Origin of the sequence: Helicobacter cetorum MIT 99-5656 (assembly GCF_000259275.1) — a bacterium.
Taxonomy (GTDB): Bacteria; Campylobacterota; Campylobacteria; order Campylobacterales; family Helicobacteraceae; genus Helicobacter; species Helicobacter cetorum.
Window position 1 is genome coordinate 1 of the sequence record NC_017735.1, and the last position, 57671, is coordinate 57671.

Sequence of the window (57671 nt, forward strand, 5' to 3'; positions counted from 1 at the left end):
TAGGGGCTTTCTAAATTTAGAAAGCCATAGTTTGCTTCTTGCTCAAAGAATCCAAGATAGCGTTTAGAAATTTAGGGGTGTTAGGCTCAGCATAGAGTTTGCCAAGCTCTATGCACTCATTAATCACGATAGGGTTTTCAGTGGGCGTGAAGCAAATTTCATACGCCCCTAAGCGTAAAATCGCCTTTTCCATACTCCCTAAGCGCTTGAAATCCCAGTCTTTTAAATGCGGTTCAATGAGAGTATCAATTTCAGCTATTTTTTCTAACACACCATTAAAAAGACTCAGAGCAAAAGCGAGTTGATTATTTTTAATCTTTTTTTCTTCTAACATGCTAGTTGCGATTTTTTTAATTTCTTCATTCCCACTCTCAAACGCATACAATAATTCAATTACAGCTCCCCTAGCTTGAGTTCGTGTCGCCATTTTAACCCTTAAGAGTTTGGCACAAGCTTAGTAGTTCAATGAGCGTGCTCATCGCTTCAAAGCCTTTATTTCCGGCTTTGCTTCCTGCTCTTTCAATCGCTTGTTCAATATTATCTGTGGTTAGCACTCCAAAGCTTACCGGTAGGTTGTATTTTAACATCGTGTTTGCAATGCCCTTAGTCGCTTCTGCACTTACATAATCAAAATGCGGAGTCCCCCCCCTAATAATCGCTCCTAAAACACACACGCCATCATATTTTTTACTCTCTAATAATCTGTCTAAAATAAAGGGCAATTCATAAGCCCCAGGCACTAGAATAATGTCTAAAAGCTTTTCATTGCCCCCATGCCTTTTAAAACAATCAATCGCCCCTTCTTGTAATCTGTCTGTGATAATATGATTAAAACGAGATGTTAAAACAGCGATTCTTTCATTCCCCTGCAATTGTAATTTTCCCTCTATTAGTTGCATGAATTTCCTTTAAAATAAATTTTGAATTTTTAGTAAGTCTGTTACTAAGCTTTCAAGCTCATCAGGTTTGAGCATGTTTGCCCCATCACTTAGGGCGTTTTTGGGGTCAATATGTGTTTCAGCAAACAACCCATCAATACCCACCGCAGCTGCAGCTCTGGCTAAAATAGGGGCAAAAGAGCTATCCCCAGAACTTTTTCCCTTCGCACCCCCTGGCATTTGCACGCTATGAGTGGCATCAAAAATCACAGGGGCAAATTCTCGCATTATTTTTAAAGAACGCATATCTACAACTAAATTCCCATACCCAAAGCTACTCCCCCTTTCACACAGCCACACATTATTAGCCAAAGCCTTTTCATAAGTGGGGCTAGAAATACTACTATCTCTGGTTTTAAGGGCTTTTAAGACAGAATATTGCATGTCTTTTGGGTTCATAAATTGCCCTTTTTTGATGTTGATGATGGCGTTTGTTTTGCTCGCTTCTACAATCAAATCCGTTTGACGGCATAAAAACGCCGGAATTTGTAAAATATCCGCCACTTTTACCACAGCACTCACTTGATAGCTTTCATGCACATCAGTTAGAATCTTATAGCCAAATTCATCTTTAATGGTTTGTAACATTTCTAAGCCCTTTTCTAAACCAGGCCCTCTGTAGCTTTCTAAACTCGTGCGATTAGCCTTGTCAAAACTCGCTTTAAAATAAAAATCTAGCTCTTCATTCTTTGCTAGGGGTTGTAACTTGGTAGCGATACTTCTTAGATTTTCTAAGCTCTCAATTACGCATGGTCCAGCAACTAGAACGCTTTTAAGTGGCTTCATCAAATATCCTTTGTTTTATCTTTTCTTTCAATAGGTTTAAAGACATGACTTTCAAAATCATAATTATAAATTTTACCGGTTTCTATCACATAATGCCAGCCAAAGATTTTCAATTCATTATTAGCAACTCTCTCTTTAATGAAGTCATAACTCAAGAGATTTTTGAGTTGCAAACGCACATTCAAACGCTCTGTAAGCCACGAACGCTTTGCAGAATGGTTGCTAAAATGCGGATAGTCTTTTAATTCTTCTTTAATAGGCTCTAAGAATTTAATCCAGCTTTCAATATAGGGGGTTTTAGCTCTTGTTTTTTCATCATCAATCAGATGAATGCTCCCACAAGCCCCACAATTGCTATGCCCACAAATAATGATGTTTTGAATGCCTACATGCACGATAGCGTATTCAATGCTTGCAATCGTAGAAAGGGCTTGTTCTTGGCAAGTTAGCTCACTTGGTGGCACAATATTGCCCATATTGCGAATCACATACAATTCTCCAGGTTTTGTGCCTGTGATTAAATTTGGCACTACTCGTGAATCCACACAGGAAATAAACAAAGTGTGGGGCTTTTGTTTAGTCTTTAAACTCTCATAAAGCTCTTTTAACTCTTCATACTCATTCTCTTGAAATTCCAATGCTCCTTGAAATGCCTTAATCACGCTTAACCTTTTAAAAATAGTCTTTTATTAAAATTTGTTTTGTTTTCAAACGCTTATCATAGCTAAAAGTTCTTAAATTTCTTTTTGTTATAATGGCGTTATTTTACATTTTAAAGGGCTTTTATGCAATTATGTGTCGCATTAGACTTAGAAGAAAAAAAAGATAATCTTTCCTTGCTAAAAGAATTGAAGGGCTTAGATTTATGGGCTAAGGTGGGGCTTAGGTCTTTTATAAGAGACGGGTTTGTTTTTTTAGATGAGATTAAAGAGATTGATGAAAACTTTAAGATTTTTTTGGATTTGAAACTCTATGATATTCCCTATACTATGGCAAATGCCGCACTAGAATGCGCAAAATTAGACATTGATATGCTAACCATTCATTTAAGTAGTGGTAAGACCGCTATGCAAACTTTAATGCAACGCTTAAATACACTCAAAAAACGCCCCCTAATTATGGGTGTGAGCGCTCTAACAAGTTTTAGTGAAGATGAATTTTTGAGTGTGTATAACGCCCCTTTGAAAGCTCAAGCTATAAAGTTAAGCACTATAGGCAAAGAAAGCGGCATTGATGGGGTGGTGTGTTCGGTGTTTGAAAGTTTAGCAATTAAAGAGAGTTTGGGCAAGGACTTTTTGACCTTAACACCAGGTATTAGACTCAATAAAAGCGATAAAGAAGACCAAGAAAGGGTGGCTAACGCTAGAGAAGCCAGAGAAAATCTAAGCGATTTTATTGTGGTGGGTCGCCCTATTTATCAAGCTAAAGAGCCTAGAGAAATTGTTTTAGAGCTTTTAAAGGAATGCTAAATGCAAGTTTTAGAAACTATCATTGCTTTAAGAAAATATCGTAAGAGCTTAAAAGAAAGCGTGGGTTTTGTGCCGACTATGGGAGCCTTACACAAAGGGCATCAAAGCTTGATAGAGAGAAGCCTGAAAGAAAACACTCATACTATTGTTAGCATTTTTGTCAATCCCACACAATTTGGGGCTAACGAAGATTTTAACGCTTACCCACGAGTTTTAGAAAAGGATTTGAGCTTGTGTGAAGAAGTGGGCGTTAATGCGGTGTTTGTCCCTAAAGCTGATGAGATGTATCCCTATGGCTTTGAATGCCAAATAACACGCATGCCTATAAAAGCGCCCTTATATTTAGCAAATTCTTTAGAGGGGGCGCAACGAGAAGGGCATTTTGATGGGGTGGCGCAAGTGGTATTAAAGCTATTTCATCTCATTTGTCCTACTAGAGCGTATTTTGGCAAAAAGGACGCCCAACAGCTTTTAATCATTCAGCACTTAGTCAAAGACTTGCTTTTAGATATTGAGATAATGCCATGCGAAATTGTGCGTGATGTTGACAATCTAGCTTTAAGCTCTAGGAATGTGTATTTAAATGAATTTGAAAGAAAACAAGCCCTAGCCATCCCTAAAGCCTTAGAAACTATCAAGCAAGCCATAGATAAGGGCGAAAAGGCGTGTGATAAACTTAAGATTCTAGGGCTTAAAGTTTTAGAAAACTTAGAAGTGAATTATTTGGAATTTTGTAACCATAAACTAGAGTCTTTAAAAACCATAGAGTCATTTAACACGCTTATTTTAGTAGCGGTGCGTGTGGGTAAAACCAGGCTTTTAGATAATTTATGGGTGTGAAATTTTCTGTTTTTATATTGTTGTATAAAGGTTTGTTTGGCGACCCTTGAAAGATTTGAACTTCCGTTTCCACCGTGAAAGGGTGGTATCCTTGGCCACTAGATGAAAGGGTCATACTCATTACTAATTGAAACAAACAAAAACGAGCGATAAAAAGATTTAAAAAGCATTTGGTGGCGGAGCGGACGGGACTCGAACCCGCGACCCCCTGCGTGACAGGCAGATATTCTAACCAGCTGAACTACCGCTCCATATCAAACTTCACAGCTAAAATAATTTCGTGTGCTTGAAGTCAAGTAAAAATGGTGGTCGCTATAAGACTCGAACTTATGACATCTACCTTGTAAGGGTAGCGCTCTACCAACTGAGCTAAGCGACCACACATTGCTGAGACAAATACAGCTAAAACTTATTCTAAAAAGAGTGGTGACTCCTAGGGGATTTGAACCCCTGTAACCACCGTGAAAGGGTGGTATCCTAACCACTAGATGAAGGAGCCACTATGCTCAATTAATGGTGACCCGTGTTGGATTCGAACCAACGGCCCATTCCTTAAAAGGGAATTGCTCTACCGGCTGAGCTAACGGGTCTCACAAAAAGAAAACAAACAATAAAACGCCTACTTGTTTAAAAAAGACTTTGAAATAATACAATTTTTTTTAATGCTTGTCAAGAATGATTGAAAAATATGGAAATTTTTTAACCAAATAAAAAACTCAATCTTATGAAGACAATGGAGTAATTTCATCATATCAGTGCAAAATAGGTCTCTTAGCTTGACTTTTAGGGAAGAATAAATGAATGATTTTAACAGGGGTTTTGTTTGTATAAAGTTTTGTATATTTTCTTAAAAGAGCTCATTTGAGCGTTAATAAAAAGCACTTGTAGAGAACTACGATAGCTAACAATAGAATATTAAATGTGTTGTTTGTCCCTGTAAAACTTGTAAAAACATCTCTTGTTAAAAATTATTATGCTAGGTAGAGTAGCCAAAAAGCATGAAACTTATTTAATGAATACTTAGGAATAAAGAGCAACGCTTATTGTATGTATAGCCTTAGTAAAATCTCTCTCAAGTGATTGTCTTTAATCGTGTTTGTCTAAAAGGATATTAGGTCTTATTTTTTAGGGGGCAAAGAGAACGAGTGTTCTCTTTGTAGAGTAAGGGGGCTTACATCATGCCACCCATACCTCCCATACCTCCCATTCCACCCATATCTGGCACTGCTGGGGTTGCTTTTTCTTCTTTGATTTCATGCACTGTGGCTTCTGTAGTTAAAAGCAGGCTTGAAACTGAAACCGCATTTTGTAAAGCGATTCTTTCTACTTTCAAGGGGTCAATGATACCTTCTTTAAACATATCTACATAAGTGCCATTGCTTGCATTAAAGCCAAAGTGCCCTTCGTGTTTTTCTACTTCATTCACGACTACGCCGCTATCATAACCCGCATTAGCAGCAATTTGAGCTAATGGAGCTTTAATCGCACGCATAATAATATCATAGCCCACTTTTTCATCATCGTGTAATTTTAAATCCACTTTTTGAGCCGCACGAATGAGTGCTGCACCACCGCCGATTACAATGCCTTCTTCAACAGCCGCTTTTGTCGCACTTAAGGCGTCATCTACTCTGTCTTTCTTTTCTTTCATCTCTACTTCAGAAGCAGCACCTACTTTAATCACTGCTACACCGCCAGAGAGTTTGGCTAATCTTTCTTGTAATTTTTCTTTATCATAATCGCTTGTTGTAGCTTCAATTTGAGTTTTAATTTGTGCGACTCTGTCTTTAACCTCATCACTATGACCCTTACCATCTACGATAGTGGTGTTGTCTTTGTCAATCACAATTCTTCCAGCTCTTCCTAAAAGCTCTACTTCAGCGTTTTCTAAAGTTAGACCTAATTCTTCGCTAATGACTTGACCACCGGTTAAAATGGCGATGTCTTTTAACATTTCTTTTCTTCTATCGCCAAAGCCTGGAGCTTTAACAGCGGCTACATTTAATACACCTCTAAGTTTATTTACCACTAGAGTGGTTAATGCCTCGCCTTCAATATCTTCAGCGATGATTAAAAGCGGTTTTCCCTCTTTCATAGTCTTTTCTAATAGTGGAAGAATGTCTTTCATGCTAGAAATTTTCTTATCAGTCAAAAGAATGTAAGCGTTATCTAGTTGAGCGGTCATTTTCTCAGCATTAGTTACAAAATAAGGGGAGAGATAGCCTCTGTCAAATTGCATGCCTTCTACCACATCTAATTCATCTTCAATACCTTTAGCTTCTTCAACGGTAATCACGCCGTCTTTGCCTACTTTTTCCATAGCATCAGCGATGAGTTTTCCGATATTGTGGTCAGAATTTGCAGAAATGGTAGCCACTTGAGTGATTTCTTCTTTACCGCCTACTTTTTTGCTAGATTTTTTAAGCTCATTAATGATAGCTTCAGCGGCTTTATCCATACCACGCTTCACTTCAATTGGATTAGCCCCAGCAGTAATATTTCTCAAACCTTCTTTAAAAATGCTATAAGCTAGAACGGTTGCTGTTGTAGTGCCATCGCCTGCTGCATCGGCGGTTTTGCTTGCCACTTCTTTAACAAGTTGAGCACCCATATTAGCCACAGGACAGCTTAATTCAATTTCCTTAGCCACGCTCACGCCGTCTTTAGTAATGCTTGGAGCGCCATAGCTTTTTTGAATCAATACATTTCTACCTCTTGGCCCCATAGTAACTTTTACAGCATCATGGAGTTGCTTAACGCCTTCAAATAAATGATTTCTTGCGGTATCTGAAAATTTAATTTCTTTTGCCATTTTGTATCCTTAATAATAATATTTAATGTTTTTAGTGTCCATGACAGCAAGAGTTATGTTCTGCACCATGTTTATGGTCATGATGACCGCCATGACAACAAGAACCTGCACCCACTATGCCTAGAATATCTTCTAATTCTAACACCATGTAATCTGTGCCATCTAAAACGATTTCTGTGCCTTTGTATTTACCAAAAGCGATAACATCGCCCTCTTTGACACATTTGCAACCTTCGCTAATCTTATGACTAACAGCTTTAACTACGCCCATTAAAGGCTTTTCTTTAGCGTTATCAGGGATAATGATTCCTGAGCTTGTTTTGTTTTCTTCTTCAAGTCTTTCTACTAAGACTCTTTCTCCTAATGGCTGAAACTTCATATCAGTTCTCCTAAGTTCAAAATTAAAATAGAAATTTAGCGCTTAGTATTTTTAAGCGCCACCACTATAGCGCATTTTTAGCCATAAGTCAAGCAATGAAACAAAATCTAATGTTATAACTATAAAGATTATTTAGTCTATTAGTATAAAGTTTTCTAAATATTTTTATTTAAAGTATTTGTGTGGTGGCGTACAATATGCTAAAAATTGTGTGAGATTTTTGTTTGATATAGATCATTAAAGAGAGATAATTAGAGATGAGTATTTGAGATAAGGCAATTTTAATTAGGTCAATCAAAAGTTCCAAAGCTAAAAATAAGCAGAAAAACTTCGTTGTAGAGCTAAAGAGTAGTGGGGCTTATTTTGCAAATAAGTGTTTTTTATGGTTAGTATTTTTACCCCTAGCTCAAAATAATTGTGTCTACATCCAAAACGCAATCCCAAATCAACAAAAAACTGAAAGTGTGTAGCTTAGCGCTTAATGTGTGAAAATTTTAGATAATTTTTGTATTTATCATAATATTTTGAGAAATAGCTAACACCAGCTAAAGCAATACTCAATCGTGAGTCCAGAAACCAATTTTCTTTATCAATAAATTAAGAGAAAATTCATATAAACACCATAGGTGTTAATATCTACAATTTTTTCGGTAGCTTTTAACAATCTTTCCAAACTTTTAAAACCATAGGAGTCTGATTGAATCTATTATGACAATTATAATTATTGTAACTTCATTGTAATCATAAAAAGCCTCTCCTCTAAAACCGATATGCTTAGTTTATCACCCTTGCCTATCCATTTATAACCTAGATTTAAGCCCAATCCTATGGCAAAATATATGTTTTTGGTTTCGCCTAGAGATGTCTTAGGTATTAAGAGATTACCATCTGCTATGGACACAAGAATAAATTGATAATCATAGGATTATAAAGACTGCTATAGATAATATGTTGGATAGCAACATATCCAATAAAATGAAAAGACCAAAATTAAAACGAAGGGGGGGTTAGATTTTGTATACTTAAAGATTTCTGTCATTATTGTATTAGTTTTGTCTTTAAAAGCACTTTTAAAAATCTCTGTTATAATTAAACGCTATCTTTGGCACACAAGGAATCATGGGGGTAGGAATGATTGCTGGTGGCATTAAAAAAAGGTGGTTCTTATGACAAGGCTAAAGAAGGCATACAAGCTGGCATAAACACTAACAGCACAAAAAACAACGATTCTGCTTATCCTCTTTATGAGATGAGAGAAGTTCTAGGCGTAATGAAAGGTGTCAGAGTAGGGCATACAACTATAGATGCTTGATGATTAAAAGGCGATAATGACCTGCATAAAGCTTCTCAATTGGAAGTTTTTAGGGTGTAGTCTATGAATAATCCATTTAAGAGACACTATGCAAGATTTACAATATTTCAAAAACGATGTTACGGCTCATTTTATCCAAAGACAGACTAGAGACTTATGACAGCCTAGAGCAATACAAAGAAAATTTAAAACTCATTAGCCTAATCACACCTAAAATTCTAATTTAGAGATTTACTTACGCAACGCACTAGATTATTGCCTAACTCAAATTAAAGGGAGTGAGTGGGTCTTTGAAAGCAATAACAAGGGCATTAAAAAAGCTATTAGTCATTTTGAAAAAGAAAAATTGGAATGGTAACATGGGTATTAATTCTCATGTTCAGCACCAACAAAAATGGCAACAAAGCCAAACCACTATCAACAGCCTAGCCCAAGCAATCAATACTGCCCTACCCAAACTAACGGCTATCAGCACGGATAAAGGAAACGCAAATTCAGACACCAATACCTCTGGTAATAGCCCCCAAGCAATCTTAACACAAGCACAAACCATGATGGATGATTTTGCCAAAACCAGAGCATGGGCTGGAGGACAAACCGACCAGTTTCTTGGTGGGCAAGATAACGAAGTAACGCAATTGCCTGCGTTTAAGAAAGTCAATGAAGCTTTGAAAGTTGCCCAAGAACTCATCAATGCTACTAATCACCTTAACGCCACACAAAAAAACTTGCAATCTGAACACGCAGGAAGCAAAGCTAACCCAACTATTTTTAATCAAAACTTTAAAGCATCTGCTGCTTATCAAAAACAAATCATGGATTTAGCCAACCAAGTTGTTAACATCTATCATTCAATGGATAAAACTGCACAAACACATTTTCAAGATTGTTCTAGTATTCAAACTAATGGACAACAAGGCACTCAAAGTATGACAACCAAAGCTTGTGCCAACCCTGCCGAATCTGCTAGGGCTACAGAAGCAAGTATCAACTACTATGGCAATCAAACCACCCAAAACCTTCAACTCGCCAACGATGTCTATTATCTCAACCAAAATAAAGAGAACATTAAAAACACTTACGCTCAAGCCCAACAATTACAAGAAGCTATTATGACCATGCCAGGCAATAAACTCGCTTTAAGTAATACCGCTTATACCACTCAAGACCCTAACGCCCCTATGGGCAATCAAGCCGTCTATAGAACTAATCTAGTCCAGCAATCCAACCTAACTAACGCTCTAGCGGCAATGAGTGCTAACCCCTTTAGAAATATAGGCGTTATCAAATCTCAAGGTAATAGCGGTGTGATGAATGGTATAGGTGTCCAACTAGGTTATAAACAATTCTTTGGAGCAACAAAGAGAATGGGAGCTAGGTATTATGGTTTCTTTGATTATAACCACACCTATATTAAATCAGATTTCTTTAACTCTGCTTCTAATGTCTTAACTTATGGGGTGGGTTCAGACTTCTTGTATAACTTTATCAATGATAAAGAAATGAAAAAAAATAGACTCTCTTTTGGGGGCTTTGCTGGAATTGCTTTAGCAGGAACTTCATGGCTTAATAGCGATAAGGCTGTTCTTTTAAACACGCCTGAGTTTAACGCATCTAACACGCCTTATAAAGCGAGTGTGAGTGCATCTAATTTCCAATTCTTATTTAACTTTGGATTAAGAATGAATTTAGCAGATAATTCTAAAAAGAATGAACATGCTATCCAACATGGTATTGAACTAGGCATTAAGATTCCTACTATCAATACCAGCTACTATTCTTTCTTAGGAGCTAAACTAGAATACAGAAGGCTCTATAGCGTCTATTTGAACTATGTGTTTGCATATTAAATCTCTTAACCCCTTTTAAAAAGGGGCAATTTATTCTAAGGCTCTTTTTAGCTTTCACTTAGATACTCTTAAATTTTTGCAACAAACTCAAGACTTTAAGAAGCATCAAAAAATAATGTTCTTTAAAAGACCCCCATTATTTAAAAGAATATCAGTCTGTGCTTTAACGCTCTCAAGTTTTATTCTCTTGGAATAAGCTCAACCTAAAAAACTACAGATAAAAAAGATTTAACAATTATGCCTTAACCCATAACCCAAAATCATAGTAACCTTAAGAATAGTTAGCGCTAAAACATAAAACAATATAAAAATTAAAATTTTTATTAACAACACTACTATAACAATGTATAACATTAACTTGAATTTGAAGTGTTATAAAGAGTTCATAGCAAGAATAAAAAGCAGAGATAAAGAACAAAAAACAACGATAACAGAGTTAAAACTAAAAAACAAGAACAAAAAACAACAACAAAAACCAACAACAAGATTAAAAATAATAGCAACAAAACCTAAAAAAATGATTTGTATTAAAAGCGGTTAAAAAAGATGAAAAAAATAAAAAACTAAAGCAAGGAGTTAAACAAGAACAAAGAACTAAAACCTAAACCTAAAAACAACAATAACAGAGAACTAAAACAAAACTAAACAAAAAACAAGGAACACACAATAAAAAATAAAACTAAAAGCAACAATAAAGAAATTAAACTAAAAAAGAGCAAAGATATAAACAAGGAGTTAAACAAGAACAAAGAATTAAAACCTAAACCTAAAAGCAACGATAACAGAGCAACAACAAAAATCAACAATAAAAAGCTTTAATCCCCTATCCAACTCTAAACACTCTTTTAGTGTTAAATAAGTTAGTTCTAAGTTGCAAAAATTTAAGAGTATCTAAGAGAAAGCTAAAAAGAGCCTTAGAATAAATTGCCCCTTTTTAAAAGGGGTTAAGAGATTTAATATGCAAACACATAGTTCAAATAGACGCTATAGAGCCTTCTGTATTCTAGTTTAGCTCCTAAGAAAGAATAGTAGCTGGTATTGATGGTAGGAATCTTAATGCCTAGTTCAATACCATGTTGGATAGCATGTTCATTCTTTTTAGAATTATCTGCTAAATTCATTCTTAATCCAAAGTTAAATAAGAATTGGAAATTAGATGCACTCACACTCGCTTTATAAGGCGTGTTAGATGCGTTAAACTCAGGCGTGTTTAAAAGAACAGCCTTATCGCTATTAAGCCATGAAGTTCCTGCTAAAGCAATTCCAGCAAAGCCCCCAAAAGAGAGTCTATTTTTTTTCATTTCTTTATCATTGATAAAGTTATACAAGAAGTCTGAACCCACCCCATAAGTTAAGACATTAGAAGCAGAGTTAAAGAAATCTGATTTAATATAGGTGTGGTTATAATCAAAGAAACCATAATACCTAGCTCCCATTCTCTTTGTTGCTCCAAAGAATTGTTTATAACCTAGTTGGACACCTATACCATTCATCACACCGCTATTACCTTGAGATTTGATAACGCCTATATTTCTAAAGGGGTTAGCACTCATTGCCGCTAGAGCGTTAGTTAGGTTGGATTGCTGGACTAGATTAGTTCTATAGACGGCTTGATTGCCCATAGGGGCGTTAGGGTCTTGAGTGGTATAAGCGGTATTACTTAAAGCGAGTTTATTGCCTGGCATGGTCATAATAGCTTCTTGTAATTGTTGGGCTTGAGCGTAAGTGTTTTTAATGTTCTCTTTATTTTGGTTGAGATAATAGACATCGTTGGCGAGTTGAAGGTTTTGGGTGGTTTGATTGCCATAGTAAGCATTATAGTATTTAAGGGCATCAATGCTTTTTTGTATGTGTATACAGCTATAGAATGTCTGTATGTTGTTCCCCCTATCGCCACAAGCATTCAGAAAGTTTCTTTGCGTAATATCTATACTATTATAATCATTAGAAATTTGGTTGGCTAAATCAGTGATTTGTTGTTGAGTGCTAGCAATAGCATGGAAATTTTGATTGAATTGTTCGCCTTTAGTTGATTGTGTGCTTTGACTTTGTAGGCTATGAACTTTATCTTGAACAATATTGACTTCATCAATAATTTGTTGGGCGGCGGTAAGCATTTTCATAGCTTGTTTGTAAGAAGATATATCACCCATACCCCCAGGACTACCAGGAATTTGAATCCATGGGTTTCTGCCCCCATAAGTGCAACTTATGCCAGCAACTGAAGCAACCTTTAACCCACCACTTGTGCTATTATTAGACCCACAGCCCTTAGCAATGACTTCTAAAAACAATTTGGTTTCTTTTAAAAGCACCTTAGGATCTTCTAGGTTTTCAGTAAACTGAGTTTGATGCTGTTCTTCTGTTTTAGTTTCTGCAGCCATTTTAACTATAGCAACTGCATGAGAACTTGAATGATTTGTTGCATTAGTATTTAAAGCACCCATTTTTTGTTGGGCTTCTAGGAGTTTTTTGTAAATTTCATCTAAAGCGTGTTTAAAATCACTGGTTATACTTCCAGTGTATTCAGCTTTGTTGCCCCCACCCACTCTTTCACTATAGGTGTGCCATGTGCCTAAAGCAGTTTGAATAGCGGCATTCACCGCTTGCCATGCAGGAGATGAATCTTTTTGGGTGTAGTTGTTACTAGCAATGGCATTGATAGTGGTTACAGCCCCTTGAATTTTACCCTGATTGCTCCCATCGCTTATGGCGCGCTTTAATTCTTGTAATTGGAGCAAACTATTTTGTAAATCCTTATAGCTATCATTGAGTTTTTGCAACTCGCCAGTGTTTTTAACCATTTGAGAAGCCTGACCGATTTGATAGCCTACGCTTACAAAAAAGCCGTTATCTTCGGCATGAAGACCGCTTAGAAATAGGCTTAAGGCTAGAGCCATGCTAGTTTTTTTGATTTTTATCATTCTGTGTTCCTTCTTGTGGATTTTAATTAAAAACATATCCTTAAAAGACTAGTTATGGAATGAAGTTTTTAAGAACATGGATTTTTTGTAGATGAAAGAATTGTAACACAAATATTGTTTTTTTTTTTTGAAATTTAGAGACATATTTAAATATTTTAGGTAGTTTAGTAGTTTTTGGGTAAATCTTGGACTTATTATGAGAGTGTGGTGTGGTTATCCCTTTAGGCTATCACAAAAAGGATATTACACAATACCAAACATCGTTGTTTGCAAAAATACACGCTTAAGAATTTGCTTTAGTTTGAGTTTTCAAATAATATTCATAAGCTTCTTTAATACCCTGTTCTAGAGTGATTTCTAATTCCCATTTTAAGGCCTTTTGTTTGGAGATATCCATAAGCTTTTGTTGCATGCCCACTGGTTTAGATAAATCTTTAACAAACTCGCCTTTATAATCTAAAGTTTTCGCGACCATTTTATAATACTCTTCAATAGTGTAGTCTATGCCAGAGCCTACATTCATTACGCTTTCAATTTCAGTGATATTTTCATAAGCTAGGGCGATGAATTTGGCTAAATCTTTGGCGTTTAGATATTCTCTTTTTGCACTGCCATCGCCCCACATAGTAAATTCTTTTTCACCCTTTAGTTTGGCACTATGCATTCTAGCAATGAGCCCTGGTATCATATGAGCTACGCCTTCTTCAAACTTGTCAAACTCACCATAGAGATTGCAAGGCACTAAGGTTTTATAAAAAACATCTCTTTCAGCACTCACATATTCGCAATACTTCATTACAGAGAGCTTGGCTAGAGCGTAGCCTTCATTCGTTGGCTCTAAAGAGCCATTGAGTAAATCGCTCTCTTTTAAAGGGTTAGGGGCGTATTTTGGATAGGCACAAGAGCTTGCTAAATTAATCGCCTTTTTAACCCCACAATTGATTGCGCTAGAAAAGAGATACAAGCCCATAAGCATATTTTCTAGCATATAAGTTGAAAGGGCGTTCATATTCGCTACAATGCCCCCCACTCTTCCAGCACAATGGATTATCCCTGTGGGCTTGTATTTTTTTAGATACGCTTGAATATTGTCTTTATCTAATAAATCTAACTCGTTTTTTTTAGGGGTTAGTAAGGTAATATTAGGCTTATTTTTTTTAAAATACAAAGCGGTGTTTTGCCCAACCATCCCATAGCCACCGGTGATTAAAATGATTTCATTCATAAAAATTCCTTAAAGTATAGCCCCCCTCTTGTAAGTAAAGGCTTTTTTGACATTCTTTTAAATCATGCTCTAGCATGTCCTTGACTAACTCTTTTAAATCGTATTCTCTCACCCAGCCTAGCTCTCTTTCAGCCTTAGAGGGGTCGCCTAAGAGCAAGTCTACTTCTGTAGGCCTAAAATAGCGTTCATCTATACGCACCACAATTTGTCCTAACTTCAAATGGCTTAAATCTAAATTTAAGGCGTTTGCTCTTTTTTCATCAATGCTTTTAATTAAAGCGATTTCTTTAATGCCCGTATTTTGAAATTCTAAATCTATACCGATAAATTCAAAGCTCATTTTCACAAAATCACGCACACTTGTCGTTTTTCCTGTGGCAATCACATAATCTTGTGGGGCTTTTGCTTGGAGCATTAAATGCATCATTTTCACATAATCTTTTGCATGCCCCCAGTCTCTTTTAGCGTCTAAATTCCCTAAATACAAGCAATCATTTAAGTTATACGCCATAGCACTTACCGCTCGTGTGATTTTACGGGTTACAAAAGTTTCGCCCCTTACTTTACTCTCATGGTTAAAGAGTATGCCATTAACGGCGAATAAATTATAGGCTTCTCTGTAATTTTTAGTGATGTAAAAGGCATACATTTTAGCAACAGCATAGGGGCTTCGTGGGTTAAAGGGGGTATTTTCATTTTGTGGGGTTTCTAAGACTTCGCCATATAATTCACTCGTGCTGGCTTGATAAAATCTAGTCTTATTTTCTAAGCCTAAAATCCGCATAGCTTCTAAAATCCTAAGCGTACCTATGCCATCAGCATTTGCGGTGTATTCGGGGGTCTCAAAAGAGACTTTAACATGGCTTTGAGCGGCTAGATTGTAAATTTCTGTAGGCTTTGTGGTAGCGATTAGATGAATGAGATTAGAAGAATCAGTCATATCTCCATAGTGCAAGAAAAAACGCCTTTTATGTTCGCTATGCAAATCTTCATATAAGTGGTCAATCCTAGAAGTATTAATACTAGAAGAGCGTCTTTTTAGCCCATGCACTTCATAGCCAAGATTTAACAAATACTCGGCTAGATAACTCCCATCTTGCCCAGTAACTCCGGTGATTAAGGCGATTTTTTCTTTCATTTATTTTCCTTATTCTGTCTGTTAAAATCATCATTAATTCTTATAATATCATCTTCGCCGACATACTCGCCCACTTGAACTTCTATAATAATCAAAGGAATTTTGCCATAATTAGCTAGGCGGTGTAAGGTGTTTTTAGGTATATAAGTGGATTCATTAGCTTGTAATTCAAAAGTTTTATTATCTAACTCCACACTTGCCATTCCGCTAATCACCACCCAGTGTTCGCTCCTATGAAAATGCTTTTGTAAAGAAAGCCTAGCATTAGATTTAACTTCTAAAATCTTAACCTTGTAATGAGAACTCTCATGCAAGACTTCATAACTCCCCCAAGGGCGATAAACTTTAGTGTGGGCTTGTAATAATTCCTTGTTATGTTTTTCTATCTCGCCTACCAAAGCTTTTAAGTCCTTAGATTTGTCTTTATGAGCGATTAAAAGAGCGTCTTTAGTATCAATAATGGCTAAATTCTCAACGCCTAAAAGAGCCGTCGTTTTATTAGAGAACACTAAATTATTTTTACTCTCTTTAGCAAAAATAGGCGTTTGATTTAAATTAGCGTTAGTTTCTTTATCATTAGCCACTTCTTTAGAAAGAGCGTTGAAACTCCCTAAATCACTCCATTTAGCGTTTAATTCCACCATTTTGATTTTTTGACTTTGTTGCATTAAGGCTATGTCAATACTCACATCTTCTAAATTTTGCATGCTTTCAATACTCAAGCGTGCGACTTTATTCTCAAAAAAATGCGAATTCGTTAGATTTTCAAACGCTTTCTCACACCCCTTTAAAATGCTAGGGGCATGTTTTTTTAATTCTTCTAAAAATGCGCCTACTTGAAACACAAACATGCCACTATTGAAATAAAAATCCCCACTTTTTTGAAACTCTATAGCCTTTTGTAAACTCGGCTTTTCAATGAAACGCTTGACATCTAGGGCATTAGAGCTTTCAATATACCCAAACTCCGTGTTAGGCTCATCAATGCTAATGCCAAAGGTAACTAAAAGGCCTTGTTTAGCTAACTCAATCGCTTTTTTTATAGCATTCTCATACGCTTGAGCGTCCTTAATCAAGTGGTCGCTTGGCGTAACAATCAAAATATCTTCTTTATTACTCATTAAAGCGCTTAAGGTAATGGCATTAGCGGTATTTTTACTCAAACTCTCTAGCAAAAAACTAACATTATTTTTTTATTTTTTATCTCACTCTCTACTTCTTCTAGGGCTAAAAAATAATGTTGCTCATTACACACTACAAGCGTTTCATCTACTAAGGGGGTGTTTCTTTTAAAACTTAGTTCAAACAAGCTTTTGTCATTAAATAGCTTTAAAAATTGTTTAGGGTATAGACCACGACTTAGTGGCCATAGGCGTTTGCCACTCCCCCCACTCAATAAAATATTTTTAATCATGCATTCTCTTTTAGTTTTTAAGGATTTATTATAGCGTTTCTACTTCAAAAACTCAGCGATGACTTCATTCTCTCTAGGTATAGGAAAAAAAATATCCGTATTTGGCGAGATGAATACCCTACTCCCTTCTCTAATGACTACAATAGGGACAATTTTACTCTTATCTCTTAAAATTTGATTGATAACTTGGTTAATCCCCATGCCACTTTGTCTCATCATTTGCATTAAGAGATAATCTCCAAAAAAATTCGTTGTTTCTTCCTTGTTGCCCTTATTGTTTAAAGCAGAAGTTAAGCCTATCAATAAGCCATTAGTGAGCGTAGAAAGAAGTAAGGGCATGCCATAGCGTTGGAAATTCCTTTCAATGAGTTCGCCAACTAAGCCATTATAGCCCTTAATATCCGCTCCTTTAGCGTTAGTGAGCATGATATTTATGCCATGGGGTGTGATAATCCTAGTCCATACAATATCTAGGCGATATTCCCCCATTTTGTTATTATTATTGTAATAGCCGATGACTTTAGAGCCTTTAGGAATAAGCACCGCTCTTCCCATATTCGCAAAAATATCGCTCTCTACTTGGGCGATGACCTTACCAGCGATTTGACTAGAAATGGGCGTGATTAAAAAGGCTGGTATCATTTTATCTGCAGTAATGGTTCTTAAAAGCTTGTTTTCATTCGTGGCGATGTCTTTGTCTTTAAGATTAGTAAAACTATCTATGCCTTTAGAAGAATCTATAGGAAAAATAAGGTTTTCTTCGTAGTTTTTAGGGCTTTCTTCAAAGGGGGTTATACGAGAGGCTAATAAATCTAATTGCTCTAAAGAAAAGTCTCTTTTGGAGTGGTTTGTCTTTGTGGTAGGCTTTGTGAAATCTTGTGGAATTTCTTGTCTAGGGGGGCTGATTTTTTGAGAATTTAAGGCTTTTAGGGCGGTTTGTAGCTGTTGTTGTAAGGCTTTTATGGTAGCGTCTTTGGAGCTGTCTTTGTTAGTTTGGTTTGAATTTTGAGTGAAAGTATAGTCGCCTAAGGGGTATTTCACTTCATCATCACTTAAGAGATTTGGTTGGTTATTTAAAGGGGCTTTTGGTTTTTTATGATAGATTAAAGAAGTAGCCATAATCACTACAAAACACCCTACAAAAATAAGCACCCCTTTAAGCCATTTATTCATTTTTGAGCCTTAAAGCGGATGCACAAATAGTCTTTGCCTTGCCTTAAAGTCCATTTACTTGAAACATCTTCAGCAATAATGTAATCGCCTACGATTCTAGTATTCACCGGATTGTCATAACCATCAACGACTTTATAGATAACCGGAAATTTAGAAGACGCTAACTTTTTATCAAATTTAAAATAAGTGAAGTGTTTGTCATTAAAAATTTCTTTAGGCATTAAAGAGAGATTAGATTTTTTAGAGCATAGCCACAAGCAATACCATTTTCTTTGAGAGCTTTTTAAGGCTGTATAACCTTTTTTAATATCTTTTTTAATGATTTTCATAGAATTAGTGCTATCGCCAATCGTTATTACTTCTTCTAATGGTTTTATCTCTTTAAAAGGCTTTTCTTTAGGGGGTTTTTCAAGGGCATTTTCTTTTTGGGGCTTGATAAAAGCGTTAGCATAGTAGTTCTTATCTTCTATATAGACTTGTAAATTAGGGTGTTTAGAACTTGTAAAGGTGGTAGAAAACACATAGAAAGAAAAAATCTTGCCTTCATCATCAATCACGCTGATATTAGAATCCACACCGATTTGTAAAGGCTTGATGAGTAAAATTCGCTCGTTACTTTCTAAGATTTTTGCATTAAAGCCCACCTTATCCCCTAGCACAAAATCTTTGATAGGCTTAGAGAAATACAATAAAGTCGCCATTGCATAGCGTAAGCGGATTTTATAAGTTTGTCCTTGAAAATAATCAATATTCAAAGTGTTAGACATTTTTGAGCGGTTTTTATCAAAAAAGCTGTTTTGAATGGCGTTTAAATCTTGCATGGGGTGGTTTAAATTTGTTGGAGCTTTTTCATTAGATTCTTCTACAAACTCATCAGCTTTTATTAAGCTAAAAACTAGCATTAAGCTTAATAAAAAATTCCGCATTAATCATTCCTATTCGTGATTTCTGTAATGCTGTAGCGAGTGATTTTAAAACCGGTAGGATTTTTAGGCATGGAAGCGTAATCAAAATCAGGGGTGTCAAACACATAACTTAACACAATTTTAAAACGCTTTTCATACACGAGCTTATTTTCATTCATAAGTTTTGCCATAATAGACACACTAGCGATTGGGTTATTATCTTGCTGATAAATCGCAATATTTACAATATGGACTTCTCTTTCTAAATGGCTCTGTGCGTAAATGCTATTTTTTGTTTTAATCAAATTTTCAAAGCGTTGCCACACTTTAGCGTTACTTTGTAATCGCACTAATTCATAGCGAGACTTATCATCAATACGATTAATACTCTCTCTATTTAGCACATACGCCCCAATGAGCGAACGCACTAAGGCTTCGTTATTGGAAATGCTTTTATCTGCTCTTTGAATAATAGCATAATGCTTATCCTGATTTAAAAAATCCACAAAATGGTGTTCGGTTTTTTGTAGGGGTAAAAGGCTAATTAAAACAATAGCTAAAATAAGAGCGATAACACTCATTAAGCCTAAGAGTCTGTAAGCGATTTTTAAGCGATTTCTCTCTAGCCTAAACACACTCTCCATATCCAAATCATTCACAGAAAAACTAGAGAGTTTGTTTTCTAAATGCTTTTCTTGAGAATTTAAAAGCTCTTCTAAATAGATCAGTTGCTCGCTATTAAAAGGCTTTTCTTTCATGCAAGACTCAGTGGGTTTTCATAGAATGCACAGGGGCTTTTCTTCATTTCATGCACCTTGCTGGAGCAACCTAACAACACAAGCCCAAGAATAACAAAAAAAATTTTCATTAAAATCTCGTTTATTTAAATTTCATTTTGTGGCTTTATTGTATCCTTTTTAACCTTTTTTTGCTTGAAATTGGGAATTTTTACATCTAATGGAGTGGTTTCTACCTTGAAGATGGGGGAATGCGTAGGGCTTATTTGTTCCTTGCTCTCAGTTGTTGAGTGAGAAACATTTGATTGCGTGGTTATGTATCGCAACGAATTAAGGGCGTTTTGATTGAGATTGGTGCCTAAATTGGTGGCGAGTTTGTAAGTTTCTTTAAGGCTGTTTTGTGTTCTAAAAAGGGCGTTAATGAAAAAAGGCACGCCTATAATTAATGCACAGCACAAAAATAACGCCACCACTAATAAAAGGCTTAAGTCTTGTTGTTCTTGCATATGAGCTTTGATTAAAGCCTGAGTAACTGACACATTCAAAAACCCCACCACTAACAAAAAAGGCTTGTAAAATCCAAGGGCTAGGCATTTTTTAAGACACATAATTAAAACGCTTCGCCACGATTTGAAAAACCCAAAGGCTAAAAGTAATACCCCTAAAGAACACCACACATGCACTTCTAAATAAACTAAGATAATGATTGCAAACAGCACGCTTAAAAAAAGAGCTTGTAAAACGCTTAAGATGAGCCAAACACCCACTTCTTTATGGCTCAAATCACTGATAAAACTAAGAGCATAAAAACCATGATTGAAGATAAAATCTATTGAAAGCGTGTAATCTGAAAAAGTTGCCAAGCTCTGAGTTAGGGCTTGTGTGAGCATGTTAGGTAGAATAAAAATGGCATTTTGAAAAAATTCATAAAAGTGCATGGGGTTTTTTAAAGCGTAGTTAAAGAGTGCAAAAAATCCTACAAACAACAACGCTTCTAAGAGCGTGCTAGAGCTGAATAAGTTCTGTTCTTTTAAGCTTTTATAAGCAAAAAGCATGAATGCCAAAGCGACCACGCTATTAAAAACAAATTGTGCATGTAAAGTGTAGAGAAAAAATTCAGCAAAACGCCCTAAAATCGCTGTAAGCGGTGTGATAAACCAAGAAAGGATAATCTCATAAGCATTGTTTTTCATCAACGGATTTTAATGTAAAATTCAAAGCCTTTACGCATAATCAATAATTCAATTTTAGGTGAGCTAAACGCCCTTCTTAAAGCCTTTTGATTAAACGCCACATCTTTACGATTCACCCATAAAATCCTGTCGCCAAGCCTTAAGACATTCAAGCCTTTGGGTAAATTATTGCCGATTTTAGTGATAGTAAAATGCTTGTCTAAGACAACGCCATAACGCTCCAAAAAAGTATCCTTGAGCAAAAACCCCCCATAACGCTTATTGACTTTGATTACAACTTCTTTGACTTTATGGTTTCGCTTGATTTTCACTTTCGCAAGGCTTTGGTATTTGAGATGGCTCACCACCCATTCAAATTGAGCGAGCGAATGGAGTTTGTGGTCGTTAATAGATAGGATTTCATCATTTTTTAAAAAAGGATTTTTAGGAAAAAAGGGGTCAAATTGCTCCACGATTAAACGCTTGCTTTTTTCATCTAAACGCACCCCTATATCGCCATAATAAGGCTCTTTTTGATTCAAAAACCGCCTGATAAACTTCGCTTCAATAAAGCCATTCCCCCCTACGCCTAAACCTAACATTTGATAGCAAATATTACTAATCACACCATTTTTTTGAGTTTTTTGTGAGATTTGAGCGTAGTGGCTATAGCCTTGTTGTTTGAAAAGCAATTGTGTTTGTAAGGCGTGAGTAGCCCCCACACTAGCCATAGGCCTTATTAGGGCATTTTTATCTAAATCTCTTAATTCATAAGCATACTTACTTGGGGTGCTTTGTAATAAATATAACCCTATAAAAGGGTCAGATTTAATCACTTTAGCATGCGTAGGATAAGTTGTAGAATAGTATAAATACACGCCCTTAGGCAATTCTTTTAAGGCCACGCCCCCATTTTTAAGGCTGGCTTCTTTAAAAAAGGCTTGACAATGCTTAAAATCATAAGCCCCTAAGCCATTAAAAAAAACAATAAGAGCGATTAAAACTTTGTGAAACATCACAATTTGCTAAAATTCCCTAGCATGTTAAAGGCTAAGTTTTTTCTGTTTTCTTCTATGTTTTTATACCCGTCATTTAAAGCACTCATTAGATAAATTTGCATAGCTTCCTTATCTTCTAATAAGCTATCATCAATTTGCAAATCCACTAATTCCCCCACACCATTAAAACTCACGCTCACCATTCCGCCACCGCTTTTTGAAGTATAAATGGTGTCTTTACTCTTTTCTTCTAATTGGCTAAACTCTTTTTTAACCCCATCTAGTAACCCACTCAATTGACTAAAATCCATGCTTATTCCTTATTCTCTAAAATTTCATTATTTTCATTCACCAGCACAATACTTGGCTTATGCGCATTAATTTCATCTTCACTCATGCTCGCATAAGCTATAATGATAATCACATCACCTATGGCCACCTTTCTAGCCGCCGCCCCATTGACACAAATTTCGCCTTTCTTTTTCCCTAAAATCACATAGGTGCTGAAGCGTTCGCCATTATTGACATTCACAATTTCTACTTTCATGCCCTCTTTGAGTTTTGCAAGCTTGGCTAGGTTCTCATCTATGGTGATTGAACCTACATAATTGAGATTTGCATCTGTAATTCTAGCCCTATGGATTTTGCTATAAAGCATTTCAAAAGTCATTTTCTTTCACCTTTTGTGTGTGTTTGATTTCTTTTAAAATCAATTGATTTTTTTCTAGTAAGCAAGCGATTTTACAAGGTTTTTTAAATGATTGTAAGAGTAGTATATCGCTTAGCTTCGTTTTGATTTCATTATGAATGATTTTTTTAATTTCTCTAGCCCCTAAAGTCGTTTGATAGCTCTTTTGTGCGATAAATTTCAAAACTTCTTTATGAAACTTTAAGACTATGTTTTGCTCTAGCACTAGGGCTTTTAATTTTTGTAATTCCACCAAAACAATTTGTTCAAAATCCTGTAAACTAAGCGGATTAAATGGCACAATCGCATCAATTCTAGAGCGTAATTCTGGGGTTAGAAACTCTTTAATCGCTCTATCATATTTTGTGTTTTTAATGCTGAAAAATCCTAGCGTATCTTTATCTTGACTCCCAATATTTGAAGTCATAATTAAAACAACATGCTTAAAACTCGCCTTATTGCCTAAATTATCGCTCAAAGTGGCATTATCCATAACTTGCAACAACAAATCATACACATCAGCGTGAGCTTTTTCTATTTCATCTAAAAGCAGCAAGCAATGGGGGTGCTTTTTAATCGCATTGACTAATAACCCCCCTTGCTCAAAGCCTACATAACCATTAGGACTTCCAATAAATTTCGCTACGCTATGGGCTTCTTTGTATTCGCTCATATCAAAGCGTTCAAAATGCAAATTCAAATTCAAGGCTAATTCTTTAGCTAACTCTGTTTTTCCCACCCCACTAGGCCCAACAAACAAAAAGCTCCCTATAGGCTTATCTTTTGAAGAAAGTCCGCAAAACTGGATTTTAATCGCATTACTAATGGTTTCAACAGCCTTTGTTTGAGCGAAAATCTTGTTATTAAGCGATTTTTCCAAATTCCTTAAAAGGGCTTTCTTATCATTACTCAAACGGATTTTAGGAATTTTGAGCTTTAAGGCGAGTGTCTCTTGCACATCATCAACGCCGATTTTTTTACCTTTTTTAGAACTAATTTTTTTTCTCGCTCCCACTTCATCTAATAAATCAATCGCTTTATCTGGCAAAAATTTATCATGCATATAATGGCTTGTTAAATCAATACAGGCTAAAAGAGCGTTTTCATCATAACGCACTTGATGATGAGCTTCATAAAGGGGGACTATTTGCTTTAAAATAGAATAGCACACTTCTTTAGAAGGCTCTTCCACATTCACTACAGAAAAACGCCTGCTAAAGGCCTTGTCTTTTTCAAACACATTGCGGTATTCTTCAAAAGTGGTAGCCCCCATGCATTTCAAGCTCCCATCAGTTAAAACCGGCTTTAAAATATTAGCCGCATCTAAGCTCCCCGCACTACTGCTTCCTGCACCTAAAATCGTATGGATTTCATCAATAAATAAAATAGTATTAGGGTTTTTTTTCGTTTCTTTAAGCACTTTTTTCAAGCGTTTTTCAAAATCCCCCCTATATTTTGCTCCAGCAACCATTAAGGCCAAATCTAAAGAATAAATCTCATAGTCCTGCAAGAAACTTGGCACCTGTTTTTGAGCGATTTTTAAAGCCAGAGCTTCAGCAATGGCGGTTTTTCCCACACCCGCTTCGCCGATTAAGAGTGGATTATTCTTTTTTCTGCGCCCCAAAATTTCTATCACCCTTAGAATTTCTTCTTCTCTACCAATCACTGGGTCTAGGGCATTATCCTTCGCTAGGGTGCTTAAATTTTTAGCGTATTTCTTTAAGGCATCACTTTTTTTTGAGACCGGCTCTTCTTGATTTAAATCAAATAACCCCGAATTTTTAACCAAATACAAACGAGTGATTCCAAAACTATCCATAAGCTTTGAAGCGTAGCAATCTTTCTCTTCTAGCATTAAAACAAGCAATTCTTCAACGCCCACACTTTTTAAATCATTTGTAGCTGTATGCATTTTTTGAAACACTTCTACTAGCACAAAACTTCTGTCTGGAACTTTAGCCAAGTCATTTTTTAAAGGGACATATTGCAGTAAGTAATCTTTAAGGATTTGCCCCATTTTGTAGTAGTCGTTTTCTTCTAAAGCATTAAAAATCCTTGCCCCACTCTCATGTTCTAAAACGGCTAGTAGCACATGCTCTGTGGTGCAAAGGGCATGGTTAAAATCTAGTGCCAAACTCAAGGCCTGGGCAATAACTTCATTCAAATCTTTATTGAAATTATCCATTATTTTATCTCTTCTACAACTAATTTTAAAGGAAAGTTTAACGCTCTAGCCTTTTCTTTCACGCATTCTGCCTTATACACAGCAATATCATAAGGATAAATACCACAAACCCCTTCGCCATCATGATGGACACTTAGCATGATATTTTGAGCTTCTTCTAAAGGCTTGTCAAAAAACTCTCTTAACACAGAGACCACAAAATCCATTGTGGTGGTAGAATCATTGAGCATGACAACCTGCGACATGGTGGGGGTAGGGATTTTATGCATGGGGGCGACTTCTCTAGGATTTTCAAGGATAGGGATTAAAGACTCTAAAAATTCACAAACTTGTTTCAAATGCATGGGCATTCTCTGTGTTTTATTTAGCAACCATAATAGGAATGCTAGATTGCTCAATCAGGCGGTTTTGGTGTGAGCCAAACAGGCGGTATAGCAAATTAGATTCGCTCGCTCCAATTAGTAGTAAGTCATAATCCTTAGCCATGCCCAAAACCACATCAATAGAATCACCGCTTTTTAAAACGCTCTCGCATTCTATATTTTCTTTTTTAAAAGCGTCTTCAAACTCTTTTAACAAATCCTTAGCTCTTTCTTCTTCTAAAGCTTCGGTCGTGCCATAATCCATCATGCCGCTTTCACTATAGATAAACACTTCCATGCTCACATGCAACAAGGTAAAACGCACCGTTTTAAGCGAATGAGCTAATTTGATTGCAAACTTGATGGCGTTACGACATTCTAGTGTATCACTAATTCCAAACAAAATATTCATAAAAGACCAACCCTAAATGAAGTTTTAGCATTATAGCAAAATAACCCCACTAAAATTACGCTAACATTCAAGCCAAATTCAATTAAAGGAAGTTTTATGGCAACAACCCTATTTGTGAGTGCAACTAACACGAATGTGGGTAAAACCACTTGTGCAAGATTACTCGCTAAATATTGCAACACTCAAAACATTAAAACGATTTTATTAAAACCCATTGAAACAGGCATAAACCCACTAGATAAATCAAGTGATGCACATTTGTTTTTACAAGATAACCATGCTCTAGACAAGTCTATGCAACTACAAGACATCTCATTTTATCGCTATATTAAAGCTTGTGCTCCGCTCATCGCTCAACAAGAAGAAAAGCCCAAAAAACCCATTGAGCTAAACAAAATCAAAGATTTAGTAGAGCATTTTAAACAACGCTATGATTTAATCATTGTTGAAGGGGCTGGGGGGCTACTTGTGCCTATCACCTTAAAAGAAAGCATGCTAGATTTAGCCCTAAATTTAGAAGCCAAAATGCTTTTAATTAGCCATGATAATTTAGGAATGATAAATGACTGCTTATTAAATGACTATCTTTTAAAATCTCAAAAATTAGATTATAAAATCGCTATCAATCTAAGAGAGAGTAACGCCACTACTTTTGAGAGCGTGAGCTTGCCCTATATTGAGCTTTTTAACAAGCACTCTAATAACCCTATTATGATTTTTCAAAAAAATCTAAAAGAATTAATGGATTTTGCCCTTAAATGACGCACAAATAAAACGCACGCTTAAAATAAACCCCCCTAGCAACAACGCATATAAAATCCAACTAACAATAGGCTTTGAAACTCCGCTTATCTCTTCAAGAGGCTTTAAAGAAATCGCATTAGGGAACATATCTAATAGATTAATACGCCACCCATAGTATTTCACTTCCACTTGCTGATTGATTAAGCTTTGAGCTAAAGCTGAAATATCAGCGGAATTGAATTTGAAATAAAAAGGAAAGCCAAAGCGAGTGTCTTCATTACGATACACTTTCACGCTTTTTTTATCCTTAGGGTCGTAAGTTTGTAGAAAATAGACATCTCTAGTAAGGCTTTTTGACGCTTTATTAGGCATGCTCTTATCCATTCTTTTTACTTCCATGCCACTAATGATACCCACCCTGTAATGGGGCATACAATAGCTTACGCTTGCCATAAGTGCTAAAAATATCAGAGTTAAGATAACTAAGACAATATTACGCACAATTCTCACTACAACTCCTTATTTAGCACGAGCTAATAAAACCTTCCTAAAAACAAATTACATGCATCCAATCATCACATCAGCAAACTCAGAACATTTAACTTCAGTCGCCCCCTCCATTAAGCGAGCAAAATCATAAGTTACTTTCTTGCTCTTAATGGCTTTTTCCATAGAAGATACGATTAAATCAGCCGCTTCTACCCAACCCATATGCCTTAACATCATTTCAGCACTTAAAATGATAGAGCCCGGATTTACCTTATCAAGTCCGGTGTATTTGGGAGCAGTGCCATGCGTTGCTTCAAACATGCCCACCGTATCATTGAGATTAGCCCCAGGAGCAATGCCAATGCCCCCAACCATTGCAGCTAACGCATCAGAAATATAATCCCCATTCAAATTCATGGTAGCAATCACGCTGTATTCGCTAGGGCGTAATAAGATTTGTTGCAAGAACGCATCAGCAATCATATCTTTTATGACGATTTCTTTTCCGGTTTTGGGGTTTTTAATAGAGCACCATGGGCCTTTATCAATAACTTTAGCACCAAATTCTTTTTGAGCTAGAGCATAACCCCATTTCATAAACGCCCCTTCAGTAAACTTCATAATATTACCCTTATGCACGAAAGTTACGCTTGGTTTGTCATTATCAATCGCATATTCAATCGCTTTTCTCACCAATCTCTCTGTGCCTTCTTTACTAATGGGTTTGACACCTATACCGCTAGTTTCTGGGAATCTAATTTTAGTAACCTTTAATTCATCTTGTAAGAAATGAATGAGTTTTTTAGCTTCAGCACTACCTTCAGCCCACTCAACCCCTGCATAGATATCTTCAGCATTTTCTCTAAAAATCACCATATCCACTTTGTTAGGCTCTTTTACAGGGCTTGGACTACCATACCACCTAACCGGTCTCAAACACACATATAAATCCATTTTTTGACGCAACGCCACATTTAATGACCTAAACCCTTCTCCAATAGGCGTAGTCAAAGGCCCTTTAATAGCCACTTTATAATGATTAATCGCATCAATAGTATCAGGGAGCAGCCATTGCTCTTCAGGGCTTAACTCTTTGTGGTCTTTGAATTTGTTATAGCATTTCTCGCCTACAAATACTTCATACCATGCGATTTTTTTTGCACCTTTATAAGCCTTTTCTACCGCTTTATCAACTACCTTAATCATCGCTGGGGTAATATCAGAACCAATGCCATCGCCCTCAATAAAAGGGATAATAGGGTTATTTGGCACATGCAATTTGCCATTTTCAATCGTAATTTCTTCGCCTTCTTTAGGTTTTTCTAAAAATTTAGGGTTGTAAGCCATTTTTAATCCTTTTTCTAAAAATTAGTAGATATACTAGCACAAAAACACTACACAACCCCTAACAAACCTTTTTTAATCTGTGTTTAAAAGTAGCGATTGAAAATAACTTGAAGAAACGAAATGTTTTTAAAAAAATCATTTAATTTTTTGGCTTATAATGTAGCGTTAGTTGATTGCAAAATTATCGTATATTCTACAAAAGGAAGTTTTAATGTCTGTTACTCTAATCAATAATGAAAATAATGAACGCTATGAATTTGAAACTATTAAATGCACTCGTGGGCCAAAGGCGGTTGATTTTTCTAAGCTTTTTGAGACTACGGGGTTTTTTTCTTACGACCCGGGGTATTCTTCAACAGCTGGGTGTCAATCCACCATTAGCTACATTAATGGTAAAGAAGGCGAATTGTATTATAAAGGGCATAGAATACAAGATTTAGTCGCTAACTATAAATATGTAGATGTATGTAAACTACTACTCACAGGCGAATTACCCAAAGATAAAGATGAGAGTTTAGAATTTGAATTAGAATTACGCCACAGAAGCTTTGTGCATGAGAGCTTACTCAATATGTTTAGCGCCTTTCCTAGCAACGCCCACCCCATGGCAAAGCTTTCTAGTGGCGTGTCCATTTTATCCACTCTATACTCCACGCATCAAAACATGCATACTGAAGAAGATTATCAAACTATGGCTAGAAGAATCATAGCTAAGATTCCTACCTTAGCCGCCATTTGTTATCGTAATGAAGTGGGAGCTCCTATCATCTACCCTGATATTGCCCGCTCTTATGTAGAAAACATTCTATTCATGCTTAGGGGTTATCCTTATAGCCGCTTGAAACACACTATTAAGGGCGAAACGGAAATCACGCCCTTAGAAGTAGAAGCCTTTGACAAGATTCTAACCTTGCATGCTGACCATGGGCAAAACGCTTCTTCTACCACCGTAAGAAATGTCGCCAGCACCGGGGTGCATCCTTATGCGGCTATTAGTGCGGGTATTTCTGCTTTATGGGGGCATTTACACGGCGGAGCGAATGAAAAAGTATTATTGCAATTAGAAGAAATAGGCGATGTCAAAAATGTAGATAAGTATATCGCAAGAGTGAAAGACAAGAACGACAGCTTCAAGCTCATGGGCTTTGGGCATAGGGTGTATAAGAGTTACGACCCAAGGGCTAAGATTTTAAAGGGCTTGAAAGATGAATTGCATAAAAAAGGCGTTAAAATGGACGAACGCTTAGGCGAAATCGCTTCTAAAGTAGAAGAAATTGCCTTAAAAGACGAGTATTTTATTGAGAGAAATCTCTACCCTAATGTAGACTTTTACTCAGGTACCATTCTCACGGCTTTAAAAATTCCGGTGCGTTTCTTTACGCCAGTGTTTGTCATCGGTCGCACAGTGGGTTGGTGCGCTCAACTCTTAGAACATGTCAAAAACCCCCAAGCTAGAATCACCCGCCCAAGACAAGTCTATGTAGGAAAGTAGGTTTTGTAAGATGTTAAAAATTTTCACAAAAAATATTGTTAGCCACAAAAAGGGGTTTAATCTCCCTACACTCTTAATAACGCTTTAAGGGGGTTACACCCATTATGGTTATAAACAATATGTAATCATTCATGTCTCTTTGCTCAATTTGGGGAGCAAACGCCTTGAGCTGTCATTTTTCTTAACCTTTTGGCATGAGCTTTTAAAAACTAAAAAGCCATTACAAGGTTTTTCAACTTTCATAAACCTACATCTATAACCACACCACACCCTCATAATAAGTCCAAGATTTACCCAAAAACTACTAAACTACCTAAAATATTTAAATATGTCTCTAAATTTCAAAAAAAAAAAACAATATTTGTGTTACAATTCTTTCATCTACAAAAAATCCATGTTCTTAAAAACTTCATTCCATAACTAGTCTTTTAAGGATATGTTTTTAATTAAAATCCACAAGAAGGAACACAGAATGATAAAAATCAAAAAAACTAGCATGGCTCTAGCCTTAAGCCTGTTTCTAAGCGGTCTTCATGCCGAAGATAACGGCTATTTTGTAAGCGTAGGCTATCAAATCGGTCAAGCTTCTCAAATGGTTAAAAACACTGGCGAGTTGCAAAAGCTTTCAGACACTTATGCAAACTTGAACAATCTTTTAGCTAATTACAACAGCCTTAATTGGGCGGTTACTAATGCAGGAAGCGCTACTTCTATCAATAGTGCAATTGATAATTTGAGTGCGAGCGCGAATAATTTGACTAATGGCACCACACAATCTCCTGCTTATCAGGCCGTGCTTTTAGCGCTTAATTCAGCGGTAGCGATGTGGCAAATCATTGCTTCTAGAATTGGTTGCGGCAATGATTTAAATCAATCAAATCAATCAAATCAAACAAATCAAACAAATCAAACAATAAACAATGTTCCTAATGAGAGTGGTTCAGTTACTTGTAACAGAACTACATCAGGATGGGGAGGCGTTATTTCGCACAACACTTTTAAAAAAATCAATGATGCTTTTGTAGTCATCCATAACGCTTTAAAAGATAATGGGATGCTGGCGCTAAAAGATAGTAATAATGCATCACAAGAGATGAAAAAAGTCCAACAAGCCGTCTTGCAAGCCGTTGTTGCTATCAAGGAGGAAAGGGGAGTAAATGTGGCAGAAGCAGCACAAGAATCAAAAGCTCAAGAAACACACGCTAAAAGCGAACCAGCTAAAGCAGAACAAAAAAATACCGCCACCTATCTTTTAAGTGAAGCTCAAACACTCATAGACACTCTCACTACAGGTGATAATAATAAAGAAACTACCGGATGCCCATGGTTTGAGGTGCCTAATAATGATAGCACTAAAACCTATTATGGGATTAATTCAGCAAGTGGAAGTGTGTGCGACCTGTTTAAAGACCCTTTTGATAGGGTGAAACAAATGCTTGCTACAGCCAAAGAAGTCGTGCAAAAAACTCAAAATGTCTCAGCCACCCAAGAACAAAAAATTCAAACTCCAAGCAGTTTCAACCCCTATACTAACAACCACCAAGTCGCTCAAACCATGCTTAAGACCGCTCAAACTCAAGCCAATATTTTAAATCTGGTCAATCAAGTGGGAAATGATTTTAAAGCCATCAATGCCAGACAAAGAGAGCTAATGACACGATGTATGCAAGGTGCAAACACTATCGCACAAGGGAGTAATGTATCAGGCTGTGCAAAACTACAAGCGACTTTAAATTCTTTAGAGCAAGAGAGCGCTTATTATGGTAACCAAGTCAATCAAGCTTTGACTATCGCTGACACCTTATTGCATTTCAAAGAAAGGGTTGCGACTTTAAAAGACACTTATGGTGAGATAAAAAATAATATTTCTGTGGCTTCAAGCTTACCCAACTCCAAACTAGCCTTGCAAAACCTTGTTAGCACGACTACAGATTCAAATAAACCGGTAGGCTTACAAACCGTTTATTATCTCAATCAAAACGCCTATTCTCAAATGCAAACTGCTATGCAAGAATTAGCTAACAACCCTTTCAGAAACTTTGGCGTGATTAAATCTCAATCTAATAGCGGTGTGATGAATGGTATAGGTATCCAACTAGGTTATAAACAATTCTTTGGTGAAAATAGAAACTATGGCGTTAAATATTATGGCTTCTTTGATTATAACCACACCTATATCAAATCAGACTTTTTTAATTCGGCCTCTAATGTTTTCACTTATGGGGCAGGTGCAGACGCTCTGTATAATTTCATCAACGATAAAGCCACAAATCTTTTTGGAAAAAACAATAAACTTTCTGTGGGTGTTTTTGGTGGAATCGCACTTGCTGGGACTTCATGGGCTAATTCTAATCGTGTGAATTTAGAAACGGTAAATAATATCTATAACGCTAAAATTAGTGCCGCAAATTTCCAATTTTTATTCAACTTTGGCTTGAGAGCAAATCTGGCTGAAGAGAAAAAGGGTAATCATGCTATCCAGCATGGAATGGAACTGGGTATTAAGATTCCTACCATTAACACAAGCTATTATTCCTTTATGGGAGCTAAACTCTCTTATAGAAGGTTGTATAGTATCTATTTGAACTATGTGTTTGCATATTAAATCTCTTAACCCCTTTTAAAAAGGGGCAATTTATTCTAAGGCTCTTTTTAACTTTCTCAAATACTCTTAATTTTTTGCAACCTAGAACTAACCTATTTAACACTAAAAGAGTGTTTGGAGTTGGATAGGGGGTTAAAGCTTTTAGGAGGTTACCCTGCTCTTTGGGTTAGGGTTTAAACATCAAATCTTTTTTAATTTAATTGATTTGGATTTAAATTTGCTTTTTTGAAGGTTTAATATTCTAATCTACATAGTTGCTCTGTATGTTATATTGAATATAAGGATTTTAAAATTATCAAACGCCCCAAAAGTTTTGGACAAACCCACTTTTAAAGGAAACCCCTAAGCTTTAAAAAGCTTAAAGGAACTTTTGGCTAGCTATCTTTTGAATAAAAAGACAAACTTAACCCCTTAACAGAGAATTTAATGTATAATACTAGCCAAGAGTTTTTATCATGTTTTATTTCCATGATAAACCCTTTTACTAATTGGAATTTGCCCCATAGACAACTATGGGGCGTAAAAATATTCTACAATAAGCTGACTTAAATTTTTCAAATCATTCAGCCGCACAGAGCGTTAAAAAAAGAGTAAAGTAAAATTGAATTTAAGGGGTGTGTTTGATACGATTTTTCCATTTAAAGTTTTTCAAGCCCCTAACTTGTTTGCAAGCTGGTTTGCTCTATAGCCTTAGTTTTGGTATTTTGTATCATTTTCCCTTGTTTGCTTATGCCTATAAGGAAAGTAGTCAGCCGAGTCTTATGGTGGTTATTGCTGTTGCACTTTTTTGTGCTAATGGCATTCTCTTTCTTACTTTAAGTTTAATCTCTTCTCATTTAATGCGTTTCTTTGCAATCGTTTTTAGCATGCTTAATTCTGTCGCTTTATATTTCATCAGCACTTATGGTGTCTTTTTGAATAAGAGTATGATGAGTAATGTCTTAAACACTAATACGCATGAAGTTTTGGATTTTTTGAGCGTTAAGTTATTTCTTTTTATCGCTATTTTGGGTATCCTACCCAGCTATCTTATCTATAAAATCCCCCTTAAACGCTCTTTTAAAAAACCGCAATTTTTAGCTCTCTTGGTGTTAGTTGCTATCTTTATAGCGAACGCTTTAATTAACGCTAAAACTTGGTTGTGGTTTGACAAGCATGCTAAATCTATAGGGGGTTTGAGCCTACCCTTTGCTTATAGCGTGAACGCCTTTAGGGTGAGCGTTCTCAAACTCTTTAGCCCTACAATCAAGCCACTCCCCTTATTTTTGCCTAACGCTTCTAAATCATTTGTCGTGCTAGTAATAGGCGAAAGTGCTAGAAAGCATAATTACGCCCTTTATGGGTATGAAAAGCCCACCACCCCTAGACTAAGCAAACGATTAAAAAACCAAGAAATCACTCTTTTTGACGCCACTTCTTGTGCGACCTATACTACAGCGAGTTTGGAATGCATTTTAGATTCTTCCTTTAAAGATGGTTTTAGCACCTATGAAAATTTACCGACCTATTTAACAAAAGCTGGCATTAAGGTCTTTTGGTATAGTGCAAACGATGGCGAAAAGAATGTGAAGGTTACACGCTATCTCAAACGCTCTGAGTTGATTAAAAAATGCCGCACTTGTAAAGAAATCGCTCTTTATGATGAAGCCTTGCTCTATAATGTGCCTAATCTCTTAAAAGAACACTCTAACGAAAATGTCTTGCTCATTTTACATCTTGCCGGCTCGCATGGCCCTAGATATGATAAAAAAGTGCCTTTAAATTTTAGGGTGTTTAAGCCCTATTGCTCAAGCGTTGATTTGTCTCGCTGTTCCAAAGAAAGTTTGATGAATGCCTATGACAACACCATTTTTTACAATGATTTTGTGCTAGATAAGCTCATTAGCATGCTTAAAAATACCAAGCAACCCACCTTAATGCTCTATTTGAGCGACCATGGCGAAAGCTTAGGCGAAGGGGCGTATTACTTGCATGGTATCCCTAAAAGCATTGCCCCTAAAGAACAATATGAAATCCCCTTTATCCTTTATGCCAACAAGCTTTTTAAAGAAAAACATTCGCTGGACCAAATTCAAACACCACTCTCTCAAAATGTTATTTTTCATAGTATCTTAGGCGTGTTTGAAAGTTTTAAGATTCCAAATGCTGTCTATCAGCCCCATTTAGACCTGTTTAAGCATAAAAAAGAGTAAACTACCCTTATGAAAAATTATCTCAAACTCCACACACTTAAAAATTTGTTTGTCCAAAGCTTACCCAAAAGCGTTTCTAAAAGCTTGCTTACTATAAGCTTAGTTTTAATGCTTTTAGGCGTGCTATTCCCCTTCCCTAAAATCCCTAAGCACCCTAGTGTGCCATTAGTGTTTCATTTCACAGAGCATTACGCACGCTTTATCCCTACGATTTTATCTGTGGCTATTCCCTTGATTAAAAGAGATGTTATCGGGCTTTTTCAAGTCGCTAACGCTTCCATGGCTACAACCATTCTCACACACACCACTAAGAGAGCCTTAAATAATGTAACTATCCACAATAGGCGTTTGGGCGAACGCCCCTATGGGGGTAATTTCAACATGCCAAGCGGGCATTCATCTATGGTGGGTTTAGCGGTGGTATTTTTAATGCGTCGTTATTCTTTCAAAAAATATTTGTGGCTCTTGCCCCTAGTCCCTTTAACCATGCTCGCTCGCATTTATTTGGATATGCACACTATTGGGGCGGTGCTAGCTGGGCTTGGTGTGGGGGTATTGTGTGCGAGCCTTTTTACAAGCTCTAAAAAGTCTTAATTCCTGTTTTTATAATCTTCATAAGAAAAATTTTTAAGGATTTCAAAACCCTTTTGGTCTAGTTTGGCTAGACTTGGAAGTGGCACGCCATTAAAGGTATTGTTTTTAACAATCGTATAATGGAGCATGTCTTTAAACAAGATTTTATCGCCCCTTTTTAGGGGGGTATCAAAGCTAAAGCCACCCATAAAATCCCCTGCTAAACAAGTAGGACCGCCTAATACATAAGAAAACGCCCCCTTATTTTCGCCCTTTTCAACTTCAATCAATTCTTTGTCATCTTCTACAGAAATTTTAAGGATATTAGGGCGATAAGGCATTTCTAAGCAATCAGGCATATGAGCGCTAAAAGAAGTGTCTAAAATGGCAATCATTTCTTCATTTTGCACCAAATCCACCACGCTTGCGAGCAAAAATCCGCATTGCCACCCTACAGCTTCCCCAGGCTCTAAAATCACTTCTATGTTGTTATAGCGGGCTTTAAAATCCCTAATCGTTTGAATGAGTAACTCCACATCATAATCGTTTCTAGTGATATGATGCCCCCCACCAAAATTCACCCACTCCATTTTCTCTAAATAAGGCTTGAAATGCTTTTCTACATGTTCTAAAGTTCTGCATAGTGCATCAGCATTTTGCTCACAATGCGTGTGAAAATGCAAACCATTAACACCTTCTAAACCATGCTCTTGAACCCCTTTTTCAAATTCGCTAGGCACAATACCCAAACGACTTATCTTTGAGCATGGGTTATAAATGGCTGGCGTTACTTCGCTATAAAGGGGGTTTATTCGTAAGCCTATTTTAATGGGGCTTAAGCCCAAACTCTCTAGTTGCTTGTTCTTCTCAAAAATCCTATCTTTATATTGTGCGTATTGATAAAAAGAGTTAAAAACAATGCTTGTAGCTAGGGGTAAAATGGCCTTTATTTCTGTCTCTTTAAAGGCTGGGCTATAGACACAAATTTCTTTATGGCTCTCTCGCCCCCCAAACTCTTCAAAAGCAAGCTTGGCTTCATAAAGTCCGCTTGCACAGCACCCACTCAAGCACTCTCTCAAAATGCCAAATTCACGCCAAAACGCATACCCTTTTAAAGCGAGCAAAACCTTTGCCCCACTTTGTTGTTGCACATATTCTAAAGTCCTAGCGTTTTCTTCTAAACGCTCACTCTCTAGCACATAAGAAGGGGTGGGAAGTGTGCTGTATTGTAGGGTTTTCATGCTAATGCCATAAATTGCTTAACCACTCGTTCTATATCTTTAGGGTTAGACTTAGAGATAAAATCATCTGCTTTTAAACTTCTTGCCATATCTTCATTAGAGCTTCCACTCATAGAAGAGTTTACTACAATAGGAATTTTTGAAGTCAAAGAATTGTCCTTAACTTGCTTAATCACTTCAAAGCCACTTGCTTCTGGCATTTCTAAATCAGTGATGATTAAGCCGATGTCGCTAATGTCTGTCTCAGGGTTGAATAAATGTTCTAGCAATTTTTTACCATTAATGAAGTCTATGTGCTTGACTTCAAGCTTGTCTAAAATCATTTGCATGGTTTTCAAAACGCTTGGAGAATCATCAGCCAGTAGAATACATTTGTCAGAATGGATTTTAGAAAGCGTTTCTAAATCGCTGTGCTTTTCATCTTCAATCCAAGGAAACACATCTATAAGCATTTTTTCAATATCCACCACTTGCACCAGTCGCCCATCAAAATAGCGTGTGCGACTCACAAGCTTGTTATTACCTGCAGAGCCACCCACTCCAGCACTCTGCTCCATTTCAGTCCATTTTTTATTTAAAATCCTATCCGCTTCATAGATTCTTACCCCTATTGTCCAGCGAGAAAACTCACAAATCATAATAATATCGTCTTCGCCTTCTTCTTTTTCTATTTTATAAGGGCGTAAATCCTTGCTCTTATCTTGGCTATCATAATAAAACCATTTCCGCATATCAATCAGAGGAATGGTTAGCTCTCTGATAATGATTAAACCTTCAACCAGCGAATTGTTTTCGTGGCTAATGATAGTGAGACTGCCATGATATTTCACCACTTCACGAATTTTAAAGACATTGACCGCATACAAATCCTTGTTTTTACCCAGCCTAAAACACAATAATTGTAACTCGTTGTTCTTATGTAAACTCGTAACTTGGTCAATGCCTGCTAAACTACTAGCCATTGCTTCCCCTTAATTTAGGTTTTTCGTGTAATTATATCGTTTTTGTGCTTAACATCAACGACACTTAAAATCATTTCAAATGCTTCATAATAAACCCATTTTTAAAACTGCGAACATACAAAATATTATGGCGGTTAGAACAAAAGATTTGTTTGGTTCGCACAAATTCAAAGGGGGGTTCTTCAGTGTTAAGTGGTTTTTCACAAGGCTGTAAAAAAAAGGAAAAAGCGTTCGTTAAATCCGCCTTAACAGAGTAATTTTCAAAAGCTTTGTTTTTTAAACGCATGACATAGAATTTATGGGCAAAAATGCTGGTATTTCTCGTATCCGCAAAGGTGCTAACACCCGCATACAATGAAGTTACTAACCCCCCAAGAAATCCCAAATAATAATTTGCAACCGCTTGCATACTTAGTTTAAAAGTAGCGGATAAAATCGCTCTGGTTACAATGTAGGGTAATTGTTTTCTGAACTCGCTTGCAACTACTGCATCCATTAAGGACAAGGTTTCAAAGGGTATGGTTTTTTCACCCTTTTGTAAGCTGAAGTTTTGATAAAACGCTTCGCCATCTTCTAGCCTTGGTAAGGCTAAACTCGCATTGTAGATAGAATCAATCATAAAAATAGGCACATCAATCTTAAATTCGCTTTTTTGTGGCTCTTTGCCATCTTCAATGATAATCCAAGTGAAAGTGTCATTAGTAGGGCGTTGAAAAAAGAGTAAATCATTAGCTACGACAGGATTTTGACTAACTCCGAACGCTTCATTCAAATAGCCTAACCCCTTATTCTTATCCCCTTCTAAAGCGTAAAAAAGCCCTGAAAGATACGAGACAACAGGATTAATCAAGCCTTGATAAGCTCGGTATTTATCCAAATTAGAATAAGTAGCGTTTAGAATTTGGCTCGCTTCTTCTCTAGAACGCTCCATGTTAATGCGGTGCTGCTTGTTAGAATCCATTTCTTTTATAGCTTTTTGAACTTCTTTGTAATAAAATTCTTTAGCCCTTCGCTGGCGTTCATTCGCACGATTGAATTGCACCCTAGCGTTCGCACTATCATTCAAAAGCATGTAATCAATGGCTTTATAATAATTGATTAAAACCCCTTCATAAATATTCCCCCCATAAACACGCACATTGTCATTAACCATAGTAGCACCCACATAACTAGCCCCCTTTAAAAAAGCGTTTTGCGTTGCATCAAAGCGGTTTTCAGCCTTATCTAGTATCTCCAAAGAAGCCTTGTAATCTCTTGCATATAAAGCACTCAAGCCATTTTGCATATCCCACAAAAGGGCGTTCTTTTTTTGCTTAGTGAATTGCTTGGAATATTCATAAGCTTTTTTAGGGCTTTCTTCATAATAGAGCGTGTTAAAATGAGCCAAATCAGCACGATAACCTATACAGCCTGATAGCAATAGAACCGCCCAAAGTAACAGGATAAAATGCTTCAATCAAACCCTTTTATGAAGTTTTTGTATGCGTAAAATTGAACATATCATAACATTTTTATTAAAACATAAGCTTTTTATGGCTAGAATACTTTCCAAGCTCTTGTTTAGACCTATGCAATAGGATTTTAGGGTAACGCTTCAGGGTAGGAATACAGCAGAGTCCCCTAATTTTTTATGTGCCTTAGCCATCTGAATGGGGGCGTTTTCCTATTTCAATCTCTCATTTCAATTAACTTTGTATTAACTAGGTATTGATGCATTAAAAACAAGGCTTAGTTTCATCAAAACTATCTAAAAGGAAAAAATGGTTGATAATTCTTAGAACTTGTTTGACAAAGATTTTCTTTGATAACATGAAGTGCCTAACAATAAAGAAACTACCCATTCTCAATTAGAGCCTAGTTTGATTCTCCTATCAATTTTTCACGCCACTTGTTAGGATAATCTTGTTGTAAAGCTTTCATCTTATTAACATGGCTAGAATCAGAGTTAAAAATTTTTAGATAATGCCCTAAACTCTCTAAACTCACATCAATCATATTAGAACTCCCATCGCCTAGATTTTTGACTAGAACCTGTCTTGAATGCAAAGGAGTGTTTTCTAAAAAAGAAATTTCCATTTCACTTAAAGGCACATTAAAATTTTGTTTTAACTCTTTGGCGTTTTTTTGGGGGTATAAAATAAGCGTTCCCATGTTGCTTAAAAAACTATGAGCGTTTTTTACCCCACTTAGTTGGTAAATATCCTGTAAGGCTAACACCACCACGCCATTAGCCTTTCGTGCTTGCGTGATTAAAGCGTTAATCTTGGTATTAAGCAAATCATTTTCTACATAAGATTTGAACTCATCTAAAAAAACCAAAAACCCACCATCATTTTTCCTAGACTCTTCTAAAATTCTATAAAACAAATAATAGGCTAAAAGCCCTAAATCTTTAGGGTTTTGAGTGATAGCGTCTAAATTAATAACATTTAACAAGGCGTTTGTATTTAATGTATCATTAAGAGCGTTAAAAAGGGGGTTACTCAAATACGGCTCTAAACTCAAATTTAATTGATTAGATGAAGTTCTTTTAAGCGTTTCTTTAAAATCCTTTAAATCAAAGGCTTTAGGATACAAGGTTTCATAAAGACTCATAATGGCATTAGAAATCGCATTCACATCTTCTATCAATTCTTTATTGCGTGAAGTGGGGTCTTTTATGTTTAACATCGCTTGATAAAAGGATTGCAAAAATTGCATGTTCTGTGCGTTTGGCTCTAAAGAAAAAGGGTTAATGCTAAAACTAAGCCCATCATGATAATGCCCCTTAAAAAACTTTGTGAAAGAATATAAGCCTTGCATTCTGTCAAAGGCTAAAAGGCGCATTTTTTCATACTTCAAAGCACTCATCATTAAAAAACTCATTAAAGTGCTTTTACCGCTTCCTGTAGCCCCAATAATAAGCGTGTGTCCATTGACTTTAGCAACTTCGCTACCCCTATCATGCTTAACTTCTTGGTTATGAAAGTTAAATAAAAAAGGGGTTGAGTCCAAATTTTTAAACACACTTAAGGGACTATTCCCCCATGAATTAGCCCTAAAACCTGAATTTTGTTTTTCAAATACCATTAAACATGCCAAAGCTTTAGAAGTCAAAAAACGCAAGCGGTGGTTCAAATGAATGCATTCTGGAAAAAAAGAAAAATACCCCCCTTTCAAGCCAAAAGTTTCTACTACGCCCACTAGACCTTCTTTAGATAAAAGCCCTAAAACTAAGCTTGTTTGAGCGTCTAAACTCTCTAAACTAGGGGCTTTTATAAGAATGTTTAAGGCGAATTTTTGCATAGACAAACGCCTTGTTTTAACCAACTCTTGATATTCTAACAACTCATTTTTGACTAGATTAGACATGCTAAACTTGGTGCGTTCTTTTAAAAAATTCAACGCCTTATTCACGCTCATAGGCTCTATAGAAAACACAATGTCCAAATGAGCTTCTTGGTATAAAAGCGTGGCAATGGCTATAGAAGTGATGCGTTCACTCTCATAGGCTTTGATACCGATTAAGCGACTATAGAGTTTTTGATTAAAACGCTCTTGAATGAAATAATCTTTTTCAAAAGTTACCAAACTAGCGATATAGCTATCGCTCAAATACCCCCCTACTAGGGGCTTTAGGGGCAGTTCAAACCCATTGATATATTCGGCATAAAAGTTCAAAACTTCTCTAGAGTTTAAGAGTTTGGGGCGATAACTTTTGAGTTGCAGTTCCAGGCTTTTTAAAGTTTCTTGTAAAAAATGTGATTTATAAGAGAGAATATCCTTAAAATTTTCTTTATTAGCACGCATAAGAGATTGTTTCTTATGCTCTAAAACGCCCCATAAAGAATGCGTGCTTTCTAAGACTAAGAAATATTGATTTTCATACACTTCTTTATTTTCAAATTTATCCAAAATAGCTTGCACGAACTTAGATTTTGCTTGAGTGTTCTGTCTGTAGTCCATCTTACGCCTTTTAGCTACAATGCGCACCACGACTTTTTCTAAGGAATCTAACGCCATTTGGCGTTCAGTGAATAAATCTTGTAGTTGCTCCATATTCAAATGCGTGTAGCTAATCCCTTCCAAACTGAGTATGCCGACCAAATTTTCATTCTTAGTGAGTAAAAAATGCTCATCATACAAGCCTAGAATATTGTTTTCTTCACTCATTGAATAGCTTTTAGGCAAAACCCCTAAAAGATAGTTTGAAACCTTTTGCTTGATAGTGCTTACAAGCTTTTCTAACATTCTATGCCCTGTAGCATTTAGTTTTAGTTTTAATCTTGCTTCTAGCAATGATGATGTCTGAAATATCTTCATCAAAAAATTCTAGCACGCTAAAGAGCATTAAAAATCCTAAATACAATAAAAAAGCGTTCAACAAGTCAAGCCAAGGAAGTAATATAAAAGGCACAAAAATAGAAATCAAATAGGACTTTGCATTCAGCCACAAAAATTTTTCTTTAACAGAAATTTCACGCAAATTTCTCACGCTCACTGATGCAAAAACCATTAAAATATCCCCATAAACCAGCTTGCTAAACTAGGGGCTTTAAAAAACAAGAAAATTCCAAACACCACACCAAGTATGGTGAATAAAATCTCTTTCCACCTGTCTAAATTTCTCCACACATAAATGGCAATCCCTATAAAAATCACCATTAAAATTCCCTTAGCTATAGGGCTTTTAAGCTGGGCTTCTAAGGCGTTGAAAAACCCTTCTAACCCTTCAGCAAACAGACTTGAAAAACACAATCCTATTAAAAAGATGATTTTTAAAAAATAAGCAAACATCAAAACCCCTTTGTTTAACCTTAATTAACTCTCTAATCGTTTTAGATTATTTCAAAAAAACGATTAAGGGCTTCTAAAAAACAATCAAAAGAATGTTTTTTTGTATGGGTGGGGGTAAAAAGGCAAAGTTGAAAGCATTAAAAAACCTTGCTACTCCACAATTTGATAAACATAAGAAATATTAGCATGCTCTTTAGTTTGTAATGCATTCTCTTCTAGCATGTTTTGGATTTTTTCAAAACTATATTGCAAGTGGTTATAAGCAATAATAACCACCTCATCATCTTTTTTTAAGAAATGCGTTTGAGCAAAAGGCATGTAAGGGGTGGCTCCGATAGTTACAACCATTTTAGTAGGAAAACTATGGCGCTCTAAAAAAGGTCTTAGGGCTTCTAAAGAATCGCAATCTTTTTGATAATTGAGCCTGTCTTTAATCCAGTCTAGTAGCTTTTGATAAAAAAACTCGTATTTAAGCAATTTGCTATTTTCTCCATAAACATGCCATAGGTTATTACGCTTCAAAAACGATGCGATAGAAAAATTATTGCACACGCCCCCATAAGCAAATTTATCAATAGGAAGTTTCTGCCCCATGCCCTTAGAACCTGATGAAAAATTCTTTTTTTGCGAGAGTTTTGCAGCGTCTAAATTACGCACAGAAGTGTCATTAAACGCCATGAAAAAATTAGGCACAAGCTCAACGACCAAATGATTTTCATCGTATTTAACCTCACATTCTAAAGCGACTTCAGGCTCTGCTTGAACTTTTAAGCTCAAATCACTAGGTAAAATAATCTTTTCATTATCAATACAAAAACGCCCCAAATACGAATCTTCATGAGGAATATAAAAAGGAAACAACCCCTTGGGTGCGTCTTTTTCTTCACTTTTCATGTTAATAAAACTATGACTCTCTCCTGCTTGCTCCAAATGCCCTGCAAAATTCCCCACCACACCAAAACCTAAAAATTCTTGCACGAAAACCTCCTAGCAAATAGCATACGCTTATTAGAGTTCATTTCATTATAGCACAAAAAGAAAACGCTCCAAAAACTCTCAAAAACTTAAGCCCTAAGCCAATAAATACGCCCTAGCACTCTCTTTATCCAAGGGATAAAGCTCGCATGTTTTACCCCCAATTTGCACCAAGTAAGCTTGCTCTTTTAACGTCTTAGCATAGCCTAGAGCGATACGCCCTGCCAATTCTTTATCTTCCTTGCTAGCGTCTTTATCCACCAAACTTAAAGGGCCTTTACAATCTAACAACTCAATTTTATCCATTAAGGGGTGTTTAATATCAAGCTTGTGATTTTCTTCTTCGTTTCTTGCCACAACCAAGCGAGCGTTATTAGGTAAGACAAAGTAACGCCCCATTTTAACAATCACGCTATCTTCAATCACCATTTCTCTATGCTCTTTTAAGTTCTTAATCTTGTTGCTCACCTGAATATCCGTAAGCAAGCACCCCCCACCTGGCTTTTCATAGTATTTCAAGCCATAATCTTTTACCATTTGTAATTGCCTACTACGCCCCCTACCACTCACATCTAAAAGCTTCTCTCTATTGACCCAACCCTTTTTTTCCATAAAGGTAGGCTCTAAGAGTTTAGCGCTCATAGGGCGTAGTAACAACTCATCTAAAAATTGTGGCTTTTCATTATTTGTGCCATTTCTATCTAAAATCTTATCAAAGCACTCTTCTTCGCCCACACTTCGAACGAGCTTTCTCACTTGGTCAAGCGCTTCTTTTCTTTGAGATTTGGGGCGTTGTCCTAGCACTTCCCCACTCAAAACAAAATCAGCGTTTAATTCAAGCATTTTATAAAACGCATTTCTAAACATGTTTGCATGGCAATCTATACAAGGGTTGAAATATTTTCCATAACCATATTTTGGCTTAAACAACACATCATTAAAAAATTGCTCTCTAATATCACACACTAAGAGCTTGGCTCCAATTTGAGCGGTGGCGTTTTCAAAATACTCTCTTTTATCCTTGTTCCCCCCAAATCCTATATTAAAATGCAAAGCGGTTACTTCAATGCCTTGCTCAATGAGTAATTTCATAGACAACAAACTATCTAGCCCCCCACTAAATAAGGCTAAAGCTTTAATTTTTTTCATACAGCGACTAATTCTCCTTGCTTTAATTTGATAATGGCTTCACGAGCCTTTTTTAAAAAAACCACTTTTTCATCAAAAGAAAGTGAGCTTTTAGGAATTTCTTTTAATTGCCGTTCATAATAGCGTAAAATCAACAAGCACAATTCCTTTTCAAACCCCCCTTTTTTTAGGGGTAAATTCGTGTCTAATAATAACGCAACTAACTTGGGGTCATCTAATTTTTCTTGACATAGGGCTTCAAATTCTTGTTTTTTATGCAAGAATACCCCACTATGAATATAGCCTATTGCCAAGTCTAATAAGCTCCTGTCTTCTAAAAGATAGCGAATCACTAATTTTTCTAAAAATTCTAAACTCAAAAGATTAGAAGAAATTGCAAAATTTTTAGGGTATTTTTGAACACTTGTATCTCTTTTGTTAGAAAAAGGCGTAGCAAAAGAATCTTTGATACCCAAAACATGCAAAGGCACTTGTAAAAGAGTGGCAATGAGTGGCTTGTATTCAGCTTGCAAAAGCAATGAAAAGCCCTTTAAGAAATTGAGCATTTCTTTAAGAGCTTTATCTTTTTCTAAGGGGTCATTGAGCGTGTAGGTGCTTGCCATATGCCTTAAAACAAATTCAATGAAAGCTACAGGGTGCGACAATAAAGCTTTCAAGGTTTCAATATTATTGTTTGCTACCATATCCGCTGGGTCTAGGTTATTATCAAATAAAACCACTCCGCCACTTCTTTGCTCTTTAGCCAACATTAAGCTCGCTTTATAAGCGGCGTTTTGCCCAGCCTTATCCCCATCATAGCTAAGAATGATTTCTGGCTCACCTTTTTTAAGCAAGGGTAAATGCGACAATGTTAGAGCCGTTCCAAGTGTGGCTACTGCATTCTTAAACCCCGCTTGGTGCAACAAAATCACATCTAAATAGCCTTCTGTGATGATAATTTGCTTTTGTTTATAGATTTGTTCCTTAGCCAAATGATAGCCATAGAGCAAGCTGGATTTATCAAAAAGCTTGGTTTGGGGTGAGTTAATATACTTAGCCATGCCATCTTTTAGGGTGCGTCCCCCAAAACCCACCACTTTAGCACTAGGATTATATATAGGAAACATGATACGCTCCAAAAAGCGTAAATATATTTTGTTACTAGGACTATTTTTATCGTTTCTATTACCATCATTTTTGCCAAGCACTCCAAGCTCAATCAATTTGTCCTTATCTAAGCCTTTATGCTCAATATCAGGAAGTATTGTTTTTGTGCATAGCCCTAGTTTGAATGCCTGAATGCTTTCTATACTCAGTCCCCTTTGTTTTAAATAGTTTAAAAAATAAGGGGCGTTAAAAAGCTGTGCTTGATACAACGAACTCACTTCTTCTAGCAAATGGTAGTCTTCTTTGGTGTTATAATGTGTGCCTTTCTCATATTCTAAGGCCACATTGAATCTATGGGCTAATTTTTCAACCGCTTCCACAAACGAAAGCTTTTCAAACTCCATAACAAATTTAATGCTATCCCCACTCGCTCCACAACCAAAGCAATGATAAAACCCCTTAGCCTGATTCACGCTAAAACTCGCACTACGCTCATCATGAAACGGACAACGAGCCATGTAATTTGCACCGGTTTTTCTTAAATCCACATACGAACCTACAACATCTACAACATCTACAACTTGTAAAAGACGCTCAATGGAGCTTTTAGTAATCATTATTTACGCTTTCTTTTGTTATCAACGCTCATTTTTTTGAATTATACTCCAAGTACTAAAAGCAGAATTTAAAAAATCTAATTGAAAGCGTTTATCAAAAAGCAAAAGATGTAGAGCGTTATAACGATTTTATGAGACATAGGAATGATTATTTAGGATAGTGAAGAATATACGATTAAATTTAATGAGAGTGGATTGTTAAATACTAATAGACTGATAGAATATGAAAGATTATACAAATAGATTAAAAATAGAAATAGTAGGGTTTATGTAAATATAGGACATTACCTAGACAACGAGCAAGAAAAATACACAAAGAAATTTAAGAAAAACGCAGAGATACCTTTTAAAGTCATAGAAAAACACGAGTAGGAAACAGAGCAAGCAGAAAAATAAGCCAAGAAAGAGTTTGGAAAGAATTACAGCGAGTTTTCTTTAAAACCTAACGAAGCCCTAGAAAAACTATTAAAAGAAAAGAACGGACAAGTTACACTAGCCATGTATAGAGATGATTTAGGGGGGATTGATTTTGTATGGGGTAAGGGCGACAAAAACGGTTATGGACTAGAACACATTTTAGAGCGTAGAGAACAACAAGCCATTAATAATGGACTAAGCGAGCAAGAAGCGAAAGAATACGCTTTAAATGTAATTAAATCAATACCAGAGATACTAGAGAAAGGCGAGAAAAAGCCTAAAGGAAAGAGACAAGGCATTGAATACAATAGAATGAGAGTCGGTCTAAGTGATAAGATAGGGAACAAAAAACTAAATAATCAGTGGGTTATCAGTAGCTATGAAGTATATAACAGCGAGAATGAGCTACTATTACACTCTTTAGCCCAAGATTACAAGGGGCAAGTTAAACCCCTAAACTCACTTGAAAATAATCATACCACAGAAAATTTAACTACCAAAGAGCCAAACAAAGAAGCCAACACTTTAAAAGCGTATAATGAAAGCTTTGAAAATAAAAACAAAGAAAAAAACATGAAAAAACTCTCTTTTGATGAGATTAAGCAATTGATTGATAACGCCCCCACTAAAGGGAAAGACATTTTGTTAATAGGAAATGAAAATCTAACCCCTGAAATCGTGGAGTATATCCACAAGAAACAGAGAAAGGTAGGGATAGAAAAATTGAATGAAAATGAAATTAAGGCTTTTAATTTTGAATACCCTAAAAACGCTAAAATCATTATTGATTATCAAGGGATACAACACGCCCTAAATAAGCATGGCGTTAATTCAGCTAATGTTCGCTTAAGCAAGCAACTTCCTATCACATACACTGATATAGCAAACTACAGAAATATCGTAAATAACGCCGATGAAACCATTAAGAAAGGTAATAGGATAATGAGCTATAAGCAAATTAACGGGCATTTCGTGGTAGTGGAACAAATCAACAGAAATCAAAGCGAGTTTCTATTCAAAACCATGTTTAAAGAGAAAGGGAATTATAAGAATGGTGCAGACTACAAGAAAAATATCAGTGAGAATTAAAAAGCCTCACCTTAACCATACACAAGCCCATGTGTCTTGTGTGTTAGGGCGTTTTGGCACACTTAAGCAAGTGTTTTTATGTGATAGCATTATCAAAATGCCACCACTACAAGCTAAAAACTTTGTTTTTAGCTCACGGCATGATACTACCCAAAAAGAATTAATAAGGCAAGATGAGACCATAAATCAAAGACAAAACCAACAACATAAAACTTAACCCAAAGGATTAAAATGTTAAAAAACAAAAGCCTTTTAAATGAAAATCAAACACAGCAAGAAATACTTAATCAATATATTTTAATGGTAGAAGAAGCTAGACACATAAGCGACAGACGCACTAATACTAATTTTTGTTTTATGGCGTTTCATTTGATTTGTTTAAGCGTAGCTTTAATTTTAGGGGGGTTTAAGGCATGCGTGTTTATAAGCGTGGGCTTAATTTTGTGTATCGTATGGTTAGAGATATTAAAAAAATCAAAAGCCGTTAATAGCATTAAATTTGAGATTATTACGCAGTTAGAGAATAGTTTAAGCGTTAATCTATTTAGTTATGAGTGGTATTTAATGCAAGAAAAAAATAAAAATTTTAAACTATTTTTTACTATTGAAAGCAAGATGCCCATCTGTTTTTTTGTGGCATATTTGTTTAGTTTTTCTTGGAGACCATTCCAAATTCTGTGTCAAGTAACATATTTATAACCTTTTGAATCTCTAAATACTTCTCTTTAATCTATTCTCAAAGAAAATAGCTAATTGAGATAAGGTTAGACTAGAATTATGAAATAGGCATACCCTATTTAGAAGTAGCGTTTAAAATACCCATATAAAGTAATTTTAATAAAGAATTTTCATTAGGGAAACCCCCTTATAGTTTTAGTTAATTTTTTCAAATTGTCTATGGACTAGCTCAATAATATTAGTCGTATAGATAATCTTTCTAAGCAGGGGGATACTTAAAAAATAAAGAGAGATTATCCCATTTATTTTGCCAAGATTTAAGCACTAAGAGATACTTACTACCCCATTTTTCATTAAGTCTAATAAGCTCACTTTCAGCTATCTCTTTAGTAGAGGCTTGATAGACTAGCTTTAAATCTTTTAGAAATTCCTTTTGATACTTGCTCCCCACAAATTTAATAGAATTTCTAATTTGATGGACTATACAAAGCTGAACTTCTGTTTTAGGAAAAATACTATTGATAGCTTCAGGAAATCCTTTTAAACCATCAACTGAGGCTATAAGAATATCCTCTAACCCTCTATTTCTTAAATCGCTTAAAACACTAAGCCAAAAATTAGCCTCCTTTACTTTCACTTAAATATAATCCTAAAACTTCTTTTTTACCCTCTAAATCTAGTGCTAGAATGGTATAAACCGCCTTAGTAACATACCTACCATCTTCTTTAATCTTATAGTGGATTGCATCTAAATCACACAAAAGGATAGATAGCTTTAAGGAGTCTAATTTGGACATTCTCTTAGCTTGTCTATGATTTTATCTGTAATGGCACTCATAGTGGCTATACTTAACTCTATCCTATAAATTTCTTCAAATATGTTTTACAATATCCTTATAGTTCAATCCTAAGCCATACATAGAGAGTATCCAATCTTTCTATTTCATTAGAGATACTAGTTTGATTTTTCTTTACAATTTGGGGTTCAAAAGTTCCTGCTCTATCTCTTCTTAGTATTCAGTATAAAAGCTCCATCGGTGCTTTTAATAGTCTTAGAAGATTTACCATTCTTACGATTTTTATTGCCCCCTAAAAACCTTAGTGCAATATGGGTTTTTATTGCAACTTTTAGTGCTGCTTCTATAAGTTGTTTAACTAATGGAGCTAAAACACCATCTTTACCACTAATTTTTTTACCTGCTAAAATTTGTTGCACTGCGTTATTAAAATCAAAATTTTGTTCTTGTTCTGTCATAATCAATCCTTTTTGTTATTTTAGTGGATTGACACAGAATTTTTAATGGACCCCTTTCTTGCTCTGCTAATTGTAGGGGGGTTAGGGCTTTTTCTTGTTTTATTAGTTCTTTTTGGGTAGGATTGTTTTTAGCGTCACCGTGAGAGAGAAACTCACGGCGTGCAACAGGATTATTTTCTGTTAGCAAGGCGCTTGAAACTTCTTTATATCTATTACTATTTTTATAATTACCATTGCTCTTATACATCGTTTTTAAAGCTAGTTCATTATTGCCTGTATATGCAACTTCAACCACCACTGCATAGCCGTTAATTTGCTTAAACGCTGTTATTGTATTATTGCCCCTATTGTCTTTAGTCTTAATAACTTCATCAGCGTTGTTAATAAAATTTCTATAGTTTGCTATATCTTGGTAAGTTATAGGATTTGTATCTTTTGAATGCTTTTTTAAAATGTGTTGTATCGCTTGATAATCTAAACTCGCTCTTATATTATCATCGTGTTTAAAATTCAAGTCTTTTAATAATTCTTGTTCTCTTGGGCTTATTTTCTCAATAATCATTTTTTTATTGTTTTTATGTAAAAACTCTACGACTTCATCGTTTAGATTATTATTTCCATAAATAGGTGCGTTAATGCCTTTTGTAGGTAGTTTTTCATTTGATAGTAATTCTTTTATTTCTGTATTTTTCAAATTCAAATCTGAAAAATTAAGCCCTGTATCATTATTTAAAGCGTTGTTTATTCTGTTTTTAATCTCTTTTTCTGTGGCTTCGTTTGTGGCTTGTCTTAATGGCTCTTGGGTGGCTTGTGGTAGATGGGCATCGTTTGTGGCTTGATTTAGATGGGCATCTTTTATAGCTGGCTCTGTAACTTCTCTCGCTGGCTCTTGTGTATTTAGGTGGGCTTCTTTGGTGGCTTGCTCTGTGATTTCTTTCGCTTGCTCTTGTGTGGCTTGTCTTAATGGCTCTTTTGTATTTATAGGGGAATCGTTTGTGGGTGCTTTTAATGGCTCTTTTGTTGCTGGCTCGCTGGCTTGTTTAAAATCTTGTTTAGCTTGATTTAAACCGCCTTGTAATTCATCTATAATCTTAAGGGTATCATTTGAAAATTTAGAATTTTTAGCGCTTAATTCAAGGTTTTTACTAAACTCATCAACGCTTGAGCTTCTCTCTAAAGCTCGCTTAATGTGGTATTTTAAAGCGGCTCCTGCGGTGCTTTCGTTTAGGGCTTTGGGTAGCTTTAGCCCTAGAAATCTATCGGGGGCATTTCTATAGAGTGTCCCTAAAGCAAACTTAGTCCATAAAAACTTCGCCGCCCCGCTTAGGGTGGTGGCTAGTCCTTGGTTAATGTTTTTAGTAGTAGCGGCTTTTAGGTTGTTAGCTATTTGTGAATCATTTTTAAAAAGCTTATGAAAGCCGTTAGCTATGTCTATATATTCCTTAGCCTTTGGGGTGTTAAAAACGCCGCCTTTAAATTCATTTAACTTGTTAAAAAAGTTATGACTATCAAAAACTTTTAAATCGCCTTGTGTGCTATCTTGCATTAAGCGATTTAGCATGCTTAATTCTATGCGTTCTCTGTCTTGTGTGTTTAAGCCTTTTGTTAAGACTTCGTAATTGCTTAAATCTTTCTCGCCTTGTCCTTGTATAACTTTCATTAAGGATTTAATAGCATCTTGCTCTTTCACATTTCTATCTCTTATTTTAGCGGTGTCTATTAAGTCCATGGTGGCTTTCATATTTCTGTAATCATTTATTGCAGTGTTATGTAGCTCTTTGATTGGCTCTTTTGTGGTTTGTCCGCTGGTGGCGGTGGCTTGCCCTTACATGACTTTGTATATATCTATCGTTAATATTTGGGGTAAAGTTCTAAAAATTGTATCATTGTCTTGTGCCATTGGCATATGAATGTGTTCGTTATTCCCATCTGTGAAGGATTTAATATAATCTTTTTTAGCTGCATCTTTGTCTTTTGTAAAAATTTCAATGTGTGGCTCTTTTAAAGTCGGTTCTACAAAGTTTAAATAAGCTAGTCTGTGTTTGCTATTTGGTTTTTCTCTCAAATGATTAAATTGTCTAAAGGCTACAAGCCCTACACTCATTAAATAAGCAAAAAAACCCTACCAAAAGATATATCTCAAGGTCAAGCGATTTTGACCCCTGCTAACACGCCTTAAATTGAGTGGGCATCTCACATCTTTACATCTCAAATACAAAAGTTCATATGGCTTAAAACTTGGATTTTAAGCCCTTTTTTGCTTAAGCCATCTGAAATTTTAGCCTAAAAGCTTCTCTAAAAACAGCACAAAAAAATCGCTTCTTGTTTTAGCAAATTTTATAAAACATCTTAGCTTAGTATCTTATAATCCACAAAGCCACCAAACCACCGATAATAAAAACCCACTAACCCTAAAACAAGCTTGTACCTGTGGTTAAGCTTCTTGGTTTCATTCTTTTTTTATGAGAACGACAAACTTCTCAAGGATGATTCAATGCTGGATTTTGCCTTATTCTTTAATCTTAAATTCTAGCTTTTTCAACATTCAAAAAGTTATTTTTCATTAAAAACATTATTTTAAATCATTTGTTAATTATCTAGGTTTTTATGCCCTTTGATTATCGTAAGTTACTTATAAAATTTTGAAGTTCAATTGATTAAAAAACTCTTTTCTATTTTTGACTCATTTGGCTTGCTCTTTAGCCATCTGTGCGTGTTTGCAATCTTTCTTAAAAGATTTGGCAATGTAGTTTGTTTTGAGTGTAGAAGTGAAAGCTTCGTGGCATTTTTGAAGTTTCTTATCTCGTGCCTGGGGGTTTTGAAGATAGTATTTCACCGGATGCACGAAACTAAAATAAAAACCCATAGGGGCGTTACGGCTACTTGGCGTGCCTTCGCAATGGTCGCTACAATAATTGCTCTGTGCTTTCAAACCCTCTAAAATTAGAAGCACTAAAAAAACTATCTTTTGCATCAAAAGTCCTTTTAATAGCTTACTCCCCACCAAAATACACTAACGCTGAACCCCAAGTGAGACCCCCACCAAAAGCGTCTAAAAGCATTAAATCACCCTTTTTTAAACGCCCTTCTTCATAGGCTTCACACATAGCCATAGGAATACTTGCAGCTGAAGTATTGCCGTATTTATGCACCGTTAAAACCACTTGCTCATCTTTGAAATCTAAATGCTCTCTCACGGCTTGAATGATTCTCAGATTCGCCTGGTGCGGAATAAACAGCCGCACATCTTCAGGTTTCAAAGCGTTTTTTTCTAAAATCATTTCTACATCTTTGAGAAGCGTTTTAACCGCCAACTTAAACACTTCATTCCCTTTCATGTGTAAAAAAGGCATTGAGCTATCTTCATGCGGACTAAAGGGCGTTGCTTGAAGCGTTCGTGGCGTGTAGAGATAGTCTGAAAAATTCCCATTCGCTGAAGTTTGCACATCTAAAATGCTCTCTTTTAAATCTGTTGTCCTACCTACTACACACGCCCCAGCCCCATCACCAAATAAAATACAAGTCCCCCTATCCTTAAAATCTAGCACGCTACTAGTCTTTTCTGCTCCGACAATCAGCACATTTTCATACATCCCACTCTCAACATAGGCCTTAGCTACAGACAATAGATAGATAAAGCCTGTGCAAGCGGCTGATATATCAAAGGCGGGCTTGTTCTCAATGCCTAATTTCGCACTCAACACACAAGCAGTTGAGGGCATGGCTAAAAAATCAGGGCTTAATGTCGCCACAATAACTAAATTAATGTCTTGTGGGGTGAGTTTTGCACGCTCTATAGCCTTTTTAGCAGCCATAAAGCCCAAATCACTACTTTTTTCACTCGCTTGTGCGAAACGCCGCTCTTTAATACCTGTTCGCTTCTCTATCCATTCATCACTGGTATCTAAAAATTTTTGAAACTCCGCATTCCCTACACACTCATCTGGAGCATGCATAGCAATTGACTTAAGAGAGGCATAAAACTTCATTCAATCCCCTTACAACAATGAGCTAGCATTCTGAGTACCACACTCACACCGAGATGATTTCAAACGCTCAAACGCCTTTGTGATTCTCAAACAAACTTGACTTTCAACAGCACTAATAGCCTGGTAAATCGCACATTCAATCGCCCTAGCGTTGCTCTTACCATGGCTAATAATCACGCTTTTATTAACCCCAAGTAGTGGTGCACCCCCATACTCGGCATAATCGGTTTTTTGCTTCAAGGTGTTAAAGGCGTTTTTAAGCATTAAAGCCCCTATTTTAGACTTAAGAGAGCTTTTAATTTCTTCCTTAAAAATAGAGCCTATCGCACTAGCCACACCTTCAGTCGTTTTTAACACCACATTACCTGTAAAACCATCACACACAACGACATCTACAAGTCCCTTAAAAATATCATTCCCTTCTATATTACCATAGAAAAAATCATAGTTTTTAAGCATTTTGTGGGTTTCTTTGACAAGCATGTTACCTTTGATATCTTCTTCGCCATTACTCAAAAGCCCCACCTTAGGATTTTCATAATTTAACACACTTCTAGCATACTCATACCCCATAAGTGCGAAATCTACCAGGTATTCAGGCTTACAATCAGTATTCGCTCCCGCATCTAGCAACACACCAGGGCGTTTGCCAACACTAGGCATTAAAGTGCAAATGGCGGGTCGCTCTACACCTTTGATACGCCCTAAGCGTAAGGTTGCTAAACCCATAGTAGCCCCGCTATGTCCCGCTGAAATCAAAGCGTCAGCACCATTTTTCAAAATATCCATACCCAAATAAATAGAAGATTCCTTACGCTTAATAGCCTCAGTAGCCACTTCTTCCATTCTAATATAATCTTGTGTGTGAATAATATCAACTTTGCTCGCTAACTCTTTAGAAATAAAAGGAGTCGCCTTGTTTTTATCCCCCACCAAAACAACGCTAAAACTCCTATTTTCTAGGGCTCTTGAAACGCCCTCAATAACAGGTAAAACCCCATGGTCAGCTCCCATTAAGTCTATGACAATTTTCATTATGTATCCTTAAAAGGCTTGTGTAATCTCCCCACCTACTCCATAATAATAGAACCCCTTATTAAGGGTGCTTTTATTACTGGTATTCTTTGGTAAATTTATTCACATGGTGAGAAAGCTTCCAAGTGCCATCTTTTGCTTTCACAGGCTTAGCTAGTTTAACGGTGTAATGGGTGCGTCTTTTTGCCGCTCTTGTTTTACTCACTCTTCTATCAGGTACTGCCATAAAATCTCCTTAAAATATTCAATCTGTATAGTGGTAGTCTAATTTAATGGACTCCACTTCAGAGCGTAAAATCTCGCTCAAATCAATAAAACCATTGAAAGATTCAATAACATCTAAATTATCAAAACCTAAACTTTGGCTTTGCATATCCCACACGCCGTCTGAAACATGCAAAACCAAAGGCTCATCAATTTGACGCTTAAATTCCTTACCGCTTAAGCTACAAACAAGCATAAGCTCCCCCTTAATTCGGGCATTCAAGCGAAAAATTTTTCCATTCAAACGCACAACTTCGCCTTCTAAGCTCACGCCTTCATACTCTAAAGAGATTTTTTTAGGCACATTAGAAGCGATTTTACGCATTTCAAGCTTCATGCTAACGCTTTGAAAGTCCTAAAGTTCTCTAGTGGCAAAAAAGAAAGCGATTTCATTCTTTGCATTTTCTAAGCTATCGCTCCCATGCACTGCATTTGCGTCAATGCTTGTTGCAAAATCCGCTCTTATAGTGCCTTTTTGAGCCATTTTAGGGTCGGTCGCCCCCATAAGCTCCCTATTTTTAGCCACAGCATCTTCACCTTCTAAAACCATAACCACTACCGCACCACTTGTCATAAACCCCACTAAGTCTTTGAAAAAAGGTCTGTCCTTATGCACCGCATAAAAAACCTTAGCATCTTGCTCGCTTAAATGCAAGCGTTTCATAGCGATTACTTCTAGATTATTGCTCTCAAAACGCTCAATAATTTTTCCTACAACTCTTTTTTTAACCGCATCAGGCTTAATAATAGATAGCGTTCTTTGTTTCAATTTAAACTCCTTGTGAATTTTTGATTATACAAAAATTTTTCTAATTTATTACCCTTAGGGCATTTTTTAATGCTTGAAAAACGCCTTAATTTCTTCAGCCTTATTAGTCTTTTCCCAAGTAAACTCATCTAGCTCACGCCCAAAATGCCCATAAGCTGAAGTGAGTGAATAAATGGGTCTTAATAAATCCAAGCTTTCAATAATGCCTTTTGGTGTGAGCTTGAAAATAGATTTCACGCATTTTTCTAGCTCCGCACTTGAATACTTGCTCGTATTATGTGTATTCACATAAATAGATACCGGCTCAACTACGCCAATCGCATAGGCAAGTTGCACAGTCGCTTTATCACAAACCCCACTAGCTACTAGGTTTTTAGCCACATATCTAGCCGCATAAGCCGCACTTCTATCCACCTTGCTAGGGTCTTTTCCGCTAAAGGCTCCCCCACCATGTGCACAACTCCCCCCATAAGTATCTACAATGATTTTTCTACCGGTTAAACCTGCATCGCCTTGTGGCCCACCGATAACAAATTTTCCTGTAGGATTTACAAAAAACTTAATGTTATCATGCAAATATTCTTTGGGTAAAACCTTATAAACAATCTCTTCAATCACCGCTTCTTTTAAATGCTTTTGTGAGACTTCTGGAGAATGCTGGGTGGAAATAACAATTGTATCAATGCTTATGGGCTTGTTATTTTCATAACGCACGCTCACTTGAGACTTGCCATCAGGTCTTAAAAAAGGCAAGCTATTATCTTTTCTCTTTTGAGCTAGAGCAAAAGTGAGTTGATGGGCTAAATGAATGGGTAAGGGCATAAGTGTGGGAGTCTCTTTGCATGCATAGCCAAACATAAGCCCTTGGTCTCCTGCACCAATCTCGCCATCTTCTCTATCCACGCCTTGATTAATATCAGGGCTTTGCTCGCCAATGCCATTTAAAACCGCCGCACTTCTATAATCAAAGCCATAAAGAGCGTCTGTATAACCAATCTTTTTAACCACTTCTCTAGCAATCTCTTGCATAGGGGCATAAACAGAAGTTTTTAACTCGCCAGTTATCACACAAAACCCATTAGAAACTAAAGTTTCGCATGCGACTTTTGCTTTTTTGTCTCGTGCGATAATATAATCTAAAACCGCATCACTGATTTGGTCAGCCATTTTATCAGGATGACCTTCAGTAACCGATTCTGAAGTGAAAAGAAAACTCATTATTTTATCCTTTTGTTTAAATATTGAATTGTAATTAGAAATTAGGCTTATTATAACTTATTCATTTTAAGATTTAAAAAACCCTTTAGCTTTTTGCAACAAGCTTGACTTTTGCTGTTTTCTAAAGTTTGTCCGTAAATGGGCTAAGAAATGGTGCCACTCATGGATTTCCATAGCAGGAATGGCTCCGGCAAAATTCGTATTAGGGGGTAAATCCTTACCTACCGCACTTTTACCCCCAATTTGAGTAAATTCACCTACATGCAAATGCCCCCCAATGCCTACTTGCCCGCCAAAGACTACATTGCGCCCTGTGGTTGTAGAGCCACTTAAGCCCACTTGAGAGACTACAATGCTGTGTTCGCCCAAGACACAATTATGTCCGATTTGCACCAAATTATCAATTTTAACGCCTTCTTTAATTAAGGTCTCGCCAAAAACCGCCCTATCAATGGCGGTGTTTGCCCCAATTTCTACATTCTTTTGGATTCTTACAACGCCTACATGCTCAATTTTGATATGCTCTCCAAGGGCTGTATGAGCGTAACCAAAGCCATCGCCCCCAATCACACTACCGGCATGAATAATGACATTATCTTCTAAAATCGTGTTTTGATACAAAGTTACATGCGGATACAAAATGCAATTTTTACCTATTTTTACCCCATCAGCAATCACCACATTAGGATAAATCAAAGAATTTTCGCCAATTTCTACATTTTCTCCAATAATAACCTGTGGCATGATAGTAACTTTTTCAAAATGCTTAGGCTCACTCACTTTTTCTGGGTTTTTAAAAAAAGGGATTTTAAAAGCATGCGAGACTTTAGCAAAGGCTAAATGCGGATTATCCACAACTAAAGCTTGTATATGTTTTGGCACTTTAGAAGACTCTTTTTTACGGATAAACACCGCCCCAGCCTTTGAATCTTTTAAAAGCTTGAGATAGCGTGCTTGGTCAATGTAGCTAATATCATTAGGTGTAGCCTT

At 36.3% G+C, this 57671-nt stretch carries 53 protein-coding genes, 5 tRNA genes, 1 other RNA gene and 4 pseudogenes (1 of these 63 running past the window's edge); 14 read left to right on the forward strand and 49 right to left on the reverse strand.

The annotated features are described in order from the left end of the window. Window positions 1-16: 16 nt before the first annotated feature. Genes nusB through HCD_RS00020 form a run of 4 tightly spaced genes read right to left on the reverse strand, consistent with a single transcriptional unit; the run spans window position 17 to window position 2383 of the window. Complete coding sequence (nusB, locus tag HCD_RS00005; RefSeq protein WP_014658564.1) at window positions 17-427, reverse strand: transcription antitermination factor NusB; 411 nt, start codon at window positions 425-427, stop codon at window positions 17-19. A 1-nt stretch (window position 428) separates the two neighbouring features. Continuing rightward, complete coding sequence (ribH, locus tag HCD_RS00010) at window positions 429-899, reverse strand: 6,7-dimethyl-8-ribityllumazine synthase (protein ID WP_014658565.1); 471 nt, start codon at window positions 897-899, stop codon at window positions 429-431. A 9-nt stretch (window positions 900-908) separates the two neighbouring features. Next, window positions 909-1724 (reverse strand): 3-deoxy-8-phosphooctulonate synthase, encoded by an 816-nt coding sequence (gene kdsA / locus HCD_RS00015; RefSeq protein ID WP_014658566.1) that lies wholly within the window; start codon window positions 1722-1724, stop codon window positions 909-911. Further along, entirely contained in the window at window positions 1724-2383 is a 660-nt protein-coding gene (locus HCD_RS00020; protein ID WP_041594850.1) for a carbonic anhydrase, read from the reverse strand. Before HCD_RS00020 ends, kdsA begins: the two co-directional genes overlap by 1 nt. Before the next feature lie 126 nt (window positions 2384-2509). On the opposite strand from HCD_RS00020, the gene pyrF reads away from it, so the two are divergent. Beyond that, window positions 2510-3193: an orotidine-5'-phosphate decarboxylase gene (gene pyrF / locus HCD_RS00025; RefSeq protein ID WP_014658568.1), complete on the forward strand. Its 684-nt coding sequence runs from the start codon at window positions 2510-2512 to the stop codon at window positions 3191-3193. Next, window positions 3194-4033 (forward strand): pantoate--beta-alanine ligase, encoded by an 840-nt coding sequence (panC, locus tag HCD_RS00030; protein ID WP_014658569.1) that lies wholly within the window; start codon window positions 3194-3196, stop codon window positions 4031-4033. 37 nt (window positions 4034-4070) lie between these two features. Here the strand turns inward: panC and HCD_RS00035 are convergent. From HCD_RS00035 to HCD_RS09770, 8 genes and pseudogenes are all read right to left on the reverse strand, one after another. Beyond that, window positions 4071-4146, reverse strand: a tRNA-Glu gene (locus tag HCD_RS00035). Between the two features lie 61 nt (window positions 4147-4207). After that, window positions 4208-4284: transfer RNA gene (locus HCD_RS00040), tRNA-Asp, on the reverse strand. A 52-nt stretch (window positions 4285-4336) separates the two neighbouring features. Further along, window positions 4337-4412 (reverse strand) — tRNA-Val (locus tag HCD_RS00045). A 45-nt stretch (window positions 4413-4457) separates the two neighbouring features. Then, window positions 4458-4532 (reverse strand) — tRNA-Glu (locus HCD_RS00050). A 15-nt stretch (window positions 4533-4547) separates the two neighbouring features. After that, window positions 4548-4623: transfer RNA gene (locus tag HCD_RS00055), tRNA-Lys, on the reverse strand. A gap of 581 nt (window positions 4624-5204) precedes the next feature. Further along, window positions 5205-6845: a chaperonin GroEL gene (gene groL, locus HCD_RS00060; protein WP_014658570.1), complete on the reverse strand. Its 1641-nt coding sequence runs from the start codon at window positions 6843-6845 to the stop codon at window positions 5205-5207. A gap of 31 nt (window positions 6846-6876) precedes the next feature. Then, the gene (groES, locus tag HCD_RS00065; protein WP_014658571.1) at window positions 6877-7224 is read right to left on the reverse strand and encodes a co-chaperone GroES; all 348 of its coding nucleotides are present in this window, start codon (window positions 7222-7224) and stop codon (window positions 6877-6879) included. Between the two features lie 309 nt (window positions 7225-7533). Next, window positions 7534-7680: pseudogene (locus HCD_RS09770) on the reverse strand (outer membrane beta-barrel protein); the annotation flags it as partial. A gap of 685 nt (window positions 7681-8365) precedes the next feature. Between HCD_RS09770 and HCD_RS09245 the strand changes: the two are divergent. From HCD_RS09245 to sabA (HCD_RS09470), 3 genes and pseudogenes are all read left to right on the forward strand, one after another. After that, window positions 8366-8536, forward strand: a complete 171-nt coding sequence (locus HCD_RS09245; protein WP_158308541.1) for a hypothetical protein — start codon at window positions 8366-8368, stop codon at window positions 8534-8536. Window positions 8537-8624: 88 nt separating this feature from the next. Continuing rightward, window positions 8625-8867 (forward strand): annotated as a pseudogene (locus HCD_RS08830) (CAAX protease); the annotation flags it as partial. Between the two features lie 28 nt (window positions 8868-8895). Beyond that, window positions 8896-10386, forward strand: a complete 1491-nt coding sequence (gene sabA / locus HCD_RS09470; protein WP_227624888.1) for a Hop family adhesin SabA/HopD — start codon at window positions 8896-8898, stop codon at window positions 10384-10386. Between the two features lie 953 nt (window positions 10387-11339). On the opposite strand, the gene sabA (HCD_RS09735) is transcribed toward sabA (HCD_RS09470), so the two are convergent. The 15 genes and pseudogenes from sabA (HCD_RS09735) to HCD_RS00145 form a co-directional block, all read right to left on the reverse strand. After that, window positions 11340-13310: a Hop family adhesin SabA/HopD gene (gene sabA, locus HCD_RS09735; protein ID WP_014658573.1), complete on the reverse strand. Its 1971-nt coding sequence runs from the start codon at window positions 13308-13310 to the stop codon at window positions 11340-11342. A 283-nt stretch (window positions 13311-13593) separates the two neighbouring features. After that, window positions 13594-14535, reverse strand: a complete 942-nt coding sequence (locus HCD_RS00085; RefSeq protein ID WP_014658574.1) for a GDP-L-fucose synthase family protein — start codon at window positions 14533-14535, stop codon at window positions 13594-13596. Continuing rightward, entirely contained in the window at window positions 14528-15673 is a 1146-nt protein-coding gene (gmd, locus tag HCD_RS00090) for a GDP-mannose 4,6-dehydratase (RefSeq protein ID WP_014658575.1), read from the reverse strand. Before gmd ends, HCD_RS00085 begins: the two co-directional genes overlap by 8 nt. Continuing rightward, window positions 15670-17087 (reverse strand): annotated as a pseudogene (locus HCD_RS00095) (mannose-1-phosphate guanylyltransferase/mannose-6-phosphate isomerase). The gene gmd and the pseudogene HCD_RS00095 overlap by 4 nt, the downstream one beginning before the upstream one ends. Window positions 17088-17126: 39 nt before the next feature. After that, a complete protein-coding gene (locus HCD_RS00100; RefSeq protein ID WP_014658576.1) occupies window positions 17127-18260 on the reverse strand; it encodes a DNA type IV secretion system protein ComB10 in 1134 nt (377 codons plus the stop codon). Next, on the reverse strand, window positions 18257-19186 hold the full coding sequence (locus HCD_RS00105; RefSeq protein WP_014658577.1) for a TrbG/VirB9 family P-type conjugative transfer protein: 930 nt from the start codon (window positions 19184-19186) through the stop codon (window positions 18257-18259). The genes HCD_RS00100 and HCD_RS00105 overlap by 4 nt, the downstream gene beginning before the upstream one ends. Next, window positions 19186-19923, reverse strand: a complete 738-nt coding sequence (locus tag HCD_RS00110) for a VirB8 family type IV secretion system protein (RefSeq protein WP_014658578.1) — start codon at window positions 19921-19923, stop codon at window positions 19186-19188. The genes HCD_RS00105 and HCD_RS00110 overlap by 1 nt, the downstream gene beginning before the upstream one ends. Next, entirely contained in the window at window positions 19920-20033 is a 114-nt protein-coding gene (locus tag HCD_RS09485) for a hypothetical protein (protein WP_014658579.1), read from the reverse strand. The genes HCD_RS00110 and HCD_RS09485 overlap by 4 nt, the downstream gene beginning before the upstream one ends. A gap of 15 nt (window positions 20034-20048) precedes the next feature. Continuing rightward, window positions 20049-21095 (reverse strand): P-type conjugative transfer protein TrbL, encoded by a 1047-nt coding sequence (locus HCD_RS00115; RefSeq protein ID WP_014658580.1) that lies wholly within the window; start codon window positions 21093-21095, stop codon window positions 20049-20051. Beyond that, complete coding sequence (locus tag HCD_RS00120; RefSeq protein ID WP_014658581.1) at window positions 21095-22090, reverse strand: PDZ domain-containing protein; 996 nt, start codon at window positions 22088-22090, stop codon at window positions 21095-21097. Before HCD_RS00120 ends, HCD_RS00115 begins: the two co-directional genes overlap by 1 nt. Further along, on the reverse strand, window positions 22090-22383 hold the full coding sequence (locus tag HCD_RS00125) for a YbaB/EbfC family nucleoid-associated protein (protein WP_014658582.1): 294 nt from the start codon (window positions 22381-22383) through the stop codon (window positions 22090-22092). Before HCD_RS00125 ends, HCD_RS00120 begins: the two co-directional genes overlap by 1 nt. A gap of 2 nt (window positions 22384-22385) precedes the next feature. After that, complete coding sequence (panD, locus tag HCD_RS00130; RefSeq protein WP_014658583.1) at window positions 22386-22742, reverse strand: aspartate 1-decarboxylase; 357 nt, start codon at window positions 22740-22742, stop codon at window positions 22386-22388. Next, the gene (locus tag HCD_RS00135) at window positions 22732-24945 is read right to left on the reverse strand and encodes an AAA family ATPase (RefSeq protein ID WP_014658584.1); all 2214 of its coding nucleotides are present in this window, start codon (window positions 24943-24945) and stop codon (window positions 22732-22734) included. The genes panD and HCD_RS00135 overlap by 11 nt, the downstream gene beginning before the upstream one ends. Continuing rightward, the gene (locus HCD_RS00140; RefSeq protein WP_041594852.1) at window positions 24945-25214 is read right to left on the reverse strand and encodes an ATP-dependent Clp protease adaptor ClpS; all 270 of its coding nucleotides are present in this window, start codon (window positions 25212-25214) and stop codon (window positions 24945-24947) included. The genes HCD_RS00135 and HCD_RS00140 overlap by 1 nt, the downstream gene beginning before the upstream one ends. A gap of 91 nt (window positions 25215-25305) precedes the next feature. Next, entirely contained in the window at window positions 25306-25719 is a 414-nt protein-coding gene (locus tag HCD_RS00145; protein WP_014658586.1) for a universal stress protein, read from the reverse strand. Between the two features lie 96 nt (window positions 25720-25815). Between HCD_RS00145 and bioD the strand changes: the two genes are divergently transcribed. Further along, on the forward strand, window positions 25816-26481 hold the full coding sequence (bioD, locus tag HCD_RS00150; RefSeq protein ID WP_014658587.1) for a dethiobiotin synthase: 666 nt from the start codon (window positions 25816-25818) through the stop codon (window positions 26479-26481). Here the strand turns inward: bioD and HCD_RS00155 are convergent. Continuing rightward, window positions 26458-26973 (reverse strand): DUF1523 family protein, encoded by a 516-nt coding sequence (locus tag HCD_RS00155; protein WP_014658588.1) that lies wholly within the window; start codon window positions 26971-26973, stop codon window positions 26458-26460. The genes bioD and HCD_RS00155 overlap by 24 nt on opposite strands. Before the next feature lie 48 nt (window positions 26974-27021). Beyond that, on the reverse strand, window positions 27022-28299 hold the full coding sequence (gene icd, locus HCD_RS00160) for an isocitrate dehydrogenase (NADP(+)) (protein WP_014658589.1): 1278 nt from the start codon (window positions 28297-28299) through the stop codon (window positions 27022-27024). A 211-nt stretch (window positions 28300-28510) separates the two neighbouring features. Here icd and HCD_RS00165 point away from each other — a divergent pair, with 211 nt between their 5' ends. The 4 genes from HCD_RS00165 (at window position 28511) to lpxE (ending at window position 35182) form a co-directional block, all read left to right on the forward strand. Beyond that, complete coding sequence (locus tag HCD_RS00165; protein ID WP_014658590.1) at window positions 28511-29791, forward strand: citrate synthase; 1281 nt, start codon at window positions 28511-28513, stop codon at window positions 29789-29791. A gap of 472 nt (window positions 29792-30263) precedes the next feature. After that, window positions 30264-32396 carry an outer membrane protein gene (locus tag HCD_RS00170; RefSeq protein ID WP_014658591.1) on the forward strand — a complete coding sequence of 711 codons (2133 nt, stop codon included), beginning with the start codon at window positions 30264-30266 and terminating at the stop codon, window positions 32394-32396. A gap of 620 nt (window positions 32397-33016) precedes the next feature. Next, window positions 33017-34588 carry a phosphoethanolamine--lipid A transferase EptA gene (eptA, locus tag HCD_RS00175; protein WP_014658592.1) on the forward strand — a complete coding sequence of 524 codons (1572 nt, stop codon included), beginning with the start codon at window positions 33017-33019 and terminating at the stop codon, window positions 34586-34588. A 9-nt stretch (window positions 34589-34597) separates the two neighbouring features. Further along, window positions 34598-35182 carry a lipid A 1-phosphatase LpxE gene (gene lpxE, locus HCD_RS00180; RefSeq protein WP_014658593.1) on the forward strand — a complete coding sequence of 195 codons (585 nt, stop codon included), beginning with the start codon at window positions 34598-34600 and terminating at the stop codon, window positions 35180-35182. On the opposite strand, the gene nspC is transcribed toward lpxE, so the two are convergent. The 3 genes from nspC to HCD_RS00195 all read right to left on the reverse strand — a co-directional run bounded on the left by nspC (window position 35179) and on the right by HCD_RS00195 (window position 38820). Further along, a complete protein-coding gene (nspC, locus tag HCD_RS00185; RefSeq protein ID WP_014658594.1) occupies window positions 35179-36402 on the reverse strand; it encodes a carboxynorspermidine decarboxylase in 1224 nt (407 codons plus the stop codon). The two genes, lpxE and nspC, sit on opposite strands and share 4 nt — an antisense overlap. Then, the gene (locus HCD_RS00190) at window positions 36399-37364 is read right to left on the reverse strand and encodes a chemotaxis protein (protein WP_014658595.1); all 966 of its coding nucleotides are present in this window, start codon (window positions 37362-37364) and stop codon (window positions 36399-36401) included. Before HCD_RS00190 ends, nspC begins: the two co-directional genes overlap by 4 nt. Before the next feature lie 70 nt (window positions 37365-37434). Continuing rightward, a complete protein-coding gene (locus tag HCD_RS00195) occupies window positions 37435-38820 on the reverse strand; it encodes a COG3014 family protein (protein WP_041594796.1) in 1386 nt (461 codons plus the stop codon). Window positions 38821-38921: 101 nt separating this feature from the next. On the opposite strand from HCD_RS00195, the gene ffs reads away from it, so the two are divergent. After that, window positions 38922-39019, forward strand: an RNA gene (ffs, locus tag HCD_RS08840) — signal recognition particle sRNA small type. 199 nt (window positions 39020-39218) lie between these two features. Here the strand turns inward: ffs and HCD_RS00200 are convergent. The 6 genes from HCD_RS00200 to dnaG form a co-directional block, all read right to left on the reverse strand. After that, complete coding sequence (locus HCD_RS00200; RefSeq protein WP_014658597.1) at window positions 39219-41594, reverse strand: VirB4 family type IV secretion/conjugal transfer ATPase; 2376 nt, start codon at window positions 41592-41594, stop codon at window positions 39219-39221. A 1-nt stretch (window position 41595) separates the two neighbouring features. Next, window positions 41596-41859: a hypothetical protein gene (locus HCD_RS00205; RefSeq protein ID WP_014658598.1), complete on the reverse strand. Its 264-nt coding sequence runs from the start codon at window positions 41857-41859 to the stop codon at window positions 41596-41598. Beyond that, entirely contained in the window at window positions 41859-42140 is a 282-nt protein-coding gene (locus HCD_RS00210) for a TrbC/VirB2 family protein (RefSeq protein WP_014658599.1), read from the reverse strand. Before HCD_RS00210 ends, HCD_RS00205 begins: the two co-directional genes overlap by 1 nt. Window positions 42141-42290: 150 nt before the next feature. After that, the gene (locus HCD_RS00215) at window positions 42291-43118 is read right to left on the reverse strand and encodes a DUF5718 family protein (protein ID WP_014658600.1); all 828 of its coding nucleotides are present in this window, start codon (window positions 43116-43118) and stop codon (window positions 42291-42293) included. A gap of 93 nt (window positions 43119-43211) precedes the next feature. Further along, window positions 43212-44264, reverse strand: coding sequence for an MnmA/TRMU family protein (locus tag HCD_RS00220; RefSeq protein ID WP_014658601.1), 1053 nt, complete (start codon window positions 44262-44264; stop codon window positions 43212-43214). Then, complete coding sequence (gene dnaG / locus HCD_RS00225) at window positions 44261-45967, reverse strand: DNA primase (RefSeq protein ID WP_014658602.1); 1707 nt, start codon at window positions 45965-45967, stop codon at window positions 44261-44263. The genes HCD_RS00220 and dnaG overlap by 4 nt, the downstream gene beginning before the upstream one ends. 498 nt (window positions 45968-46465) lie before the next feature. Between dnaG and HCD_RS00230 the strand changes: the two genes are divergently transcribed. Genes HCD_RS00230 through HCD_RS00240 form a run of 3 tightly spaced genes read left to right on the forward strand, consistent with a single transcriptional unit; the run spans window position 46466 to window position 48172 of the window. Next, on the forward strand, window positions 46466-47473 hold the full coding sequence (locus HCD_RS00230; protein ID WP_014658603.1) for a putative barnase/colicin E5 family endoribonuclease: 1008 nt from the start codon (window positions 46466-46468) through the stop codon (window positions 47471-47473). 31 nt (window positions 47474-47504) lie between these two features. After that, window positions 47505-47690: a hypothetical protein gene (locus HCD_RS00235; protein WP_162097468.1), complete on the forward strand. Its 186-nt coding sequence runs from the start codon at window positions 47505-47507 to the stop codon at window positions 47688-47690. Between the two features lie 14 nt (window positions 47691-47704). Then, window positions 47705-48172 (forward strand): RipA family octameric membrane protein, encoded by a 468-nt coding sequence (locus HCD_RS00240; protein ID WP_014658605.1) that lies wholly within the window; start codon window positions 47705-47707, stop codon window positions 48170-48172. A gap of 12 nt (window positions 48173-48184) precedes the next feature. On the opposite strand, the pseudogene HCD_RS00245 reads toward HCD_RS00240, so the two are convergent. From HCD_RS00245 to lpxD, 11 genes and pseudogenes are all read right to left on the reverse strand, one after another. Next, window positions 48185-49406 (reverse strand): annotated as a pseudogene (locus HCD_RS00245) (IS256 family transposase). Next, window positions 49381-50952, reverse strand: coding sequence for a PBECR3 domain-containing polyvalent protein (locus HCD_RS09255; protein WP_227624872.1), 1572 nt, complete (start codon window positions 50950-50952; stop codon window positions 49381-49383). Before HCD_RS09255 ends, HCD_RS00245 begins: the two are co-directional and overlap by 26 nt. Before the next feature lie 279 nt (window positions 50953-51231). Beyond that, a complete protein-coding gene (locus HCD_RS00255; RefSeq protein ID WP_014658610.1) occupies window positions 51232-51510 on the reverse strand; it encodes a hypothetical protein in 279 nt (92 codons plus the stop codon). Between the two features lie 579 nt (window positions 51511-52089). Then, on the reverse strand, window positions 52090-52380 hold the full coding sequence (locus HCD_RS00260; protein WP_014658611.1) for a hypothetical protein: 291 nt from the start codon (window positions 52378-52380) through the stop codon (window positions 52090-52092). 19 nt (window positions 52381-52399) lie between these two features. After that, window positions 52400-53395: a ketoacyl-ACP synthase III gene (gene fabH, locus HCD_RS00265; RefSeq protein ID WP_014658612.1), complete on the reverse strand. Its 996-nt coding sequence runs from the start codon at window positions 53393-53395 to the stop codon at window positions 52400-52402. 9 nt (window positions 53396-53404) lie between these two features. Next, window positions 53405-54430, reverse strand: a complete 1026-nt coding sequence (gene plsX / locus HCD_RS00270) for a phosphate acyltransferase PlsX (protein ID WP_014658613.1) — start codon at window positions 54428-54430, stop codon at window positions 53405-53407. Window positions 54431-54506: 76 nt separating this feature from the next. After that, window positions 54507-54656, reverse strand: a complete 150-nt coding sequence (gene rpmF / locus HCD_RS00275; RefSeq protein WP_014658614.1) for a 50S ribosomal protein L32 — start codon at window positions 54654-54656, stop codon at window positions 54507-54509. A gap of 18 nt (window positions 54657-54674) precedes the next feature. Then, on the reverse strand, window positions 54675-55031 hold the full coding sequence (locus HCD_RS00280; protein WP_014658615.1) for a DUF177 domain-containing protein: 357 nt from the start codon (window positions 55029-55031) through the stop codon (window positions 54675-54677). 18 nt (window positions 55032-55049) lie between these two features. Further along, on the reverse strand, window positions 55050-55463 hold the full coding sequence (gene ndk / locus HCD_RS00285) for a nucleoside-diphosphate kinase (RefSeq protein WP_014658616.1): 414 nt from the start codon (window positions 55461-55463) through the stop codon (window positions 55050-55052). Between the two features lie 66 nt (window positions 55464-55529). Beyond that, window positions 55530-56681: a methionine adenosyltransferase gene (gene metK, locus HCD_RS00290; protein ID WP_014658617.1), complete on the reverse strand. Its 1152-nt coding sequence runs from the start codon at window positions 56679-56681 to the stop codon at window positions 55530-55532. Window positions 56682-56747: 66 nt separating this feature from the next. Further along, window positions 56748-57671, reverse strand: partial view of a UDP-3-O-(3-hydroxymyristoyl)glucosamine N-acyltransferase gene (gene lpxD, locus HCD_RS00295; RefSeq protein ID WP_014658618.1) — the 3' portion only. Its footprint extends 87 nt past the window's final position; the window shows 924 of its 1011 coding nt (coding positions 88-1011); its start codon lies beyond the right edge, outside the window; its stop codon occupies window positions 56748-56750.

Excerpts from the sequence above, each read along its gene's own strand:
- nusB (WP_014658564.1), bottom strand. The coding sequence starts at position 427 with ATGGCGACACGAACTCAAGCTAGGGGAGCTGTAATTGAATTATTGTAT.
- ribH (WP_014658565.1), bottom strand. The coding sequence starts at position 899 with ATGCAACTAATAGAGGGAAAATTACAATTGCAGGGGAATGAAAGAATC.
- kdsA (WP_014658566.1), bottom strand. The coding sequence starts at position 1,724 with ATGAAGCCACTTAAAAGCGTTCTAGTTGCTGGACCATGCGTAATTGAG.
- pyrF (WP_014658568.1), top strand. The coding sequence starts at position 2,510 with ATGCAATTATGTGTCGCATTAGACTTAGAAGAAAAAAAAGATAATCTT.
- panC (WP_014658569.1), top strand. The coding sequence starts at position 3,194 with ATGCAAGTTTTAGAAACTATCATTGCTTTAAGAAAATATCGTAAGAGC.
- groL (WP_014658570.1), bottom strand. The coding sequence starts at position 6,845 with ATGGCAAAAGAAATTAAATTTTCAGATACCGCAAGAAATCATTTATTT.
- groES (WP_014658571.1), bottom strand. The coding sequence starts at position 7,224 with ATGAAGTTTCAGCCATTAGGAGAAAGAGTCTTAGTAGAAAGACTTGAA.
- sabA (WP_227624888.1), top strand. The coding sequence starts at position 8,896 with ATGGGTATTAATTCTCATGTTCAGCACCAACAAAAATGGCAACAAAGC.
- sabA (WP_014658573.1), bottom strand. The coding sequence starts at position 13,310 with ATGATAAAAATCAAAAAAACTAGCATGGCTCTAGCCTTAAGCCTATTT.
- HCD_RS00085 (WP_014658574.1), bottom strand. The coding sequence starts at position 14,535 with ATGAATGAAATCATTTTAATCACCGGTGGCTATGGGATGGTTGGGCAA.
- gmd (WP_014658575.1), bottom strand. The coding sequence starts at position 15,673 with ATGAAAGAAAAAATCGCCTTAATCACCGGAGTTACTGGGCAAGATGGG.
- HCD_RS00100 (WP_014658576.1), bottom strand. The coding sequence starts at position 18,260 with ATGAATAAATGGCTTAAAGGGGTGCTTATTTTTGTAGGGTGTTTTGTA.
- HCD_RS00105 (WP_014658577.1), bottom strand. The coding sequence starts at position 19,186 with ATGCGGAATTTTTTATTAAGCTTAATGCTAGTTTTTAGCTTAATAAAA.
- HCD_RS00110 (WP_014658578.1), bottom strand. The coding sequence starts at position 19,923 with ATGAAAGAAAAGCCTTTTAATAGCGAGCAACTGATCTATTTAGAAGAG.
- HCD_RS09485 (WP_014658579.1), bottom strand. The coding sequence starts at position 20,033 with ATGAAAATTTTTTTTGTTATTCTTGGGCTTGTGTTGTTAGGTTGCTCC.
- HCD_RS00115 (WP_014658580.1), bottom strand. The coding sequence starts at position 21,095 with ATGAAAAACAATGCTTATGAGATTATCCTTTCTTGGTTTATCACACCG.
- HCD_RS00120 (WP_014658581.1), bottom strand. The coding sequence starts at position 22,090 with ATGTTTCACAAAGTTTTAATCGCTCTTATTGTTTTTTTTAATGGCTTA.
- HCD_RS00125 (WP_014658582.1), bottom strand. The coding sequence starts at position 22,383 with ATGGATTTTAGTCAATTGAGTGGGTTACTAGATGGGGTTAAAAAAGAG.
- panD (WP_014658583.1), bottom strand. The coding sequence starts at position 22,742 with ATGACTTTTGAAATGCTTTATAGCAAAATCCATAGGGCTAGAATTACA.
- HCD_RS00135 (WP_014658584.1), bottom strand. The coding sequence starts at position 24,945 with ATGGATAATTTCAATAAAGATTTGAATGAAGTTATTGCCCAGGCCTTG.
- HCD_RS00140 (WP_041594852.1), bottom strand. The coding sequence starts at position 25,214 with ATGCATAAAATCCCTACCCCCACCATGTCGCAGGTTGTCATGCTCAAT.
- HCD_RS00145 (WP_014658586.1), bottom strand. The coding sequence starts at position 25,719 with ATGAATATTTTGTTTGGAATTAGTGATACACTAGAATGTCGTAACGCC.
- bioD (WP_014658587.1), top strand. The coding sequence starts at position 25,816 with ATGGCAACAACCCTATTTGTGAGTGCAACTAACACGAATGTGGGTAAA.
- icd (WP_014658589.1), bottom strand. The coding sequence starts at position 28,299 with ATGGCTTACAACCCTAAATTTTTAGAAAAACCTAAAGAAGGCGAAGAA.
- HCD_RS00165 (WP_014658590.1), top strand. The coding sequence starts at position 28,511 with ATGTCTGTTACTCTAATCAATAATGAAAATAATGAACGCTATGAATTT.
- HCD_RS00170 (WP_014658591.1), top strand. The coding sequence starts at position 30,264 with ATGATAAAAATCAAAAAAACTAGCATGGCTCTAGCCTTAAGCCTGTTT.
- lpxE (WP_014658593.1), top strand. The coding sequence starts at position 34,598 with ATGAAAAATTATCTCAAACTCCACACACTTAAAAATTTGTTTGTCCAA.
- nspC (WP_014658594.1), bottom strand. The coding sequence starts at position 36,402 with ATGAAAACCCTACAATACAGCACACTTCCCACCCCTTCTTATGTGCTA.
- HCD_RS00190 (WP_014658595.1), bottom strand. The coding sequence starts at position 37,364 with ATGGCTAGTAGTTTAGCAGGCATTGACCAAGTTACGAGTTTACATAAG.
- HCD_RS00200 (WP_014658597.1), bottom strand. The coding sequence starts at position 41,594 with ATGTTAGAAAAGCTTGTAAGCACTATCAAGCAAAAGGTTTCAAACTAT.
- HCD_RS00205 (WP_014658598.1), bottom strand. The coding sequence starts at position 41,859 with ATGGTTTTTGCATCAGTGAGCGTGAGAAATTTGCGTGAAATTTCTGTT.
- HCD_RS00210 (WP_014658599.1), bottom strand. The coding sequence starts at position 42,140 with ATGTTTGCTTATTTTTTAAAAATCATCTTTTTAATAGGATTGTGTTTT.
- HCD_RS00220 (WP_014658601.1), bottom strand. The coding sequence starts at position 44,264 with ATGAAAAAAATTAAAGCTTTAGCCTTATTTAGTGGGGGGCTAGATAGT.
- dnaG (WP_014658602.1), bottom strand. The coding sequence starts at position 45,967 with ATGATTACTAAAAGCTCCATTGAGCGTCTTTTACAAGTTGTAGATGTT.
- HCD_RS00230 (WP_014658603.1), top strand. The coding sequence starts at position 46,466 with ATGTATAGAGATGATTTAGGGGGGATTGATTTTGTATGGGGTAAGGGC.
- HCD_RS00240 (WP_014658605.1), top strand. The coding sequence starts at position 47,705 with ATGTTAAAAAACAAAAGCCTTTTAAATGAAAATCAAACACAGCAAGAA.
- HCD_RS09255 (WP_227624872.1), bottom strand. The coding sequence starts at position 50,952 with ATGCAAGATAGCACACAAGGCGATTTAAAAGTTTTTGATAGTCATAAC.
- HCD_RS00255 (WP_014658610.1), bottom strand. The coding sequence starts at position 51,510 with ATGAGTGTAGGGCTTGTAGCCTTTAGACAATTTAATCATTTGAGAGAA.
- HCD_RS00260 (WP_014658611.1), bottom strand. The coding sequence starts at position 52,380 with ATGCAAAAGATAGTTTTTTTAGTGCTTCTAATTTTAGAGGGTTTGAAA.
- fabH (WP_014658612.1), bottom strand. The coding sequence starts at position 53,395 with ATGAAGTTTTATGCCTCTCTTAAGTCAATTGCTATGCATGCTCCAGAT.
- plsX (WP_014658613.1), bottom strand. The coding sequence starts at position 54,430 with ATGAAAATTGTCATAGACTTAATGGGAGCTGACCATGGGGTTTTACCT.
- rpmF (WP_014658614.1), bottom strand. The coding sequence starts at position 54,656 with ATGGCAGTACCTGATAGAAGAGTGAGTAAAACAAGAGCGGCAAAAAGA.
- HCD_RS00280 (WP_014658615.1), bottom strand. The coding sequence starts at position 55,031 with ATGAAGCTTGAAATGCGTAAAATCGCTTCTAATGTGCCTAAAAAAATC.
- metK (WP_014658617.1), bottom strand. The coding sequence starts at position 56,681 with ATGAGTTTTCTTTTCACTTCAGAATCGGTTACTGAAGGTCATCCTGAT.